37 protein-coding genes and 1 pseudogene are annotated in these 57,671 nt (G+C 36.9%); 30 read left to right on the forward strand and 8 right to left on the reverse strand.

Annotation, left to right across the window (positions count from 1 at the left end; genetic code table 11):
* The first annotated feature begins 328 nt into the window (after window positions 1-328).
* The 11 genes from dnaX to WMO14_RS11295 all read left to right on the forward strand — a co-directional run bounded on the left by dnaX (window position 329) and on the right by WMO14_RS11295 (window position 20,625).
* The gene (dnaX, locus tag WMO14_RS11245; protein WP_349153850.1) at window positions 329-1,990 is read left to right on the forward strand and encodes a DNA polymerase III subunit gamma/tau; all 1,662 of its coding nucleotides are present in this window, start codon (window positions 329-331) and stop codon (window positions 1,988-1,990) included.
* On the forward strand, window positions 1,990-2,340 hold the full coding sequence (locus tag WMO14_RS11250) for a YbaB/EbfC family nucleoid-associated protein (RefSeq protein ID WP_022205992.1): 351 nt from the start codon (window positions 1,990-1,992) through the stop codon (window positions 2,338-2,340). The genes dnaX and WMO14_RS11250 overlap by 1 nt, the downstream gene beginning before the upstream one ends.
* Entirely contained in the window at window positions 2,340-2,936 is a 597-nt protein-coding gene (gene recR, locus WMO14_RS11255) for a recombination mediator RecR (protein WP_022503083.1), read from the forward strand. The genes WMO14_RS11250 and recR overlap by 1 nt, the downstream gene beginning before the upstream one ends.
* Before the next feature lie 136 nt (window positions 2,937-3,072).
* Window positions 3,073-4,605, forward strand: a complete 1,533-nt coding sequence (locus tag WMO14_RS11260; protein ID WP_349153851.1) for a hypothetical protein — start codon at window positions 3,073-3,075, stop codon at window positions 4,603-4,605.
* A complete protein-coding gene (locus WMO14_RS11265) occupies window positions 4,595-5,299 on the forward strand; it encodes a DUF6063 family protein (protein WP_022503081.1) in 705 nt (234 codons plus the stop codon). The genes WMO14_RS11260 and WMO14_RS11265 overlap by 11 nt, the downstream gene beginning before the upstream one ends.
* 41 nt (window positions 5,300-5,340) lie before the next feature.
* Window positions 5,341-9,801: a rhoptry family protein gene (locus WMO14_RS11270; RefSeq protein WP_349153852.1), complete on the forward strand. Its 4,461-nt coding sequence runs from the start codon at window positions 5,341-5,343 to the stop codon at window positions 9,799-9,801.
* Between the two features lie 117 nt (window positions 9,802-9,918).
* The gene (locus WMO14_RS11275; RefSeq protein ID WP_055306974.1) at window positions 9,919-12,927 is read left to right on the forward strand and encodes a hypothetical protein; all 3,009 of its coding nucleotides are present in this window, start codon (window positions 9,919-9,921) and stop codon (window positions 12,925-12,927) included.
* A 50-nt stretch (window positions 12,928-12,977) separates the two neighbouring features.
* Window positions 12,978-14,969, forward strand: a complete 1,992-nt coding sequence (tkt, locus tag WMO14_RS11280) for a transketolase (RefSeq protein WP_349153853.1) — start codon at window positions 12,978-12,980, stop codon at window positions 14,967-14,969.
* Window positions 14,970-15,550: 581 nt separating this feature from the next.
* On the forward strand, window positions 15,551-16,762 hold the full coding sequence (locus WMO14_RS11285) for an iron-containing alcohol dehydrogenase (protein ID WP_022502522.1): 1,212 nt from the start codon (window positions 15,551-15,553) through the stop codon (window positions 16,760-16,762).
* An 819-nt stretch (window positions 16,763-17,581) separates the two neighbouring features.
* Window positions 17,582-18,280 (forward strand): ABC transporter ATP-binding protein, encoded by a 699-nt coding sequence (locus WMO14_RS11290; RefSeq protein ID WP_349153854.1) that lies wholly within the window; start codon window positions 17,582-17,584, stop codon window positions 18,278-18,280.
* Window positions 18,281-18,396: 116 nt separating this feature from the next.
* Complete coding sequence (locus WMO14_RS11295; RefSeq protein WP_349153855.1) at window positions 18,397-20,625, forward strand: ABC transporter permease; 2,229 nt, start codon at window positions 18,397-18,399, stop codon at window positions 20,623-20,625.
* A gap of 243 nt (window positions 20,626-20,868) precedes the next feature.
* On the opposite strand, the gene WMO14_RS11300 is transcribed toward WMO14_RS11295, so the two are convergent.
* The 4 genes from WMO14_RS11300 to murC form a co-directional block, all read right to left on the reverse strand.
* Complete coding sequence (locus WMO14_RS11300; RefSeq protein WP_090140354.1) at window positions 20,869-22,050, reverse strand: ribose-phosphate pyrophosphokinase; 1,182 nt, start codon at window positions 22,048-22,050, stop codon at window positions 20,869-20,871.
* 255 nt (window positions 22,051-22,305) lie between these two features.
* Complete coding sequence (locus WMO14_RS11305) at window positions 22,306-23,304, reverse strand: ATP-binding protein (RefSeq protein WP_116444284.1); 999 nt, start codon at window positions 23,302-23,304, stop codon at window positions 22,306-22,308.
* Between the two features lie 13 nt (window positions 23,305-23,317).
* Window positions 23,318-24,445, reverse strand: a complete 1,128-nt coding sequence (locus tag WMO14_RS11310; RefSeq protein ID WP_055177435.1) for a DnaD domain protein — start codon at window positions 24,443-24,445, stop codon at window positions 23,318-23,320.
* 292 nt (window positions 24,446-24,737) lie between these two features.
* Window positions 24,738-26,117 carry a UDP-N-acetylmuramate--L-alanine ligase gene (murC, locus tag WMO14_RS11315; RefSeq protein WP_349153856.1) on the reverse strand — a complete coding sequence of 460 codons (1,380 nt, stop codon included), beginning with the start codon at window positions 26,115-26,117 and terminating at the stop codon, window positions 24,738-24,740.
* Window positions 26,118-26,329: 212 nt separating this feature from the next.
* Between murC and WMO14_RS11320 the strand changes: the two genes are divergently transcribed.
* Window positions 26,330-27,604 (forward strand): glucose-1-phosphate adenylyltransferase, encoded by a 1,275-nt coding sequence (locus tag WMO14_RS11320; RefSeq protein ID WP_055177438.1) that lies wholly within the window; start codon window positions 26,330-26,332, stop codon window positions 27,602-27,604.
* The gene (glgD, locus tag WMO14_RS11325) at window positions 27,601-28,716 is read left to right on the forward strand and encodes a glucose-1-phosphate adenylyltransferase subunit GlgD (protein WP_022502515.1); all 1,116 of its coding nucleotides are present in this window, start codon (window positions 27,601-27,603) and stop codon (window positions 28,714-28,716) included. Before WMO14_RS11320 ends, glgD begins: the two co-directional genes overlap by 4 nt.
* 97 nt (window positions 28,717-28,813) lie before the next feature.
* On the opposite strand, the gene WMO14_RS11330 is transcribed toward glgD, so the two are convergent.
* Window positions 28,814-29,650 (reverse strand): helix-turn-helix transcriptional regulator, encoded by an 837-nt coding sequence (locus WMO14_RS11330; protein ID WP_022502514.1) that lies wholly within the window; start codon window positions 29,648-29,650, stop codon window positions 28,814-28,816.
* Between the two features lie 367 nt (window positions 29,651-30,017).
* Here WMO14_RS11330 and WMO14_RS11335 point away from each other — a divergent pair, with 367 nt between their 5' ends.
* From WMO14_RS11335 to WMO14_RS11365, 7 genes and pseudogenes are all read left to right on the forward strand, one after another.
* Complete coding sequence (locus WMO14_RS11335) at window positions 30,018-30,683, forward strand: ATP-binding cassette domain-containing protein (RefSeq protein WP_055306969.1); 666 nt, start codon at window positions 30,018-30,020, stop codon at window positions 30,681-30,683.
* Window positions 30,684-30,843: 160 nt separating this feature from the next.
* Entirely contained in the window at window positions 30,844-31,404 is a 561-nt protein-coding gene (gene pth, locus WMO14_RS11340) for an aminoacyl-tRNA hydrolase (RefSeq protein WP_055306968.1), read from the forward strand.
* Window positions 31,405-31,416: 12 nt separating this feature from the next.
* Entirely contained in the window at window positions 31,417-34,998 is a 3,582-nt protein-coding gene (gene mfd, locus WMO14_RS11345) for a transcription-repair coupling factor (protein WP_349153857.1), read from the forward strand.
* Between the two features lie 181 nt (window positions 34,999-35,179).
* Window positions 35,180-36,157, forward strand: a complete 978-nt coding sequence (locus WMO14_RS11350) for an aldolase catalytic domain-containing protein (RefSeq protein ID WP_022502510.1) — start codon at window positions 35,180-35,182, stop codon at window positions 36,155-36,157.
* A gap of 425 nt (window positions 36,158-36,582) precedes the next feature.
* A pseudogene (locus WMO14_RS11355) lies at window positions 36,583-37,614 on the forward strand (branched-chain amino acid aminotransferase); the annotation flags it as partial.
* A gap of 251 nt (window positions 37,615-37,865) precedes the next feature.
* A complete protein-coding gene (locus WMO14_RS11360) occupies window positions 37,866-39,197 on the forward strand; it encodes an MATE family efflux transporter (RefSeq protein ID WP_349153858.1) in 1,332 nt (443 codons plus the stop codon).
* Window positions 39,198-39,607: 410 nt separating this feature from the next.
* A complete protein-coding gene (locus WMO14_RS11365) occupies window positions 39,608-40,573 on the forward strand; it encodes a hypothetical protein (protein ID WP_022502507.1) in 966 nt (321 codons plus the stop codon).
* A 192-nt stretch (window positions 40,574-40,765) separates the two neighbouring features.
* Here the strand turns inward: WMO14_RS11365 and WMO14_RS11370 are convergent, their stop codons facing one another.
* Complete coding sequence (locus tag WMO14_RS11370) at window positions 40,766-40,948, reverse strand: hypothetical protein (protein ID WP_022502506.1); 183 nt, start codon at window positions 40,946-40,948, stop codon at window positions 40,766-40,768.
* Between the two features lie 438 nt (window positions 40,949-41,386).
* Here WMO14_RS11370 and WMO14_RS11375 point away from each other — a divergent pair, with 438 nt between their 5' ends.
* The 3 genes from WMO14_RS11375 to WMO14_RS11385 all read left to right on the forward strand — a co-directional run bounded on the left by WMO14_RS11375 (window position 41,387) and on the right by WMO14_RS11385 (window position 48,151).
* Window positions 41,387-46,420 carry a right-handed parallel beta-helix repeat-containing protein gene (locus WMO14_RS11375; protein WP_349153859.1) on the forward strand — a complete coding sequence of 1,678 codons (5,034 nt, stop codon included), beginning with the start codon at window positions 41,387-41,389 and terminating at the stop codon, window positions 46,418-46,420.
* Window positions 46,421-46,583: 163 nt separating this feature from the next.
* Window positions 46,584-46,868, forward strand: coding sequence for a hypothetical protein (locus WMO14_RS11380; protein ID WP_022502504.1), 285 nt, complete (start codon window positions 46,584-46,586; stop codon window positions 46,866-46,868).
* A 131-nt stretch (window positions 46,869-46,999) separates the two neighbouring features.
* The gene (locus WMO14_RS11385; RefSeq protein WP_055177456.1) at window positions 47,000-48,151 is read left to right on the forward strand and encodes a CapA family protein; all 1,152 of its coding nucleotides are present in this window, start codon (window positions 47,000-47,002) and stop codon (window positions 48,149-48,151) included.
* 324 nt (window positions 48,152-48,475) lie between these two features.
* Here WMO14_RS11385 and WMO14_RS11390 read toward each other — a convergent pair whose 3' ends face one another.
* The gene (locus WMO14_RS11390) at window positions 48,476-49,711 is read right to left on the reverse strand and encodes an NAD(P)-dependent oxidoreductase (RefSeq protein ID WP_022502502.1); all 1,236 of its coding nucleotides are present in this window, start codon (window positions 49,709-49,711) and stop codon (window positions 48,476-48,478) included.
* Between the two features lie 142 nt (window positions 49,712-49,853).
* On the reverse strand, window positions 49,854-50,360 hold the full coding sequence (locus WMO14_RS11395) for a DUF2752 domain-containing protein (protein WP_022502501.1): 507 nt from the start codon (window positions 50,358-50,360) through the stop codon (window positions 49,854-49,856).
* A 618-nt stretch (window positions 50,361-50,978) separates the two neighbouring features.
* Between WMO14_RS11395 and WMO14_RS11400 the strand changes: the two genes are divergently transcribed.
* From WMO14_RS11400 to atpC, 7 genes are all read left to right on the forward strand, one after another.
* A complete protein-coding gene (locus tag WMO14_RS11400; protein WP_022502500.1) occupies window positions 50,979-51,665 on the forward strand; it encodes a F0F1 ATP synthase subunit A in 687 nt (228 codons plus the stop codon).
* Window positions 51,666-51,738: 73 nt separating this feature from the next.
* Window positions 51,739-51,966: an ATP synthase F0 subunit C gene (gene atpE, locus WMO14_RS11405; RefSeq protein ID WP_022502499.1), complete on the forward strand. Its 228-nt coding sequence runs from the start codon at window positions 51,739-51,741 to the stop codon at window positions 51,964-51,966.
* A 74-nt stretch (window positions 51,967-52,040) separates the two neighbouring features.
* Window positions 52,041-52,523, forward strand: coding sequence for a F0F1 ATP synthase subunit B (locus WMO14_RS11410; protein WP_022502498.1), 483 nt, complete (start codon window positions 52,041-52,043; stop codon window positions 52,521-52,523).
* Window positions 52,523-54,541, forward strand: a complete 2,019-nt coding sequence (atpA, locus tag WMO14_RS11415) for a F0F1 ATP synthase subunit alpha (RefSeq protein WP_022502497.1) — start codon at window positions 52,523-52,525, stop codon at window positions 54,539-54,541. Before WMO14_RS11410 ends, atpA begins: the two co-directional genes overlap by 1 nt.
* A gap of 35 nt (window positions 54,542-54,576) precedes the next feature.
* Window positions 54,577-55,536 (forward strand): ATP synthase F1 subunit gamma, encoded by a 960-nt coding sequence (gene atpG / locus WMO14_RS11420; protein ID WP_022502496.1) that lies wholly within the window; start codon window positions 54,577-54,579, stop codon window positions 55,534-55,536.
* Window positions 55,537-55,577: 41 nt separating this feature from the next.
* Complete coding sequence (atpD, locus tag WMO14_RS11425; protein ID WP_022502495.1) at window positions 55,578-56,963, forward strand: F0F1 ATP synthase subunit beta; 1,386 nt, start codon at window positions 55,578-55,580, stop codon at window positions 56,961-56,963.
* Window positions 56,964-57,175: 212 nt separating this feature from the next.
* Window positions 57,176-57,589: an ATP synthase F1 subunit epsilon gene (atpC, locus tag WMO14_RS11430; protein ID WP_022502494.1), complete on the forward strand. Its 414-nt coding sequence runs from the start codon at window positions 57,176-57,178 to the stop codon at window positions 57,587-57,589.
* The last annotated feature ends 82 nt before the right edge of the window (window positions 57,590-57,671 follow it).

A 57,671-nucleotide genomic window follows, 5' to 3' on the forward strand; every position in this document is an offset into this window, starting at 1 on the left:
AAGAAGGACGTTTCCTGCTAGCAGGAAAAAGGCCTTATTGCAATCGATTCGAGGAGCACCGCGACAGTGACAGAAGCGGAAGCTTCTGGAACGCCATCGTTACGAGTTGAGCGAAGTGTAACGTATTGTAATATGCGATGAGAATGGATTGAAAGAAGGACGTTTCCTGCTAGCAGGAAAAAGGCCTTATTGCAATCGATTCGAGGAGCACCGCGACAGTGACAGAAGCAGAAGCTTCTGGAACGCCATCGTTACGAGTTAAGCGAAGTGTAACGTATTGTAATACGCGATGAGCGAAACACCTCTTCAGAAAGGAAGTCCTCTAAGTATGTCATATCAGGCCCTATACAGAAAGTGGCGTCCTGACACCTTTGAAGATGTTAAAGGTCAGGATCATATAGTTACAACATTAAAAAATCAGATATTGGCAGACAGAATAGGACACGCATACCTTTTCTGTGGTACCAGGGGAACTGGCAAGACGAGTGTTGCAAAGATATTTGCCAGGGCAGTTAACTGCGAACACCCGGTTAATGGAAGTCCATGTGGCGAATGTCCTGCATGTAAGGCAATTGCAGCAGGAACGTCTATGAATGTAATAGAGATTGATGCGGCATCTAATAATGGTGTCGATAATATAAGAGAGATAAGAGAAGAAGTACAATACTCTCCAACAGAAGGGAAGTACAAAGTATATATAATAGATGAGGTTCATATGCTGTCTATAGGAGCGTTCAATGCACTGTTAAAGACACTTGAAGAACCACCTGCATATGTAATATTTATACTTGCAACAACAGAGGCGGCTAAGATACCGATAACTATTATGTCGCGCTGTCAAAGATATGATTTTCACAGAATATCAATAGAAACAATAGCAGACAGGCTCACTCAGCTTATGAAAGCAGAGAATATAAGCGTTGAGGATAGGGCAATAAAATATGTAGCCAAAGCGGCTGATGGTTCTATGCGAGATGCACTCAGTCTGTTAGACCAGTGCATAGCATTTTATCTTGGCAAAGAGCTTAAGTATGAAAATGTACTTGACGTGCTTGGAGCAGTTGATACAGAAGTGTTCAGCAAGATGTATAAGACAATAAAGACATCAGATGTTGCAGGCTGTATGAATCTTATGGAAGACATAATTATGCAGGGCAGGGATTTGTCTCAGTTTGTGACAGATTTTGTGTGGTATTTAAGAAATCTTCTGCTGATTAAGACAACAGATGATATAGATAAGATAGAAGATGTTATCGAGGTATCCAAGGATAATATTAAGGATATGATAGAAGATGCCAGGGACGTAGATGTTGACAGTATAATGCGTCATATAAGAGTTCTGTCAGAGCTTTCCAATGAGATGAAGTATGCAACGCAGAAGAGAGTTAAGGCAGAGGTAGCTTTTATTAAGCTTATGAAGCCGGCCATGGAAAGTCCTAAGGATATGCAGGAGCTTGCAGGCAGGGTAAATGACCTTGAGAACCAGTTAAGTGAAGCTCTTAGTAAATTACAGTCAGGTGCATATATAACTAAGGATATGCTTGATAATATGTCATTACAGTCAGGTGGTGCTGGTGCTTTAGGCACTGGCAGCAGGAATGATGTAGTACAGGAAGAAAAGCCTGTTCTTAGAAGAAATTATGATGCAGTCACAGATGATATAAAGCAGATAGCAGGACAGTGGAGTCAGATAGTGGCTTCAATGGATGATGCACTGCTTATGAATTTGTTAAAGCAGGCTGATGTTACTGTAACAGAGGATGGTAATAGCCTTGAGATTATGGTAAAATCTATTAGTGGTTATAACGTGATAAGCAGGGAAGAAACAATCGCTAAGATAGAAGAGCTTATCGAAGAAAGAACAGGTATATCAGTAAGAGTGGTATGCACAAGAATTGATGAAGATGAGGATTTTAACAGGCGTTATATAGCATTAGAGGAGCTTGTTGGAATGGATATCGAAATAGATGATAAGGAGGAATTTATATAATGGCTAAAAGAGGTGGATTTCCAGGAGGAATGCCTGGCAATATGAACAATCTTATGAAGCAGGCACAGAGAATGCAAAGACAGATGGAGGAACAGCAGGCAGCTCTTGAGTCTAAAGAATTCACAGCTACAGCAGGTGGCGGAGTTGTTGAAGTTACTGTAACAGGTAAAAGAGAAGTGACTAAGGTTAAGATTGATCCAGAAGCAGTTGATCCAGATGATGTAGAAATGTTAGAGGATTTAATAGTTGCTGCAACTAACGAAGCACTTCGTAAATGCGAAGAAGAATCACAGGCTTCTATGTCTAAGATAACAGGTGGTCTTTCAGGACTTGGAGGAGGCCTTTTCTAATGGACATATACAGCGGTCATATTAATAAGTTAATAGAGCAGTTGTCAAGATTACCAGGGGTTGGGGCTAAGAGTGCCCAGCGCCTGGCATTTCACATTATAAATATGCCTAAAGAAGAAGTTGAGGGCATAGCCAATGCAATGATTAGTGCTAAAGAGCATATACATTACTGTAAAGAATGTTATACGCTTACTGATGAGGAACTTTGTCCTATATGCAAAGATCCTAACAGAAATCACAAGCAGATTATGGTCGTTGAACAGACAAGGGATATGGCAGCATACGAAAAGACAGGAAAGTATGAGGGCGTGTATCATGTACTTCACGGGGCTATAAGTCCAATGCTTGGAATAGGCCCATCAGATATTAAGCTGGCAGAACTTATGAAGCGTCTTCAGAAAGATGTAGACGAGGTAATAATCGCTACGAACTCTAATCTTGAGGGAGAAACAACAGCTATGTATATAAGTAAGATGATAAAGCAGGCAGGCATAAAGGTTACAAGAATAGCCAGTGGAGTGCCTGTAGGCGGTGACCTTGAATATATAGATGAGGTTACACTCTTAAGAGCACTTGAAGGCAGGACAGAATTATAACCATTTAATATATGGAGTTGAAGTTCTGTATAATTGCAACTTAATTAGGTGTATTGAAAAGATATAAAAGTTACATATTAATATTGAATAAATCGGACATATGCAGAATGGCATAATGATATGAAGAGGTATACATATGGCGGAGAATATGATTGGAGAGATAATAACAGAGCACAGGGAAAGAATGCTTAATCTTAAGAAATATTATCCTTTTTTCAGGCTTATTGATACTTCATTTTCCCAGTTTAAGGAGGGCAGATATGAAGCACTTGATATGGGATATATCGTGATGGCTGTTCTGCGTTTTTTTATTGAGGAAAATAACTTCAAGGAAAAGGAAGTTACATACAAGGAGTATCAGGAGTTCTTTAATAACATAATAAGGCACGACTTTGATATGAAGCTTACTGAGGAAGAAAGCAGGGAAGTGGCAGATTATGTCTTTGATAAGATGAAGAATGAGGGAAAGCCATTTGAGTATGCGTATTATGACCCTGTGGAGAAGAAGAAGAGAGTATCAAGGGTTAAGCTTATAGAAAGTACAATAAAAGATAATACTGTGTGGTACAGTATAAGTGCTGATGCGGTCGAGTTTTATCTTGATACGAAAGAGATTAAGGACGAAAGCCGTATAAGCGTGTCACAGCTCCTTTTGGAGAAAATGATTAATTCCAATAACTTTAAAGGCGGAGTAGAGGTTATAGAAAGAATTAATGAGGAAGTTGGAAGGCTTAAGGTTAAGAAGAATGAAGTTATGGATATGCTTTCCAAAGATGTAAAGACAGGACTTGAACATTATGAGGATTTTGTCAATACAGGAATGAAATGGTTCGTTGATGAGGAGAAGCTTTTTAAGAAGAACAAGGAACTTATTGACAAGGCAATAGAAAGGCTTGAGAGTAATTCATCAGCGACAGAAAGCTATTACAGGACATTAAAAGAAATCCATTATCTTGAGGACCAGCTTAAAATAGCAATGAACAAGCACGCGGAACTTCTTCGTGACTGTACTGATATGCAGAATAAGACAGATGAGGCAGTAAAGAAAGCAAAGCTTTCAAGGCTTCGTCCACATATGGATTTCACAGCTACACTCTCAGATATGATTAGGACAGATGATGCTTCATTGTTGGCATTTATAATAGAGCCGCTGTTAAAGCTTAATATAAAGAAGACATTTGACATAAAGACAATAGATGAAGCACTTCTTGTAAAGCCGGCAAGATATGATAAGAAGGAATATGTAACAGAGGACACACCAGAAGATATAGTATATGAAGATGAGATAGAAGATGAAAGAATAAGACATAATTACATCTTTATAATGAATAATCTTAAGGAGTGTATTAACAGGAAATGTATGAATAAATCGGACATTTTAACGCTTGGAGAATTCAATAATATAATGTCAGAAGCTTATGGAGAGGAAATTCTTAATAATGCTGATTACTACTCTTTCTTTGTTAATCTGTGCCAGAAGGACAGCTATGTTATCGGTGGAGATAATATGCAGTCAGAAACATTTCTTGATGACATATTAAAGGAGGGTTTTGAAGGAAGTGAGCCTGTACATATAATTATGGAAAAGGGAACAGATGAAATAATAGATTACACCAATGTGCAGGTAATGAATATTACATTCAGAAAAGAGGCAGACGATGGAAAATAGAAATCTTGAAAAAGCATTGGATATAGTATCGAAGCTTATAACAGGTGAAGAACTTACTGAGCGTGGTGACAATAGTTCTTTATATCAGGAATATAACAACAATGCAGAAATCTATGACATAGTACATGTGTCACTTAAGAAGCTTAACCTTTCAATATATGAGTATAATAATGGACTATATGTCAGTGCAGGAGAGAACAACAGGGTGTTTGGCTATACGAATGAAGAACTGCGTAAAGAACTTGGCATTAAAGTGAATAAAGATTTATATATGGCATATTTTGTTATATACAATATTATAACAGAATTCTATACGGCATCATCTAATACGACTTATGTTGAGTTCGTAAAGGTTGAGGATATTGTTAAAAATGTTGATTATTCGGTGTCAGCAATTATAGATAAGAAGCTTGGAATGATTATTGATGATATAGAGGAGAACAGCTTTAAACAGATAGCTTTAAGCTGGGACGAGCTTCCGGTTATAACAGTTGAAGATACGGCAGATGTAAGAGCCGCAAGAAATTCTAAGACAGGTTTTGTGAAAATGGTACTTAACTTCTGTGTGTCACAGGGGCTTTTAATGGAAGCACAGTCAAGATATTATCCAACAGACAGATTTAAAGCACTTATCGAGAATTATTTTGATGAATATAAGGGACGTATGGCAGAGATTATGCAGTCTTTGATTTAACAGCTTAAGAATGTACTATGTAGTGCAGGAAAGAGGTAGATATGCCACAGATTAATAGAATAAGAGTTAATAATGTTAAATATAATTTTGGAACGCAGTTCTATGATGATTTTATAATGCGTTTTAATTGCAGAAATACAATGTATGACCTTGCTAACGGTGGTGGAAAGAGTCTTTTAATGCTTCTTCTTATGCAGAATATGATTCCTAATTGCACACTTGATGAGAAACAGCCTATAGAGAAGCTTTTCAGAAAAGGGAGTGACAACACCTGTATACACTCGCTTGTTGAGTGGAAGCTTGATAACAATGCAGTTAAAGACGGTTTCAGATATATGACAACAGGCTTTTGTGCAAGAAAGGCAAGAGATGCGAAGGATGAAGAAAATGTTACTGACGGCACAGATACATTAACACAGGCACAGGCTTCATCATCTGATAATACAAGTGTAGAGTATTTCAATTACTGCATTTTCTATAGAAAGTTCGGGGAAAATGACATAAAGAACCTGCCGCTTGCTGTTAATGGTGAGAGGGTTACTTATAATGGCTTAAAGGCGTATTTAAGAGAAGCGGAGAAGTCAGATTATAACATTAAAGTATACATTTTTGACAGAAAGGGGGACTACCAGAGCTTTATATCACGTTACGGAATATATGAAAGTGCGTGGGAGATAGTAAGAGGCATCAATAAGACAGAGGGACACGTAAGAACTTATTTTGAGACTAATTACAGGACAAGCAGAAAGGTCGTTGAGGACCTTCTTATAGAGGAGATTATACAGAAGTCTTACAATAACAGGCTTTCAGTTGATAATGATGACTCTATGATGGCAAAGACACTACTTGATATTAAGGATAAGCTTATAGAACTTTCCAAGAAGAACAGTCAGATTAATGATTATGATAATCAGATAGAGGCTTTAACATATTTTAAAGATTATATTGCGACATATAAGGAATTCTATTCTAATAAAAGCAATATAGAGGACAAGCTTGCCAATATGCTCTTATCAGTGATTAATGCTGAGGGCAGAAAAGAAGCAGAGCTTTCAGAACATAATGAAAAAGAGCAGGAGCTTTATAATGAACTTTCTGATAAGAAATATAAGATAGCAGTAGCCAATGTATTAAAGGAAAAGAAGTCATTAAATGAGCTTGATAAGCTTGTCAAGGAAGCACTTTCAGATAGAAATAAGAAAGAGAACCAGATAAAGACTGCAAGGGAAAAGCTTATGCTTTTAGAGGCAGCTAATAATTATTGTGACTATATCAATTACGAAAAAGAACTTGTTAAAGTTAATACTGCAATTGACAGCCGTATGATAGAGGACGAGGACATAGCGGCAGAATTAAACAGGCTTGCAGCTATATATAAGCAGTATTATGACAAGGCAGAAAAAGAACTTTCAGCTAAGACAGCTAAAGCAGCTATAGATGAGAAGAATTTAAGAGATGAACTTAAAAAGGCAGACGATAAACATCAGGAAGCAAAGAATAACTGTGCTGTTATACATGGGCAGGAAAGCACTGTAAAACAGCATATTGAAAAGGACGAGAAAGAGCTTAAAAGGCTTGCTGACGCTTATGGAATACTGATTGTTGATGATATTATATCCAAGATAGAGGAATTAAGGGTACAGCATAATGGTATTCTTAAGGCGGAGGCTCTTTTAGAGGAAAACATTAAAGAAACAACCAAGTCGGTATACAAGACAGAGGAAAAGATTAATATTGCTGAGTCTAATATTGCGATGTTAGATGAAAGAATTGACCAACTTCAATCACAGATTATAAGCAGGCAGGAGAATGAGAGCAAGCTTAAGGATTTGCAGAGAATATATGGAATTGGAGGAGCTGACAGATTAAAAGAAGGCATTTTCAAAGAATTCTTAAGAATGAATGACAAATATAATGAAGACAGCCAGAAGGCAGTTAAGCTTGGAAAACTTATAGAAGCAGTAAGTGCAGGTTCTTATTATATAGACAATCCTTCTTACAATAAGTTCAGGGAATATCTTAAATCAGTGTGCGGTGAAGCTGTAACAGAAGGTTATAAGTATCTTGAAAATGTAAGCGAACAGCAGAGAAAAGATATTGTTAAAAGAATACCATTTATCCAGTACAGCTTTGTAATTGACAGTGGTTTTGACAGGTTAAAGGAAGCGGAACTGGAAACTGAAACACAGGATAGTGCTGTATATCCGGTAATAAGTGCAGAGGCACTTAAAGATGAAAATGTTAATATAAACAGCGATAAAGTTATATTTGCATTTAATGACATAAGTTATCTTACAGACGATAAAAGACGTGATGTAAAGGTACGCATTTTAAGGGAAGAACTTGATAATCTTAACGATACCATAACAAAGCTTAATAGCAGAAAGCAGACAGTTCTTGAAGATTATGTGCTTTCGGTTAATGCTGGTGATACATCAGCGGAAAAGCTTGATGCACCTGAGGAGCTTCTTAAGAGAAAAAATGATATCAAAGAGAATATCACCGCATACAGAGCAGAGCTTGGACGATATAATGATAAGAAGTCACAGGATATGGCAGAACTTGAAAATGTCAGAAAGTCCAAGAAGTCTGTTGAATTAAACATAAGCAGATATGAAGAAATTGCAGTTGTAAATGAGAGGGTAACGGCGGGATATGTGACATTAAAACAGCTTACTGAAAAGCTTAAGGCTGCCGAAGCACAGATTATAGAATGTGCAGATTATCTTGATAAAATAAGAGAAGACTATATTAAGGCAGATGAGTATAAGACTAATGTTGATAATCAGTATTCACAGCTTGTAAGCGTCTGGGAAAATACAGTGTCGCATTTTTACAATGAGGGCATTGATTATAATAATGATGGAGCGGATAAGATTAACCCTGACGAACTTACCGCTAAGATAACAGGTCTTAAAGACATTTTGGCTAATAAGAATTCAGATGTTTCTGATAAGGAAAATCTTAGAAAGCACCTGAAAGCTTCTGTTGATAAATGTATTGAAGCTATTGAGTACAGAGGTCATACATTAGAAGAACTTAAGGGGATGTATGAGACTGGAACAATATCTGTAAGTGACAGGACAAAGCTTATGGGGCTTAACAATGAACTGCACGAGTATCAGAAGGAATATGATGAAGGAAGCAGGGAGACAGAAGCTAAAGAAGCACTTCTTAACAGACTTGAGGGAAGTATTGCACACGCTAAGAGCCAGATTGAGGAAAAATATGGACGATATGAAGAATTTGAGTGTGACAATCCTGAAAAGTTCGCAGATGATATGTCTGTGGCAGTAGCAGAATTAGAGAAGAATATAGAAAAGTATGCACAGTTAAGAAAGCATATGTCAGATGAACTCAAAGAGATACAGCTTATAAGAAAAGACCTTGAAAGAATAACATATAATGCAGGAATTGATATTGAGAATTATGCAGAATTATCAGAATCGGACATTGAGATTAAAGATTTTGAAAGTGTTGCCAAAGAATACGAGCAGACAGCAAAAGAGTATTCATCTATATTAAAGCTTGAATACAAGAAAGCTGATGAGTTCAACAAATATAAAACAAAGCTAATAGATGAACTTAAGAACTATAATGGTGCTGAACTTGCCGTTGAGGTTAATGTATCGGTTGAGCTTCCTGTTAATGCCGCAAAGACAGAACAGCTTGTTAAATCAATAGAGGATACGAATTCATTTATTGAACTTGAGAAAGAGCGTGTTCACAAGGGAATAGAGGATATGGAACGTATCAAGGATAACTTTGAGAACAGATGTATACAGACCTGCTGTAATATAAAGACTGAGCTTGAAAGACTTCCAAAGCTTTCGCATATCAGAATGGACAATGAAGATATTGCAATAATCGGGCTTTATATTCCTTATGTTAGGGAAGAAATGTATAAGGACAGAATGTCAGCTTACATTGATGAGACAATTGTTGCAGCAGAAAGCTTTAAGGAGCAGGAAGAACGTTTCAGATATATAAGAAGCAGGCTTTCATGGAAACGGCTTTTCTCAGTAATTGTAACGGATATGAATTCAGTAAGAATTAATCTTTACAAGAGAGAGAGAATAAAAGACCAGAGCAGATATTTAAGATATGAGGAAGCTGTAGGCTCAACAGGACAGTCGCAGGGGATATATATACAGTTCCTTATAGCTATTATTAATTATATTTCCAATATGAACACAGTATCAGATGGACAGCCTTTGGGTAAGACTATATTTATAGATAATCCATTTGGTGCGGCAAAGGATATATATATATGGGAGCCAATCTTTAAACTGCTTGCAGTAAACCATGTACAGCTCATTGTTCCTGCAAGAGGTGCAACACCGGCGATTACCTCAAGGTTTGATGTTAATTATATACTTGGGCAGAAGATGGCAGACAAAAGACAGCAGACAGTTGTTGTTGACTATTATAGTAATGTTAAAGAGACTGAATTGGAATACACAAGAATGGACTATGAACAGGCAAGCTTTGATTTCATATAGCAGGTTTACAAGGATACTTTACTGTGATAAAATTATACGGAATGTTTAAATTGGCATTAATATGCCGTATTATTGGAATTTGAGGGTCGATTCATTGACATAATGGAGGTCTTTAACGTGGATAAATATGAGTTTAATATAAAGTTGGAACAGATAAAGAAGCTTGCAGCTAAGAAAGAATATAAGCAGGCAGCAGAGATTGCAAAGCAGATGAACTGGAATAAAGTAAAAGACTGGTCTACGCTTGCAACGATAATTAATGTACAGGAAGCGGCAGGAGACTACGAAGAAGCAAGAGATATGGCAATTCTTGCATACAACCGTAACCTTGGAGGCAGAAAGCTTATATATAAGCTCACAGAATTCTTTATCAAAGTTGACGATTTTGAAAATGCTGAAGAATTATACAGGGAATACGCCAAATTATCAGCACACGATGTTAATAAGTATATCTTATATTACGACTTAAGAAGGGCACAGGATGCACCTGATACTGAGCTTGTTGATATACTTGAAAAGTATAAGGAAGCTGAGATTGACGAGAAATATATGTATGAGCTTGCCGAATTATATTACAAGACAGGAAGAAAAGAAGATTGTTCTAAGACCTGTGATAACCTTGTATTATGGTTTCAGGATGGCATATATGTAGAGAAAGCTGTAAAGCTTAAGGAAAAGCTGGGTGTTACTATGACTAACACACAGAAGAAGATTTTAAGTGAGATTAACGCAAGAAAGTCTGACGAAGAAGCTAACAAAGAAAGATTATTTATGGAGCAGAAGGAGCTTGCACGTCTTAAAAAGGACGAAGTCGGCGATCTGCTTGATGAAGATGATAAAGCTGATTCAGACAAAGCAGCACCTTCTAACAAGGCTTCAGACAGCAGGTATTCTAATGTGACTAATAAAGCTTTAAGATTTAAATCTGAAGATGTTGCAGGAGAACAGCCAGTGGGTAATATTGATTATACCGGAAATGACCGTTCAACAGGAAATGTTAATGTGGCGGGAAGTTCAGACGTGGCTGGTGTAAAAGATACATCTGGTTTATCAATGGATCTTGTCCAGAATGACCAGAGCAGTGCATTAAAAGAGTCAATTGTAAATGCTATTAGAAGACAGGAAGCAGAAGGGAATTCTGTAGATGAGAGTGCTGCAAAGCTTGAAAAAGAGCAGGACAACAGAATATTAGATGAGAGTGCAGATAAGAAGCTTAATGAAAATGTCAGCAAAGCTTCTATGTCATTAAAGGAGCTTATCGAGAACGCAAAAAGAAATATTGAGAACAGCTGTGATAAGATTACCAAGGAAGACGAGGAAGAAGCACGGGAGGCGGCAAGAAAGCGTATTGATGAGAAAGCTGATGCTATGGACATAGAGGTTAAAGTACCTAATTATAACCTTTATGATACTCATAATATTCAGGAAGAACTTGCTAAGAATATTAATGATATATTTAGTGATGAGGAGTCATTTAAGCCTCCATTTGAAAGAAAGACAGGAATGTCCGAAGCATTGAATGAGAGTCCGGCAAAGACAAGTGAGTCAAGAACTGATGGTACAGCAGATAGTAATGCAGGAAATGCTAATACTGTTTACGCAGATGATGAAGCAGAGAACATAGAAGATGAGCAGATTGAAGGACAGTTAAGCATAGCTGACTGGATGGAAACTGTAAGAGAAGAAAAGTATGGCAAGCAGGATACAAGAGAGTTCTCTAAGGTTGAGTTAGAGCGTATGCTTGATGAGAAAGATGAGAAGAGTGAAGCTTACGAGAAGATTGTTGCCATGAAGAAAGAAGAGGCTTTAAGAAAGGGAACAGAATTCAGCGAGAGGGAGGCTAAGAGATTAGCTGATGCAGAGGTTTTACTTGGTGCGGCTAAGAGAGATCTGGCTATGAGAACAGGAAAGGCTTCGTTTATATTAGATCAGACAATGACACAGGAGCTTGAGAAAGCCAGAGAAGCTTTAAAAGTGGCAGAAGATGTTAATAATAGCGAAGCAGTGAGCGGTAGCACAGTTGTTAATAACGGTGAAGCGGTGAGTGGTAATGTAATTGCCAATAATAGTGAACAGGCACAGGACGACAGCGAATGGCAAAGACCAGAAGTATCATATACTGTTAATGAAAAAGCCGCTGAACCTGAGAATGAAGAACTCACTCTTAACACAACACATTTTGAGCCAGTAACAGATGAGGTTCTTAACAATTATAACAACGTTAATAATTCAGAAGCAGAGTACAGCAGAGCCGCTGAGCCAGAGATTGCAGCTACAGATTTTGTTACGCCGGGTATGAATATGAAGTTCAATGTATCTTCAATGGATAATGAAGATGACAATGACAGGGTTTGGCATAATGATAAGAAATTATCCGGGGAGCTTGCTAAGATATTTAAAAAATACAGAGAGATGCCTGGACTTGAGGAGCAGCTTGTAGATTTATTCGAGTCACTTGATGAAGAGATGGCTATGACTAATTCTTCGTGTGGTAACATTCTTATATCAGGTAATTCAAGCTCTGATAAGACAGATCTTGCTAGAACAATTGTAAGAGCTATTAATTATGTATATCCTGACAGACCAAAGAAGATTGCCAAGACATCTGGCGAGAGTATTAACCAGAGAGGCATAACCAAAGCTATGGGCAAGCTTAAGGGTACAGCTCTTATCGTTGAAGGTGCAGGTACAATACAGCCTAAGAGGATTAATGAGATTATATCCTGTCTTAACGAAGATACAGATAGAATGGTTGTTATATTTGAAGATTCAGATGCAGAGATGAATGTGCTTGTGAACTTTAATCCGGATATGGTAAAGACATTTAACCATAGAATTACATTAAAGCAGTACACAGTTAATGAACTTGTTGATATGGCAAAGCGTTTTGCAAGAAAGAGACAGTATGAGGTTGATGATGATGCACTTCTTGAACTGTATTTAAAGATTGACAAGCTTCATAGTGTTAATGATAATATCAAGCTTGATGATATTAAAGAGATTATCAACAGGGCAATTGCCAACTCTGAAAAGAGAGCGTCAAGAAAGTTCTTTGGTGGACTTAAGAAGAAGCGTAGTGAACGAGGAGATGTTATATTCCTTACAGAAGCAGATTTTAAAGATTGATAATAAAATATAACTTATAGTGTGCATATGCACAAGAATGGAGGATACTTATGAATATTGAAGAAATGTCAGTAAACGCAATCAGGGTTTTATCCGCTGATGCGATACAGAAAGCTAATTCAGGACATCCTGGATTACCACTTGGAACAGCACCTGTTGCTTATGAATTATTTGCAAAACATATGAATTATAATCCACACAATCCAGACTGGGTTAACAGAGATAGATTTGTGTTATCAGGTGGACACGGCTCAATGCTTCTTTATTCATTATTCCATTTATTTGGAATAGGTAATCTTTCACTTGAAGAAGTTAAGAATTTCAGACAGTTTGGTTCACTCACACCGGGTCATCCGGAATATGGACATACTGTAGGTGTTGAGGCTACAACGGGTCCATTAGGACAGGGCATGGCAATGGCAGTTGGTATGGCAATGGCAGAGGCACATCTTTCATCAGTATTTAACAAGGAAGGCTTTCCAGTTGTAGACCATTATACTTATGTACTTGGTGGAGATGGATGTATGATGGAAGGTATTTCATCAGAGTGTTTCTCACTTGCTGGTACACTAGGACTTTCAAAGCTTATTGTATTCTATGATTCAAACAATATATCTATTGAGGGAAGCACAGATATAGCATTTACAGAAGATGTAGTTACAAGATTTAAGGCATTTGGTTTCCAGACAATAGAAGTTGAGGACGGCAACGACCTTGAAGCAATCGGCAAGGCAATAGAGGAAGCTAAGGCTGATAAGACAAGACCATCACTTATTAAGGTTAATACACTTATTGGTTATGGCTGTCCAGCTAAGCAGGGCAAGGCAAGTGCACACGGAGAACCTCTTGGTGTTGATAATGTGGCTGCTCTTAAGGAAAATATTAACTGGCCTTGCAAGGGTGATTTTGAAGTTCCTAAGGAAGTATATGACCATTACAAGGAACTTGCTGATAATATGGCAAAGGCAGAGGATAAATGGAATGAACTTTTTGCTGCATATGTGGAGAAGTATCCAGAAATGAAAGAATTATGGGATAATTACTTTGATGGATATGATATGTCCGATTTGTTCAATTCTGATGAATATTGGGCAAAAGGTGATAAGCCAGAAGCTACAAGAAGCACAAGCGGAACTATTCTTAATATGATTAAAAAGGCAATGCCTAACTTAATAGGTGGGTCAGCAGATCTTGCACCATCTAATAAGACTAATATGAAGGATGCGGGTGATTTCTCTAAAGATAATTATGCTGGAACTAATCTTCATTTTGGTGTAAGAGAGCAGGCTATGGCGGCAATCGGTAATGGACTTGCACTTCACGGCGGTTTAAAAGCATTTGTTGCAACATTCTTCGTATTCAGTGATTATGTTAAGCCAATGGCAAGACTTTCAGCACTTATGAAGCTTCCACTTACTTATGTATTCACACATGATAGCATTGGTGTCGGAGAAGATGGACCAACACATGAACCAATTGAACAGCTTGCTGCATTCCGTTCACTTCCTGATTTCACAGTATTCAGACCTTGTGACAGAACAGAAACAGCAGCAGCCTGGATGTATGCAGTAGAAAATGAATGTGGACCAACAGGACTTGTTCTTACAAGACAGAACCTTCCACAGATTGAGGGTTCATCAAAGGATGCACTTAAGGGTGGTTATGTAATCGCTGAGTCAGAAAAGGCAGTTCCAGATGCTATTATCATAGCAAGCGGTTCAGAGGTAAGTCTTGCAATTAATGCCAAGGAAGAACTTAAGAAATCAGGCATTGATGTAAGAGTTGTAAGTATGCCAAGTATGGAGCTTTTCGATAAACAGTCAGCGGAATATAAGGAAAGTGTGCTTCCTAACGGTGTAAGAAAGAGAGTTGCAGTAGAAGCACTTTCAGACTTTGGCTGGTACAAGTATGTAGGTCTTGACGGCAGGGTTATCGCTATGGAAGGCTTTGGCGCTTCAGGTCCAGCAGCTACATTGTTTGAGCATTTTGGATTTACAGTTGATAATGTTGTTAAGACTGTTAAAGAAGTTGTTAATGCTTAATGTTTAATGGGATTAGGTGTTGATGGTTAGAGATTAATAATTAGATAAATAATATAATTGAGCTTTCAATAGATTTCCTTGTAATTAGGAGAATATTGGAGGCTCTTTTGTTTTGCAGGATATTGTTTATAAAGAGAGGAATTAAGTGGAGTATAATTATATTTATCCTAAATTATTCACGAAGCAGTATCTAAATTAAAAACTGCATCTTGAACCTTTAAATTTGATCCATGAAGCTTGAACTAATCTCTCTTGACCGAAAAAAGGGGGCATAAAATCCCTATAGTGCAAGGTTCGTTAATAGTTGCTATTCCAGCTGCACCTGCAGTTTGCTGATATTATATAGAGTCTCGTAGAACTCATCCTTTCAGCCACTTTTACGGCATTGCCGTGAATAATTTAGGATTAGTAAAATAATATGTGAATTAATACATAAATACATAAAAAATACAATAAATTATCATATATTTACTTGAAATAATAAAGACAGGGGTATATACTATTAATATAAAGATTGTTAGAGAATTAACAATCCATTCGAATCACTTATTAATATTTTTATTTATAGGAGGTATTGGGTTATGGTACGTTTTACATTACCAAGAGATTTATATCATGGTAAAGGAGCTCTTGAAGCACTTAAGACTCTTAAAGGAAAGAAGGCTATCATCTGTGTTGGTGGTGGCTCAATGAAGCGTTTCGGATTTCTTCAGAGAGCAGAAGATTATCTTAAGGAAGCTGGAATGGAAGTTAAGTTATTCGAGGGTATCGAATCAGACCCTTCAGTTGATACAGTTATGAAGGGTGCAAAGGTTATGGAAGAATATCAGCCAGACTGGATAGTAGCTATTGGTGGTGGTTCTCCTATCGATGCAGCCAAGGCTATGTGGATTAAATATGAATATCCAGATACAACATTTGAGGATATGTGCAAGGTATTCGGCTTACCAAAGCTTCGTACGAAAGCTCATTTCTGTGCAGTTTCATCTACATCAGGTACAGCTACAGAAGTTACAGCATTCTCAGTTATAACAGATTATGAGAAAGGTATTAAATATCCATTAGCTGACTTTGAGATTACACCAGATGTAGCTATTGTTGATCCAGAGCTTGCAGAGACAATGCCTAAGAAGCTTGTAGCACATACAGGTATGGATGCTATGACACACGCCATTGAGGCATATGTATCTACAGCTAACTGCGATTATACAGATGCACTTGCACTTCATGCTATGAAGATGATTAAGGACGATCTTGTTGGTTCATATAACGAAGATATGGAAAAGAGAGATGCAATGCACAATGCACAGTGTCTTGCAGGTATGGCATTCTCTAACGCATTACTTGGTATCGTTCATTCAATGGCACATAAGACTGGTGCAGCGTTTGAAGGCGGACATATTATCCACGGTGCAGCTAATGCTATGTATCTTCCAAAGGTTATCAAGTACAATTCTAAGGATGAGACAGCAGCTAAGCGTTATGCATACATAGCTGACTTCTTAGGATTAGGCGGTGATACAACAGAAGCTAAGATTGATAACTTAATCGCAATGCTTCGTAAGATGAATGATGAGCTTAATATTCCACAGTGCATTAAGAACTATGGCGAAGGTGGTCTTCCAGCAGAACAGGGAATTGTTCCAGAAGATGAATTCCTTGCTAAGCTCCCAGAAGTAGCAGCTAATGCAATCAGCGATGCTTGTACAGGTTCTAACCCACGTCAGCCAAGTCAGGAAGAGATGGAGAAGCTCCTTAAGTGCTGCTACTATGATACAGAAGTAGATTTCTAATATTGTCAGTTTAATTTTCTTATTTTCATAATATTTAGGACAGAGTGGTGCATTATGTACCGCTCTGTTTTTTGTTAAAATATAAGTATAAAAATTCAAAAGGATGCAACAATTTATCTTAAAATGTTGCATCCTTTGAATATTTGTTCTACTCAGAGAATACAATATGTAGCAAAATATAAATATATGGGTATGGTTACAAGCCTATTATCCGGATTACACAGAGGTCGGGATAACAGGCTTATTATTCACAAATGCGTATACAATAATGATTAATTTGCAAACAATTCAAACAATTCAATATAACACGCAAGAGTAAGAAATAATTTAAAAATAAATTAAAAATAATCAAAAAAAGAGTTGACAAATGTATAAGTGAGTGTTAATATACAATTACAAACAAACAAGACCTTAAACATATTAATAAATCGATATAACAACATATATTAATCATATTAAAGAAGACAAGTTCAGCAGACAATATATTAATACATAGAATATATCGATACCATTCATTAAGAATGTTAATATAGATTATAAGGAATTGAGAAAGGCAGGTATAATCCAATGGAAATATAACACATACCAAGCATTATTAATAATTATATTCATTGTAGAATAGTTAATTAAAGAAAGTAATGATTTGGAGGAAGAACAATTGAATAACTCAAAGTAACGGTTACTATATTACATAGCGATAATATAGTAGCCGTTTTTTATTTAATTAGGAAATTCTTTCTTATATTGCAATAGGTAACCATAAGTGGTAATATCAAACTAAAGTTAGAACTACCTAACCTGTGATATAAGGAGGCAGATATGTTTATAGAGATTAAGAATGCAAGAAAATATTATGGCGAGGGAGATGCACTTGTTAAAGCCATTGATGACATAAATCTTTCGCTTGATGAAGGTAAAGTATATGTAATATTAGGTCCATCAGGCTCTGGAAAAAGTACTCTGCTCAATATGGTGGGTGGACTGGACTCACTTGATGACGGTGAAATAATTATATCAGGAAGAAATATAAGCAGGGCAGATAAGAAAAGTATGACAGAATACAGACGTGAAGATATTGGATTTGTATTCCAGTTCTATAATCTTATTCCAGACCTTACAGTTCAGGAAAATATAGAGGTTGTGGCTGATATATCCAATAATCCATTAAATATCAATGAAGTAATGGAAGAACTAGGTATAGCATCTTATAAGAACAGATTTCCGAAGGAATTGTCTGGTGGACAGCAGCAGAGAGTTGCAATAGCAAGAGCCTTGATTAAAAATCCTAAAATACTTTTATGTGATGAACTTACAGGTGCATTGGATTCCAAATCATCAAGAGATGTACTTAGAGTTATAGAGAAAATTAATAGCAGTTTTAAAACAACAATAATAATAATAACGCATAACGAAGCAATAGCTCATATGGCAGATACTGTTGTAAGAATACGAGATGGAAAAGTAGCAGACTGCATAGACAATAAGCAGAAAATGTCTGCTGATGAACTTGAGTTATAGTATATTTATCTGCATATGTATGTTGACAAGCAGAAGTCTTATTGTGCAGATATGAATGACTTTAAGACTTTCGCCGCTGGCATCATATTTATAAAATGATATGAAAAGAGGAAAGTATGACACTTAATAAAAGATATAAAAGAAATATTAAAGAAAATCTTTCATTTTATATAGCAGCTTCGATTCTTACGATTGTTGCATTATTGCTGTTTTATCTGTTTTATATAGCTGGAGTCGGAATAAAATCATATGGAGATAATTTCTTTGTTGATAATAATCTGGAAGATGCAACATTTTCAACATATTTAGAGATACCAGATGATAAGATAGCTGATATTGAAAGCAAGTATAACGTAACCTTTGAGAAGGAACATTTTACGAATATTAATGAAGCTGATTATAAAGTGCGGTTATTTAAAGCCAATAAGAAAATAGACCTTTATGAGGTTATCGATGGCAGGGATATAAGCAGTAATGATGAGATAGTAATATCAAAAGGTTATGCTGTTAATAATAATGTGGGTATAGGAGATAAAATAGCCATAAGAGGAAAAGATTACACTGTTACGGGATATTTTCTGCGCCCTGATTATCTTTATATGCTTGAAAATACAGATGACAGCTACAAGAATATAACATCATTTTTCCTTGCCTATATGACAGATGAGGCGTATGACGAAATAAATTCAAGCTCTTGCCAGTACAAGGTTATATATGGCGATGATACGGATAAGAGCCAGTTTAGAAAAGATATGAACGATAGTTATAAAATGAGTGAGTACCTTTCAAAGGAAGACAACCAGCGAATAACAATGGTTGACGATCAGGCGATGATGTTTATTGTAATGGCTTATGTATTTCTTGTTACAATTCCATTAATTACGGTGGCACTCATATCTATTATAATTGGAAGAAAGATAAAGAGCGAGCAGAAGCTTATAGGCACGCTGTCGGCACTTGGTTATAAGAAAAAGCAGCTTATGTGGCATTATGCGGTGCTTGCAATGATACCAGGACTTGTGGGAGGCGTGCTTGTAAGTGTGATTACAAAGCTTATCCAGCAGCCATATGGTGAGCTGAGTCTTGCAGATTATGAGCCAATGCCAGTGAAATTCGTGCTTCCTTTATATATTGCACTGCTTGGAATAATTGTTCCAACGCTAATATATATGCTTGAAGCTATGCATAAGGTCAACAAGCTTCTTAAAAAGGATACTGTTGCTATGTTAAATGGCACGGCTGACGAGAGCAAAATCAAACGCGTTATGGTCGGTAAGAAAGGAAAAGTAAGAAATAAATTTGCAATAAGAAGTATACTAGCCAATCCGGGAAGAAGCCTTGTTGTGTTCTTAGGTGCATTTCTTGGGGCACTTATGATAACGGTAGCGTTTATGTTCATAGATTCACTTAATAATTTAATCGACACCGGTTCAGAGAATATGGGAAGCTTTAAGTACGAGTACATATTGAACAGGCTTGAGGATAAGGATATAGAAAATGTATCATTAGCAGATGTAGATAAGCTGGTCATCGGAAGATATGAATACAATGACAGTACATTTATGATTATAGGCACAGATAGTGATGTGAAGTATCTTAATATAGACACAACGGATGGTAACCATGCTGACCTTAATGATGGATTTTATATAACAAATGTTATGGCATATTCGTATGGTTGTAAAGCAGGAGATGATTTTACATTTGTTAATCCGACAACTATGGAAGAAAAGACCGTGAAAGTTGCGGGAGTAATAAGCAATAATTCACAGAAATTCATTGTATGCAGTCAGGAAAATGCAAGGGAATTACTTGGCTGGAAGGCGGATACCTACAATGGATTGTTATCTGAAAAGGCATTAAATCTTGGTGATAAAATATCAAAGACAGTTACATCAGAGGATATCAAAGAACAGATGAACACGATCCTTGATGAGATGAATTCTATAATATATTCGCTTGCTGTTATAGGCACAATAATATGTGCCGCGGCATTATATGTATCAGTCAATATGCTTGTGTCAGAGAACAGGCATAATATATCAATGCTTAAGGTGTTAGGCTTTAAGAGCAGGGAGATAAATAGTATGGTGCTTGATGTAAATCATATTATTATACCTGTAGGAATATTAATAGGAATAGCTGGCGGATATGGAATGATGGTATCTGTATTTAAGATATATTCAGGAATAGAAGGTGTCCTGTATGAACCATATATATCACTTAAAAGCATTATTCTTACAGTGCTTATTGTTGTGTGCTGTTACGCATTATCATTGCTTGTGGTAAGAAGAAAGGCAGAAAAGGTTGATATGGTCGAAAGCCTTAAAGACAACCGTGAGTAGTCATAATATAAGTATGGCAATATTGTAAAGTTAAATCCTACGCTGGATTTCCAATATGGAAAGTTTGAAATGTTTTTTGAAACATTATAGATTAAAGAAAAACAGTCGGTGTACTAATATTGAATAGTCTCCCTTAAATGACAAGTTCTATAATTCATTTATTACTTAAGGGAAAGCTTATCAGTATTGCACCGGCTGTTTTTATATATTCAGATTATGCTGTTATAGAAAAATCATTTGCTATTATTTAGCATATCTTTCATTATATTCTTTAACTCTCTTCTGTATTCTGTCAACAGGATTAAGAAGGTCGCTGATTGAAGAGTCGTGGTTAAGTGTATCGATAAGGAGAGCCATATACTTGCTCATATCTACATTGATATACCAAGGCTTAGAAAGAAGTTCGTCTGGCTGGTACACAAGGTTAGTAGTAAGAATCTTATCAATGATACCTTTTTCATAAGCTTCATCAAACTTATCGAAACCATTAGTGAAAAGACCGAATGTAGTAGCACAGAATACTCTGCTTGCACCTCTCTTCTTTAACTCAGAAGCAACATCAATCATACTTTCACCAGATGAAATCATATCGTCAATAATAATAACGTCCTTGCCTTCTACATTAGTACCAAGGAATTCATGTGCAACGATAGGATTACGTCCGTTGACAATCTTAGTATAATCTCTTCTCTTATAGAACATACCCATATCAAGACCAAGTACATTGGCAAAGTATACAGCACGTCCCATACCACCCTCATCAGGGCTGATAACCATCATATGTTCGCTGTCGATGTGAAGGTCGTCAACACCAAGTAAAAGATACTTGATGAACTGATAAGTACAAGATACTGATTCAAATCCCTTAAGAGGAATTGAATTGTGTACTCTAGGGTCATGCGCATCAAATGTGATAATATTTTCAACGCCCATGGCTGTAAGTTCCTGAAGCATAAGTGCACAATCAAGAGATTCTCTTCCTGATCTTTTGTGCTGTCTGCTTTCATAAAGGAAAGGCATAATAACATTAATTCTTCTTGCCTTTCCACCTGCAGCTGCGATTACTCTCTTAAGGTCTGCATAGTGATCATCAGGTGACATATGGTTAGTTGTACCACAGAGTGAATATTCAATGCTGTAGTTGCATACGTCAACCATAATATATAAATCATAGCCACGTATAGAATCGTTAAGGACACCCTTACCTTCTCCTGAACCGAATCTAGGTGTGCTTGCACTTACAACATAGCTGTCTCTTTTGTATCCGCTAAAAGCAAGATTAGACTGATTCTCATGTTCTCTTTGTTCTCTCCATTGTACAAGGTAATCATCAACCTTTTCGCCCATTTTAGAACAGCTCTTTAATGGTACTATTCCTAATGTTCCGTATGGAATTGTTGCAGTATGACGTTCGTCTCGTGGCATTGTATTGTCCTCCATTGTATATGATTATAAATATATTGGGATATGGGTATTATCACCCACGAATGTATGCGGAGTGCTTTGCATTACCGCATATATATTAATTCGGTTATAGAAGTAATATAAGCATTTACAACTAACTGAATAAACATACATAGTTAAATATAATCTTAATTACATTATAAGTCAATCACTTTAGCATAATTAAAATGATTAAAATGACTTCTACAACTGAAATATAATTAATGATATGAATTATCAATTCTTAAGCATCTTGGTTCGTTTAAGGTAACGTATATCAGTTCCAAATAATCTTAGAATTGTATATGAGCTTATTATTCTTGAGAATATTCTTTCTGAGTAGAAATCCTCAATCTGTGAAATTGTAAAATTTGATGATATTATCACACTTTTATTGCGGAGAAGCCTCTCATTAATTACATAAAAAAGTTTGGAATTAGTGTAAGAGTTGCTGCTTTCCGTACCAAGATCATCAATTATTAACAGGTCACATTCAAGAAAGTAATTAACATCTATATTGTTATCAAGGTTACGTCTGAAATCGCTGTTCTCAAAGCATTTAAAGAACTCAGTTGCAGTCAGGTATATCACACTGTGGTAAGTGTCTAATAATTCCTTAGCGATACAGTTGGCAAGAAATGTCTTTCCAACGCCGGTCTCGCCTGTTAATAACAAGTTAGAGAAACTATTATCAAAGGTCTGTACAAAAGACTGGCATACATCAAGAACTTTGTGCATATTATTGTAAGGTGTGAGCCCTGTGACAGGATCGACCTGTTTCTTATCGTACCATTCAAATGAAAATGTAGAGAAATTCTCACTTGAAGTTATGTTCTTAAGGTTAGAGTCTTCATATATAAGGTCAATAGCCTTTTTCTTAAAACAAGAACAACGTGAACCATTAACATAACCGGTATCGTGGCATACCGGACATGTATAGATATCATCAAGATAATCTTTTGGTTTGCCGATTGAGGCGAGTAATTCAGCTTTTCTGGCAATCAGCTTTTTGAGCTTTAAGTTATATTCATCTAAATCCGTGTCTGATGAATCAGAAACAATACGCCTTGAAGCTTCTTTCATAGAAAGCGTGATTATCTCATTCTCAATTAAACTATATTCAGGACATTTATTAACGACTTCGTTATAGCGTTCAGTCTGTAATGCCTGATTATGTGAGCGTATATCGTCATATACACGCATAACTGAGGCATATTGGGTATTGGTAAGCGGCATAGTTTAAACCTTTCTAGTTATTGTTGCTAAGTAGTGAATTGTACCAGTCATCAGACTTCTTGTCTCTTTGCTGGAAATTGTTAAAACGGTTGTTAGCTGGCTTTGAAGAAGCTGTCTGTTTAGGCTTTATATTGTTGCCAGCGGCATATGCGGCATCAGCTTTTTTAACATCTTCTAATGAGCTTACATTGGAATTCTTCCAGTTAGCAAGTATGGTGTCGGCATATTCAAAGCTTGGCTGGTGTATAGCTTTGATTGTCCTGTTGCAGGCCTCAATTATCATATCGGTATCAAAGCAGTAAGTGTCAGCCCATTTGGCAATCATAGCCTTTTCGTGCTGTGCAGGTTCTCTGTTAGATAGGCCAAATGCTTTCATAATCTGGTATACATAATCTGTGTGGTTAGAAGTCTCCTCTTTAGCCTCAGCGATTGTATGTATATTCTTGGAAGCCCACGAAAGAGCGACTTTTTCAATGTAGTTAATGCTTTTTTTGTTGTGTTCTACACAATATTCAAAAAGATATTCAATAAGGTCAGTTGAAAGCTTCAATCCATCGTAGAAATATACAATGGAATTGGTTTCCTTAGTGGAAAGTGGACGTCCCATATACTGCTCAATAACGAACAGAAGCATTGAAAAGTTGTCATTAGCAAGAAAACCGTTAAGCTGTTCCTTTGAATAGGATACTTTTGAAGGCTCTGCTGTGTATATAACCTCGGTCTGTTTAATATCAGGCTTGGCAGCTCTCACAGTTTCAGTCTGGTATGAAGAAGTACTATTAACTGAAGCACTTTCAGCAGCTATTGGGTCAGCCATAGCATTAGCAGCTTGCCCAGTGTGCTTAATATCACGAAGTACAATGTTGGACAGGCCGTTGCCGGGACCATTAAAGGAAAGTGATATAACATCAAGGCTGTCCCAGTAACGCAGAGCTCTCATAATATCAGCTTCTGTCTGGTTAAATGTATCAGCAAGCAGGGAAATGCTTATGTTATTGCTTCGTAACGACATAAGGTGCAGAAGATAAAGGTAAACTTTTACAAATTCACCATTAGCACCAGGAACATACTCGCTGATAAAAATATTAGAAACGGATGTGTATCCTTCACTTGATTCTGTTGATAAAATTAAACTACTCATATATCTATGTTAATAAGTCTGTAAAGGCAGACTTACCCTCCTTGTTCCCGCTTATTTGTGTTCATTATAGCATAGTGGATAATAAATGAAAAGCAGGTGGTTATCAATGTGGATAATGTGGATAATGTGGATAACTCGTGGATAGAATTAAGAAAAGTCAGTAAATTGCTGTATTTTTAACAATGTGATTTTTCACAAAAAAATCCACATTCTTAAACCGTGGATAACGGGATAAAAATGTGGATAATGTGGATAACTTTGTTGACAAAATATAAAAATGTGTAAAAAATGGCTATTTTAGAAGTTCTTCGCCAATTTTATATACATCTCCGGCCCCCATAGTTATCAACAGGTCGCCGTTGATACAATTATTTAATAAAAATTTTTCGATGTCCTCAAAAGATTCGTAATAGTAGCAATCTTTGCCTTCTGCTTTAATAAGTTCCATAAGGTCAGCAGAACTTATGCCAAGATTATCTGTTTCTCTTGCAGGATATATTTTGGCGAGCACAATATTATCAGCAAGGCTTAATGCTTTAGCAAATTCTGGCATCAAAGCTTTGGTTCTTGAATAAGTATGTGGCTGGAATACGCACCATATTTTATTATGTGGATAATTCTTAGCTGAATTAAGGGTAGCTGTTATCTCATCAGGGTGGTGTGCATAATCATCAATTACGGTGACACCGTTGAATTCGCCTTTCTTTTCAAATCTTCGGTTAGTACCTGTGAAATGCTTAAGACCGGCCTTGATATTGTCTATGCTTATGCCAAGCTTAAAGGCTGCAGCTACAGCTGAAAGTGAATTGTATACATTGTGAAGACCAGGAACTGATAATTCAATTGTTCCACTATCTTCTTTATTAATAAGAAGAGTATATGAACAGCAGCCATATTTGTCGTAAGTGATATTTGTTGCACTATACATACTCTTTTCAGGGTCAGAACCAAATGTTATGACTTCACAGTCAGTATCCTTATAAAAATATTCATAATTGTCTATGTCTGAGTTGATGATAAGTGTTCCGTCAGATGGAAGCTTTTCAGTAAAAAGCTTGAATGAATGACGTATATCATCAAGGTCTTTGAAAAAATCAAGGTGGTCAGCTTTGACATTAAGTATAATATTGATAGTAGGGTTAAATGATAAGAAGCTGTTAGTGTATTCGCAGGCTTCTGTAACGAAAAGGTCAGAACGTCCAACTCTTATATTACCGCCTATGCTGTTAAGTATGCCTCCTACCGAGATTGTAGGGTCAGCATCAGAAGCAAGAAGAATTTCAGTAATCATAGAAGTTGTAGTAGTCTTACCGTGAGTACCAGCTACATTTACTGCGGTATGGTAATTCTTCATAATCTGTCCGAGAAGCTCAGCTCTTGTCAGTGTTGGGATACCGGCATCAACAGCAGCTTTAAGTTCAGGATTATCAGGGTGGATTGCGGCTGTGTATACAACAAGGTCAATGTCACCTGTGATATTGTCAGCAGACTGTGGATAAGAGATTATACATCCGTCCTGCTGTAATTCAGTTGTTAAATCTGATATATGTGCATCAGAACCGGATACGGTAAAATGACGATCAAGAAGAATCTTTGCAAGACCGCTCATGCTTATTCCGCCGATTCCGATAAAATGTACATGTATTGGAGTATTAAAATCAATTGTAAACATAGGAATTTCCTTTCTTAAACTAATTCAAGTAAGATTATATGCCTAAAAGCTTTTTTTTTCAAATTGTTTTGTTGTTAAGTACATAAAAAATACTGATTAAGAAATTGTACGAAAAATTATCAAAAAAATGCAAAATTATTTTTACTTAATGGAAAATATGTGATATAATTTATACAACTTAAGATAGTAAAATAAACATCAGAGGTGGTAGCATGATTAAAAAAGAAATGATAGCAATGCTGTTAGCTGGTGGACAGGGTAGCAGACTCGGTGTTCTGACGGCTAAGGTTGCGAAACCAGCAGTAGCATTTGGTGGTAAGTACAGAATAATAGACTTTCCATTAAGCAACTGTATTAACTCAGGAATTGATACTGTAGGTGTCCTTACACAGTATCGTCCCCTTCGTCTTAATTCCCATATCGGAATAGGTATTCCTTGGGATCTGGACCGCAATGTAGGTGGTGTAACAGTTCTTCCTCCATATGAGAAGAGTACCAATAGTGAATGGTATACAGGAACTGCTAATGCTATCTACCAGAATCTTGAATATATGGAACAGTACAATCCAGAGTATGTTCTTATATTATCTGGCGACCATATTTACAAGATGGATTATAAGATAATGTTAGATTATCACAAGGCTAATAATGCCGATATTACAATTGCAGCTATGCCTGTTCCAATTGAGGAAGCAAGCAGATTTGGTATAGTTGTTACCGATTCAGACAACAGAATAACAGAATTTGAAGAAAAGCCAGCTAATCCTAAGAGCAATCTTGCTTCAATGGGTATCTACATATTTAAGTGGAGTGTATTAAAGGACGCACTTATTAAGCTTAAGGATCAGCAGGAATGTGATTTTGGTAAGCATGTAATTCCGTATTGCTTCAATAATAATAAGAGGATATTTGCATACGAATATAACAGTTATTGGAAGGATGTAGGAACATTAAGCTCATATTGGGAAGCTAATATGGAACTTATAGATATTATTCCTGTATTTAATCTTTATGAAGAATTCTGGAAGATATATACAAGAACAGATACAATTCCACCACAGTATATTGCGGATAATACATTTATAGAGAAGAGTATTATTGGTGATGGAACAGAAGTATATGGAAGAATATATAATTCAGTAATAGGTTCTGGTGTTACTATCGAAGAAGGTGCCGTAGTCAGAGATTCAATTATTATGAATAATTCTGTTATTGGTAAGAATACAATCGTTAATAAGTCAATAATTGCAGAGGAAGTTGTTATAGGTGACAACGTAGAGCTTGGTGTAGGAGAAGAAGTACCTAATGTTAAACTTCCTAAGATATATAATTCTGGACTTGTAACAATTGGTGAGTGTTCAGTTGTTCCTGATGGAGTTAAGGTTGGAAAGAACACAGCTATATCAGGTGTTACAACTGTTGAAGATTATCCAGATGGATTGTTGCCAAGCGGAGGAATTATTATTAAGGCAGGTGAAGTTGAATGAAAGCAATAGGTATAGTATTAGCAGGTGGTAATAACAGAATGATGCGCGAATTGACTAATAAGAGAGCTATTGCTTCAATGCCTGTTGCAGGAAGCTACAGAGCAATAGATTTCGCACTTAGTAATATGTCGAATTCGCATATCCAGAAGGTTGCAGTAATAACACAGTATAATGCACGCTCACTTAATGAGCATTTAAGCTCATCTAAATGGTGGGATTTTGGTAGAAAACAGGGTGGACTTTATGTGTTCACACCTACTATCACTGCTGAGAGCAGCAGCTGGTACAGAGGAACAGCAGATTCATTGTATCAGAATATAGATTTCTTAAAGTCAAGCCACGAGCCATATGTTGTAATAGCCTCTGGTGATGGAATATATAAGCTTGATTATAACAAGATTCTTCAATATCATATTGAGAAGAAGGCAGATGTTACAGTTGTCGTAAAGAAGCTTGATAACAGAGCAGATATTGGAAGATACGGAGTTGTTGCACTTACAGACGAGGGACGTATAACAGATATTGATGAGAAGCCGTTAGAGACTAATCTTTCAACAGTATCAACAGGTATCTATGTTGTAAGAAGAAGGCTTCTTATTGAACTTCTTGAGAAAGCTGCTGAAGAAGACAGATACGATTTTGTAAGGGATATTCTTGTAAGATACAGAAATATCAAGAAGATATATGGCTATATGCTTGATACATACTGGAATAATATATCATCAGTAGATTCGTATTATAAGACTAATATGGACTTCTTAAAGAGAGATGTAAGAGATTACTTCTTCAAGCAGTATCCGGATATATATTCTAAGGTTGAGGATCTGCCACCAGCTAAGTATAATTATGGGGCAAATGTTTCTAACAGCCTTGTATCCTGTGGCTGTATCGTTAATGGTACAGTGGAGAATTCAGTGCTGTTCAAGAAGATATATATTGGTAATAACGCAGTTGTTAAGAATTCAATAATTATGAATAATGCTTATATAGGTGATAATGCTTATATTGAGAACTGCATAGTTGAAAGCAACAGCACTATAAAAGCTAACTCAAGATATGTTGGCGAGAATGGTGTTAAGATAGTTATTGAGGACAGTCCATCATATTATTAATGCCATTTTGATATTAAATAATTAATAAAAGCCTCCGGTGTATATAACACTGGAGGCTTTGTTAGTTATTTTTATGTGCCGGGAATGCACACTCGCACTATATTCCTTTATTACCCTTTGCTTTGCGGAATTGTGTTGGCGATAAGTGGTTGAGGTGTTTGAAGGCATCACCAAAATAGTTGCTGTTATCATAACCGCATTCAAGTGCAATCTCTGTTATGCTCATATCCGTTTCTAAAAGAAGTTGCTCAGAATGGTTAATTCTTATTGTATTGAGGTATTCCTTAAATCCAAATCCGTTAACAGCTTTAAACTTTTTAGAAAAATAAGATGGGTTCAGATGAAGCATATCAGCTATTTCATCAAGTGTAATATCTTTATTATAATTAAGCATAATATAATTCATAGCCTTTTGTACGGATACATCTGCGATGGATACAGTATCAACAAGGCTTGCAGGGGAAGCAGGCTTGTTATCACAATACCGGCAGAGCAGTATTAACAGATTTTGCAGGTAATTCTTGTATACACAGGGTGAAAGAGCATTACTGTTCTGTCTTTCGTTAATCAGAACACTGAATATAGATAGGAATTCGTGCCTGTGATTATCCGGTATAGAGAAGAAGTGCATATAAAATGTATCTTTAAACTGTTCAAAGCCTAGTATGTCGATAAGGTCGCTTATATAATCGTCAGTGAATTCTATATAAAGGCGTTCGTGATAAGCGTTATTAAGATAAGTGGTCTTATGAAGCACGTTATCAGGAATAAACAATATTGTGCCAGCTTCCATACGGTATGTATTATCGTGTATAAACATATTGCACGAGCCATTCATAAGATAATAAAGCTCATAATATGAATGTGAATGGGCAGAGTGCATAGCATAGGCTGAATTATAAATCTGCTGTGATATTTCAAATCTTGAAGCCATAGAATACCTCTTTCGGTGTTAGGTGTGCTATAGGTAAAAAAGTTATTTTGCTAAGGAATAATAACTTTTATACTTTTAGTATCTGCATTATATGATGTTGGGGTCAAAAGCCCCCACCTATGAGCAAGCTTATGCGGGTTTAGACCCTTTGACTCTGGTATCATTATATAATAATATTACACACGATTAGCTGTAATGTAAATGAATTTATAATTATATATTAATGACAGATTATTAGTGTATACATGTACATTGTGTATATACAATTAGCTTAAAAAGTGTTATTATAAATAAAGCTATAAGTGATTTTAATGTTAAATGATTATAATAGTGAATAACTTTAAAAGAGTAATGAGGAGGTACGCATATGGGTACAGTGGTAAGACTTGAAGATTATTGCAAGTCATTCAAAAGTGCTGAGGTATTAAAGAATATTAACCTGACACTAGAGAGCGGGAAAGTTATAGGACTTAAAGGTAAGAATGGTTCAGGTAAGACAATGCTTATGAGGGCTATAAGCGGGCTTATACTTCCAACATCAGGAAAGGTATACATTAACGATAAGGAGCTTGGCAGGCAGATTTCATTTCCGCCAAGTATAGGGATTTTAATTGAGAATCCTTCATTTATAAGCAATTATACAGGTTTTAAGAACCTAAAGATACTTGCATCTATCCAGAACCGTATTAGTGATGATGAGATAAGAGATGCTATAAGAAAGGTCGGACTTGACCCGGACGATAAGAGAACATTTAAGAAATATTCATTAGGAATGAAGCAGAGATTAGGAATTGCGGCGGCTATAATGGAACGCCCTGATATAGTTATTCTTGATGAGCCTATCAATGCACTTGATGAGGCAGGAGCAGGACTTATAAAGGGACTTTTAGATGAGCTTAAAGCCAATGGTTCACTTATAATAATTGCGTGCCACGACACAGAAGAACTTAACTATCTTTCAGATGAGATATACGAAATCTATGACGGCGAAATCACAGGTCATATAGAACACCCAGACGAAAAAGTATCTTAATGAAATAACTGCCATCAGTCTACTAACCTGATGGCAGTTTATTTTTCCAGCACACCTGATAATACACCCAATAATATATTCAATAATACATTGAATAACCTCCCCAAAATCTGTACAATATAAAATAATTATAAATCCCCACCAAAGGAAGGAACAAAATATGTATATAATAGCAGGATTAGGCAACCCAGGAGCACAATACGCAGGAACAAGACACAATGTTGGTTTCGCCTGCATAGATGAACTTGCCGACCAATATAATATAAGTGTAGACACATCTAAACATAAAGGTCTTATAGGAAAAGGTGTTATAGAAGGACATAAAGTAATTCTTGTAAAGCCTATGACTTATATGAATAATTCAGGCGAGTGTATAAGAGAAGTTATGGATTATTACAAGGCAGATATAGATGATTTAATTGTTATATTTGATGATATAAGCCTTGAACCGGGAAGGTTAAGACTCCGTCCAAAGGGAAGTGCAGGCGGACACAATGGAATTAAGAGCATAATTGCACACCTTGGAAGTGACCAGTTTAAGAGAGTTAAATTCGGAGTTGGGGATAAGCCAAAGGGCTGGGATCTTGCTGACTGGGTTCTTGGAAGATTTCCGGAGGAACTTTATCCAGCTTTAAGAGAGGGAACTAAGAGAGTCTGTGAGGCAGTAGAGTGCATAATGACAGAAGGTATTGAAAGTGGAATGAATAAATTCAATGGATAAGGAGCAGATATTTTGAACACATTTTTTGACCCTGTAAATAATACGGCGGCAGTTGAACAATTAAATAAAGAGCTTGGCAAAGACGGCGGAAGAACTGTGCTTATAAGCGGCTGTATTGATACACAGAAGGTGCACATATCAAGTGCAATAGCATCAGGATATAAGTATATGCTTATTGTTACAAGTGATGAAGCAAAAGCAAGAAAAATGTGTGATGATGCTTCATTTTTTAATAAAGAAGCAATATACTATCCAGCCAAGGATGCCATATTCTATAGTGCGGACGTACACGGCAACCAGATTACAGGCGAGAGATTAAGATGTATAAGCCGTATAATCAACCATAGCAGTACGGGCGAGGGAGTGCTTACAGTTGTTACAACTATGGACGGAATTGCAGACAGGCTCATACCTGTCGAAAGATTTAAGGAGGCAGTTATAACCCTTGATTATTCCAGCGAAATAGAACCAGAGAAGCTGGCAAAGAAGCTGGTGGCTATGGGCTTTGTGCGTACTGGAATGGTGGAGGACAAGGGACAGTTTGCAATACGTGGTGGAATTATAGATATTTTCTCATACACAGATGAAGCACCGGTTAGAATTGAGCTGTGGGATACGGAAGTTGATTCTATAAGAATGTTCGATGTTGAGAGCCAGAGGTCGATTGAAAGGCTCCAAAGCTACAGCATTTTCCCGGCTACTGAATATATATTTACAGAAGATGAGTTAAAAAATGGTCTGTACAATATTAAGAAAGAGTGCGACAGGCAGCTAGAGTGTTTTGATTATGGTAAGAGAAAGCGTACAAAGGAGCAGATTGAGGCCGGTAATAATCTTAACAAGCTTGTTGCAGATGTCGAGCGTACCGGTAATTATGAGAAGTTCACAGATACAATTGTGGCAGATACAGTTGGACTGGCAGAGTATTTTCCAGAGGAGAATACTCTTGTTGTGTTAGACGAGCCTAACAGGCTGAAAGAATGTAATGAGCTGACATTGTATGAATACAACGAGAGTATGAAGAACCGTCTTGCTGCAGGTTATGTGCTTCCAAGCCAGACTAATAAGGTCAAGGCTATGAATGAGATTATCAGTGATTTAAGGAATAATAAAAAGCTTATATTAACGACACTTGATTATAAGCCTGAGGGTTTTGAGATAGATTATTCTATGTACATCACGGCAAGAAGCATAAGCTCATATAATAACAGTTTTGAGTATCTGGCTAAGGATTTGGAAAAGTACAAGAAAAATGGATATACAACAATACTTGTATGCAGTTCAAGAACGAGGGCATTAAGAATAGTTGATGATCTGGGAAAGCTTGGAATTGCCAGCTTTTACAGCGAGGATTTTAATAAGGATTACGGAAGCGGGCTTATTATAGTGACATACGGAAGCCTGCATAAAGGCTTTGAGTATCCTGTTCTTTCATTTGTTGTTATTGCAGAGAATGATATATTCAGTGCAAGAAAGATGAAGAAGCTTAAGAAGAAAAAGCACGATGGAAAGAACATTGCCAGCTTTAACGAACTTAATATAGGCGATTATGTTGTGCACGAGAGCCACGGACTTGGTGTATACAAGGGAATAGAAAAGATACAGGTAGAAGGTGTTGAGAAGGATTATATTAAGATTGCGTATGCGAATAACGGCAATCTATATGTGCTTGCAACACAGCTTGACCGTCTGCAGAAGTACGCTAATCAGGATACGGAGAAAAAGCCTAAGCTTAACAGTCTTGGTGGTGTTGAGTGGAAGAAGACAAAAGCCAAGGTTACAGGGGCAGTTGAGGAAGTGGCTAAAGAGCTTGTAAGGCTTTATGCGATAAGGCAGAAGGTTGAGGGCTACAGATTTTCACAGGATACTGTATGGCAGAAGGAATTTGAGGAAATGTTTCCTTATGAGGAGACAGATGACCAGCTTAATGCCATTGAGGATACCAAGAAGGATATGGAAAGCGGCAGGGTTATGGACAGACTTATATGCGGCGATGTCGGATATGGAAAGACAGAAGTTGCGATAAGAGCTGCATTTAAGGCTATTCAGGACGGCAAGCAGGTGGCTTACCTTGTTCCCACAACAGTGCTTGCAAGCCAGCATTTTTCAACATTTGAGGAGAGAATGAAAGGCTTTCCTGTTAATGTCGGTCAGTTGTCAAGCTTCAGGACAAGTGCACAGAATAAAAAGACGATTGAAGGGCTTAAGAATGGCACGATAGATGTTGTTATAGGAACGCACCGTGTATTGTCAAAGGATGTGCAGTTTAAGGATCTGGGACTGCTTATTATTGATGAGGAACAGCGTTTTGGTGTTGCACATAAAGAAAAGATTAAAGAATTAAAGAACAACATAGACGTTCTTACATTAAGTGCAACTCCTATTCCAAGAACACTTCATATGAGCCTTGTCGGTATTAGGGATATGAGTGTTCTTGAAGAGCCGCCGGTGGACAGACATCCGATACAGACATTTGTTACAGAACATAATGATGAGATGATAAGAGAGGCGGTTACAAGAGAACTTGCACGAAATGGACAGGTGTATTATGTATACAACAAGGTAAGGGACATTGAGGAACGTGCTGAGTATATACAAAATCTTGTTCCTGATGCGGTTGTTGCGTATGCACATGGACAGATGGATAAGCGTATGCTTGAAAAGATTATGTATGAGTTCGTCAATGGAGAGATAGATGTTCTTGTATCTACGACAATTATAGAAACAGGTATGGATATACCTAACTGTAACACTATGATTATAGAAAATGCTGACCAGTTCGGGCTTTCCCAGCTTTACCAGTTAAGGGGAAGAGTTGGACGAAGTACAAGAACGTCATATGCTTTTCTTATGTACAAAAGGGATAAGATGATATCCGAGGTTGCAGAGAAGAGATTAAGTGCTATAAAGGAATTCTCTGACCTTGGTTCGGGATTTAAGATTGCTATGAAAGACCTTGAGATAAGAGGTGCAGGAAATGTGCTTGGAAAGAGCCAGCACGGGCATATGGCGGCAGTAGGTTATGACTTGTATTGTAAAATGCTTAATCAGGCAGTCAATAACTTAAAGGGCATAAAGAACGAATACAGTTTTGAAACTACTGTTGATCTGGAAGTTGATGCATATATTCCAGCTTCATATATTAAGAGCGAATACCAGAAATTAGATATCTATAAAAGGATTGCAGCACTTGAAACGAGGGAAGAATTGTCAGATATGAAAGATGAGCTTTCAGACAGATATGGAAGTATTCCTTCGTGTGCTTCTAATCTTTTGATGGTAGCACTTATAAAGAGCAAGGCACATAAGATAGGAATTATGGAGATTAAGGGCGAAACTGCCGCTAATCCGGCAGGAGGTGCATCTAACTGGAGAACAGTTATGAATATATATCCTAATGCTGATATAGATTCTGATGCAATTCCTAAACTTCTTGAAAGCTTCGGTGGGGCTTTGGATTTTAAAATAAATGGAGTGCCACATTTTATATGGACAGTTACTAAAAGAAAATTTACAAGCCAGAAAGAATACCTTAACGGACTTTTAGATATGATGGATATTATGGAAGATGCAATTAGTACTTTACAAAATTAAATATAGTGGTATAATAATGACAATTTAGCACTTTAAAGTGTAACGCTTTAAAGTATAATAAAATGTGTGCAGAAGCATATCAGGCATATGCAATCTTTTCCTGCACACTGATACTAGATTGAGAACACCCGGTGCGGGAATTATTTTCTTAGCTTTTACCGGGAAAGAATGGAGGATTACTATGGAACAGAAAGGCGAGTTAGTATCATTCAGACCAGATATTAAGGTCGTTGATTGTACACTTAGAGATGGAGGTCTTGTTAACAATTTTGAATTCAGCGAAGATTTTGTGCGCGATTTGTATAAGGCAAATGTAGCCGCAGGCGTTGATTATATGGAATTTGGATATAAGGCATCAAAGGAAGTCTTTAAGGTTGAGGATTACGGCAAGTGGAAGTTCTGCGATGAGAAAGATATAAGAGCTATCGTTGGTGATAATGATACAGACTTAAAGATTTCTGTTATGGCAGACGTAGGAAGAACTGATTACAAGAAGGATATAATTCCTAAGTCTGAAAGTGTTATAGATATGGTAAGGGTAGCTACATATATTAATACTATACCTGCGGCTATAGAGATGATTAATTACTGTGCAGATATGGGATATGAAGTTACTATTAATATTATGGCTATCTCTACAGCAAGTGAGAATGAGTTAGACCTTGCACTTGAACTTCTTGCTGCACAGAGCAAGGCAAGCGTAATCTACCTTGTAGACAGCTACGGTTCACTTTATCCTGAACAGATAAGAAGACTTGCAGATAAATATATCAGGATTGCTGAGAAATACGGAAAGAGAGTTGGTATACATGCACACAATAACCAGCAGCTTGCATTTGCCAATACTATTGAGGCGTGCACAATAGGTGTAAGCTATCTTGATGTTACAATGAGCGGAATGGGCAGAGGTGCAGGCAACTGTTATACAGAGCTTCTTATGGGCTTCTTAAGAAATCCAAAGTACAGAATTTCACCAGTTCTTAAGTTCATTGAAAATCATATGGTTCCACTTAAGAAAGCCGGAGTTGTATGGGGGTGTGACGTCCAGTATATGATTACAGGAAATGCTAACCAGCACCCAAGAACAGCAATCGCATTCACAGGAGAAGGCAGAACAGACTACGACAACTTCTACACACAGATTACAAGCTATGAATGATCGCGAAAGCAATGAGCCGTGCCAGACATAATGTAAAGACACAGTTGTGCTTGCACAAAATTGTGGCTTTGCATTATGTCTGATAGGGCGAACGCCCGCGTGTCCAGTGCGGCGAAGCGGCGCTGGACTAATAGCGCGGCTCAAAAAGCTGTAAAATACATAAAAAATATACTTGTGAAATTATTAGATAGGCAAAATTTATTGACTTATATAAAATGTGGGTATAAAATATCCCTAATTTAATTAATCGATGGGATCCATTATAGTAAACACCAAAGAAAGAGTGTTATGCCAAGGGGTCAGCGTATTTACTGGTTGTCAGCGGTGTTGTAAGGACATTTTACAGCAAAGCAGACATTTATGGCTGGTATTGTAGAAGCTCCTGACAGTAAGGTGAGTAGACTGTCGAATACGAAAGGAAGTATAAAGTTATGGCAAAGAAAGATATTGATTGGTCTAATTTAGGATTTGGCTATGTAAAGACTGATAAGAGATTCGTAGCTAATTATAAGAATGGAGCATGGGATAATGGTGTTATCACAGATGATGATAAAGTCGTTATCAGCGAATGTGCTGGTGTATTACAGTATTCACAGTCATGTTTTGAAGGTATGAAGGCATACACAACAGAGAATGGTCACACAGTTATTTTCAGACCAGATATGAACGCAAGCAGAATGGCAGATTCTTGTAGAAGACTTGAAATGCCAGTATTCCCAGAAGATAAGTTCGTAGAAGCTATTGCTGAAACAGTAAGAGCTAATGAGGACTGGGTACCACCTTATGGTTCAGGTGCATCACTTTATATCCGTCCATATATGTTCGGAAGCAATCCAGTTATAGGTGTTAAGCCTGCTGATGAATATCAGTTCAGAGTATTTACAACACCTGTTGGACCATACTTCAAGGGCGGTGCTAAGCCACTTACAATCAAGGTTTCAGATTTTGATAGAGCAGCACCACACGGAACAGGTCATATCAAGGCTGGTCTTAACTATGCAATGAGCCTTCACGCAATCGTAACAGCTCACGCAGAAGGATATGCTGAGAATATGTATCTTGACCCAGCTACAAGAACTAAGGTTGAAGAGACAGGCGGAGCTAACTTCCTCTTTGTTACTAAGGACGGCAAGGTTGTAACACCTAAGTCAGATAGTATCTTACCATCTATCACAAGACGTTCATTAGTACACGTTGCTAAGGAATACCTTGGACTTGAAGTTGAAGAAAGAGAAGTTCTCTTTGATGAAGTTAAGGACTTTGCTGAATGTGGTCTTTGCGGTACAGCAGCAGTTATCTCTCCTGTAGGAAAGATAGTTGATCACGGCAAGGAAATCTGCTTACCAAGTGGTATGGACGAGATGGGACCAGTAACTAAGAAGTTATACGAAACACTCACAGGTATCCAGATGGGCAGAATCGAAGCTCCTAAGGGCTGGATTTACACAGTAGACTAATATTGCTGATGGTTAACAGGCTGGTTAGAAGCTTAGATAACTGGTTTATAGATGTTTATTACAGCTGATAATGTAATTATTATATTCGGTCAGAATGTTAAAAGTACGTTCTGACCGAATTTTTGTGTGATAAATGTATGATTGGTGATGGGGTTAAAGGCATATTCTGCAGCTCTTTAATATAAGCTGTGCAGAATAGTTGTGCAATTAACACTTACACCATAAAATGAAAATATAGATGGAGTAAACATATGTTGTTTAGTAGTAAAGATTTAAGGAAGCTTATAATTCCGCTCATGTTTGAACAGCTTCTTGCAGTGCTTGTTGGACTTGTTGACACACTTATGGTATCACAGTCAGGAGAAGCGGCAGTTGCAGGAGTTGCACTTGTTGATAATATCAACAGGCTTATCATACAGGTTATGGCAGCACTTGCGACAGGTGGAGCTGTTGTCTGCAGTCAATATATAGGTAAAGGCAGGGATGATGAATCAAGAAAGTCAGGAGCACAGCTTGAGACCGTTTTGTTAATATTTTCAGTTATAATGACAGCATTTTCAGTTTCATTTACAAGACCATTACTTAAGGTGATATTCGGAACTGTTGAAGATTCAGTTATGGATTGTGCTGTGTTATATTTTGTGATAACAGCCCTTTCATATCCTTTCCTTGGAATGTACAATGCAGGAGCTGCAATATTCAGGAGCGTAGGCAACAGTAAGGTAAGTATGAATATAAGCATACTTATGAATGTGATTAATGTAGCTGGAAATGCTTTGTTTGTATTCGTATTTAAGTGGAGTGTAGCTGGTGTTGCACTGTCAACAGCGCTTAGCCGTGTTGCAGCTGGAATAGTTATGACAGTACTTGTATGCGGAAAGACTAATCCGATAAGAATAGATCATATAAAATATTTTGTTCCAGACTGGATATATATAAAGAAGATTCTGACAATAGGAATTCCATCAGGCATAGAAAATGGTATGTTCCAGATAGGAAAGCTTATGGTTGTAAGTATGGTTGCAACATTTGGAACAGCATCTACAGCCGCTAATTCGGTTGGCTATACAGTTATCGATTTTGCAAATATTCCGGCTTCATCTATGGGACTTGCACTTATCACAGTTGTTGGACAGTGCATAGGTGCCGGTGAGAAAGAACAGGCAAAAATGTATACTAAAAAAGTGCTTAAATATGCGTATTTCGGCGACTGGATATGTAATATTCCATTATTCTTCTTAGCACCATTTATTGCTTCGTGGTTTAACTTATCAGGTGAGGCAACACAGATTACAGTAATGATTTTAAGATGCTTTAATGTGGTTTCATTATTTATATGGCCGCTTTCATTTACATTATCCAATCCATTAAGAGCGGCGGGAGATGTAAAATTCACAATGACAGCAAGTATTATCTCGATGTGGCTGTTCAGGGTCGGAAGCAGCTACGTCCTTGGCGTAATGCTTGGAATGGGAGTTCTTGGCGTATGGATAGGAATGTTCATTGACTGGGCAGCAAGGTCAGTATGCTTTGTTGCAAGGTTTGTTAGTGGAAGATGGCTTAAGAGAGGGTCATTGGCATAATTATGTAATTAATAGGCGTTTGCGAAACTCAGCAAAATTGATTGTTATTTGTACTGTGAACACAAGTAACCGCAATCACCTAATGTAATTAATAAAGAGAGGTATTATCGGGCCTATGGTATGGGCTTTCTTGACTGGCCAGGTGTGCACGGAAGGAAAGTCCATTTGAGTGGTCTGGCAATGCCTTTTTGTTTTTTAAATATTCTATTGCAATACATAGTGATATGTGGTATTCTATTTATATAGTATCTAATCTAAATATAATAATGTTTGATAGTAATATGTGGCAACCATATCGGAACTATATATGAAATCTAATGGCAATTCGCCAATATAATTCCAATATTTAAAATTTTAGTGCGAATAACTGACTATGGTGGATAAATGATAACCAATGAAAAGGAGGTTTAATGAAGTATCAGAGAGTAACCACACATCTTGCAGAAACAATGTCAAAGCTTGATGTAGATAAAGCAATGAGAGACGACTATGCTAAATGTATATTGGCAGACCCGCAGATATTAGCCAATATAGTAAAAGTAATAGTGCCAGAATTCAGGGAATACAGCATAAAAGACATAATTCCCTGCATAGGAGAGACAATAGTATCACTTACAGTTCCGGAAAAGCTGTGCATTAAAATTGAAAGTGATGGAACCGAAGACGTAGATATAAAAGATGGAAAAATTATTTACGACATAAGATTTCCATTGTATTATAATAATAGAACAATTAAAATACTTGTAAATGTTGAGGCACAGAAAAGTATTTCATATACAAAGCTTGGTTATCATATCGAATCAAGAATGGTGTATTATATGGCAAGACTAGTGTCTTCACAGAAAAATGTAGAATTCATAAAATCAAACTATGATGACATCAAAGATGTATACAGCATATGGATATGTATGGATACAGAAGCCGATGAAGACTCTATAATAGAATTAGGCTTGCAGCCAAGAGTAATCTATGGCAATACAAGCTGGCTTCCACAGCGAAGCATAATGAATGGAGCGGTTATAAGAATAAGAAGCAGAGCAGATGTCGAAGAATCAAAAAATAGGCTTATAGCAATGCTAGAAGTATTATTTTCTGGCAGGGCAAGACAGGATAAGATGAACCAGTTAGAAGAATACGGACTTGAGATGACAACAGAATTAGAAGGGTGTGTGAATGATATGTGTAACATAAGTGATTTGCTGGTAGAAGAAAGCGAGGAACGCGGAGAAAGACGAGGAATGGAACGAGGGGAGAAACAGGCGCGTCTTGACAGCATAAGAACATTAATGAGAAAGTTGAATCAGACAGCAGAAGAGGCAATGGATACACTGGATATAGAGGAAAAAGATAGGGAGACGTATAGAAAGCTGCTATAAATGCAGAAATAAAGAATCTGGTATTAATAAATTGTAATCTGGTAAAATAATGAATTAATTCTTGTTACATTAATTAGAGCATAGTCATAATAAATATAATAACGTCAGTAGTAGAAGGATATAAAGAAAAGTTGGCTGACAGACAGTAAGAGGGTTGTTGCTGCGGCAGCCCTCTTACTATGTTATTACGGATTAAATACCATCTTCATCTTCAGCATCATAATCTCTGCCGTTAGGGAAAAGTAAGGAATCATCGGAAAGTTCTTTTTTCATTTCATCGTAATCCTCTTTGACGGCTTTATATGGGGAATCTAAATCTGTATCATAACTCCAGCCAGCTTCCTCCATTTCATCTAACATCTCTTTTTTAGTCATATAAATTTCACCTCCGTTGTTTATAATTATAATTTTTATATTGGATATATTCAAGTTATACAATGTGATAATACTATTTGCTTGGTTATAAAAACGCACATAAAGTATATGTAGATAACTGCAAAAGAGCTTTTGAATTCAGTCGTACCGGTATACAATTAAAATTTAAGAGGTTTTTCATACAATTTTCATTACTTTTGTACAAATTATCTAAAATAAAACTGTATATACCGCCGAAAATATAAAAAATACCCAATGGGCATCTTGACCCACCAAGTTGGTTGTGCTAATATTAACTCAACTTTTGAGGTATTGGATAAAGGTTTAGTGCATAGTGACTAATATAGTGAATGAAAGCTGTATTCTATATTACTATGTGCAAGCCTTTTTCGTATCTGATTAAAAGTGCGTATTAATGAAGAAGGAGGAATCCTAGTTATGAGGATTAAAAAAGAAGTTAGGAAGATTGTCGCTTCTGTATTAGCTTTCTTAATGGTTGTAAGCCTTATTCCGGTTAATAGTCTTATGACAAAAGCTAATGCAGCTTCAAAAACTACTTTTGAAGGTGGAAAGACAGTCGAAGACGGAACTTGGAAAGGATGGACCTGGAATGTATTTGGTAGCAGTACAGATGTGACAAAGGCATTTGCTACAGATACAGGAAATGGAGGAGTTACATTAGAAGTAACAGGTGATAAAGGTAAGATTAATGGTTCAGCTAGTGATCAGGGATTAAATACATTCTTGTATGAACTTGATAAATCTTATGATTTTACAATCACAGCACAGGCTAAGGTTGATACATTAGCAGCAAATGCTCAGGCAGCCTTTGGTTTAACAATTAGAGATAATGTGGGAGCACATGGAAATACTGCAAAGTTAACAGCAGATAAGAATAATTTTGCATTTGTTGGTGGATATGGTAATCAGGCAGCAAGTGGACATGGTAATGCTGGATATAAGACAACAGCATTGGCACATACAAGATTAGGTGAATCACCAGAAGTAGGTGGAACATACGACCTTGCTATTCAGAAGGTTGGAGATAGTGTTAAACTTTATTTTAATGGTGAAGTTGCTGCAGAGTGTTCAGCAGATGATTTAATTACAGATAATGCAATGTATGTTGGATTATTTGCTGCAAGAAATGCTAAGGTTACATTTAATAATGTTAAGTTAGCTTACACACAGGACAGCTCATCAGTAAAGGTAACAACAAATGTTACAGCACCTAAGAAGACAACATACTGTGCTGGTAATACATATGAAGATGTTGATTTGACAGGCTTTAAGGCTACAGTATCAGTTGATGGAAAAGAAAGAGAAATCACAGCATCAGATTGTGTTGTTGATATGAGCAATGACCCATTTGCAGAAGTTACAGATGCTGGAAAGCTTAATCTTTTATATCTTGGACAGACAATAGAAGTGCCAATAACAGTTATCAAAGAAGTAGTATCTGATATGTATATTGAATATATGCCAGTTAAGACAGATTATATGGTAACTGATACAGCTCTTGATTTTACAGGATTAGTAGGTAAAGTTGTATATAATAGTGGTAGAACCTTCGATTTAAAGACACTTATTGATAGTAATGATACTAATACAAAAGTAAGTGATGTTGATTTCACAACTGCTGGAAACAAAGAAGTAACAGTAAGCCATACATATGGTGATGTTACAAAGGAAGTTGTTATTCCTATAAGCGTATCAGATGCAACAGTTAAGAATATTACAATAACATCACCTAACACAACAAGATTTTATACAGACACAGAATATGATGCAGATGCTTATGTAGAAGGTCTTACAATAACAGCTGATTATTCAGATGGTTCAGCTAAGGTTATTCAGGGTACAGATTCAGTTAAGGCTTATGTAAAGGCTAAGGCTGCTGAACTTGATACAACTAAGGCAGGCGAGTACACATATGTAGTAGAATACAATGGTGCTAAGGCTGAATATACACTTGAAGTTGTTAAACCTACAGTACATTCACTTAAAGTAGATGTATATCCAACAACTACTACATACGTTAAGGGTGCTGACTTTAGTGCAGACGGACTTGAAGTAGTTGCTGTATATGATAGTGGACGAGAAGAGAAAGTCGCTGAATCAGATGTTAAGGTTGATTCATCAGCATACAAGAAAGATGAAACAGGAACATATGATATTAAGATTTCTGCAACAGTAGATGGAAAGGCGCTTGAAACAACAATTCAGGCAACAGTAAGAGATAAGAAAGAATTTAAGTTTGAAGATCTTACTTGGAATTCAATTATATTTGGTCAGTCTATCGACAAAAAGGCAATGACAATAAATACTGCTACTGAAGGTTCAGTTATAATTGAAGCACCAGAAGGAAAAGGTAAGTGTACAGATGATGGACAGGATGGTATAGCTTATTATTATACAAAGTTAGATGCTAAGAATGATAACTTTGATATAACAGCTAACGTAACAGTTAATTACTTTATTACAAAGACAGCTCCTGATAATCAGGAAGGTTTTGGTATTATGGTAAGAGATTCTAACGGTACAGATGGTGATTCATCAATCTACTACTCTAATTCAATTGCAGTTGGTGGATATTATGGACAGGTAAATGTATTCGGTAGATATGGTGTTACAGATGGAGATGCATCTAATAGACATAATATTACAAGATTTAGCAAGATTGGTAAATCGTTAAAGTATCAGATTACAGAAGATAAACCACAGACATATGAATTAAGATTAAAGAAAGACAATTCAGGTATATATGCCTGGATGAAGGATATAGCAACAGGCAAATATGTAGAAGGTTCAAGTGTTACAAGTGAAGTAACGGGTGAGACTAATCCAGGTGGTGAGTTAGAGAATATCTTCTATTACTTACCAGCAGATACATTCTCAACAATAGATGAAAATAATATGTATCTTGGTTTCTTTGCAGCAAGAGGTGCTAAGATTACAGTTGATACATCATCAGTTGTACTTAATGTAACAGACAGAGCAGCAGATGCTCCACAGACATTTGACAAGCCAGCAGCTACAAAACCAGGTGTATCACAGACAACACTTAGTCAGACTTCATCAGAAAGCTATACATATGGTGTATCTGTTAATACTAAGGGACTTCTTACAATTAAGCAGAATGGCAAGACAATTGAAAGCCAGAAGTTAGTAGAAAAAGGAACATATACATTTGATACAACATTAATTGTTGGTGATAACAGATTTCAGGCATACTTTGAACCAGATGCAACACAGAATATAACATCATCAGCTCCAGTTGTAATGAATGCAACAGTTAACCGTAGAATAATTGCTCCAGTTAAGGAAGCTATATATTGTTCTCCAACAGGTACTTCATCAGCAGCAGGTACTAAGGAAGATCCATTAGATGTTCAGACAGCATTAACATATTGTCAGGCTGGTCAGGCTGTATATGCACTTGGTGGTACATACAATCTTAAGAAGACTACAGGTGTATGGCATGGCAATGATGGTACTGGTGAAGATGGAATGAAATATTTTATGGCAGCACCAGATAATACAGAAGATGTAGTATTTGATTTTGGCGGAAGCTTTGTAGATAGTAAGTTCGTATCTAATACATTTGATTTATCAGGTGATTACTGGTATGTAAGTGGTATGAAGTTCGGCAATGGCGGCGGTGTTAGACTTGGTGGCAGCCACAACATTGTAGAGAATTGTGATTTCTATGGTCACTCTAATTCAGGACTTTCAGTATCAAGAACTGATGGTTCTAATAATAAGGCAGATTGGCCTTCATACAACCAGATAATTAATTGTAACGCATATAATAATAGTGATAAGTCACAGAACAATGCAGATGGTTTCGCTGCTAAGCTTACTTGTGGTGAAGGCAATGTATTTAAGGGTTGTATAGCAGCATACAACGCTGATGATGGATGGGATCTCTTCTCTAAGGGCGCAACAGGAGCAATTGGAGCAGTAGAAATCTATGACAGCGTATGCTACGGTAATGGTATGTTATATTACAATGGTGCATTACATGACTCAAAGGGTGATGGTAATGGATTTAAGATGGGTGGTTCTGGTATAGCAGTTAATCACAAGATATATAACAGCTACTCATTTGGTAATACAGCTAATGGATTTACTAACAACTCAGATCCTATGGGAACTTATGTTAACTTAGTAGGTTATAATAATGGTGGTTCTAACTTAGAATTACATGTATATACAGGTGATGAACCTCAGTTTACAGTAGAGAATGTTAAGTCTTACTCAGATGATACATACAAGGAAATTGTAGATGCAGAAGGTAAGGCATTACTTAATAAGACAGATAAGGAAGCAAAGGAAGATGTAATCAGCCGTTACTATTCACTCGAAAGTTTCTTTATTAACAAGAATGGCGAGTCAGTTAATAGTGAAGGTGCAAAGCTTACAGCAGAAGATTTCAAGAACCTTAGCAATTTCAAGGATATCGTTAATGGTGGCATTGAAGCAATGCCAGAAGAAAAGGATGGCAAAGTCATCTTAGGTGATTTCCTCCAGTTCGTAGAGGGTAGACCAGAAGAGCATGTATGGGGTGAGTGGACAGTTAAGACAGCACCAACATGTACAGAAAAGGGTGTTGAACACAGATTATGTACTAAGTGTGATGCTGAACAGACAAGGGAAATAGATGCTTTAGGACATGATTTCAGCGATGAATTTACAGTTGATAAAGCACCTACAGTATTAGAAGAAGGTTCTAAGTCTCGTCATTGTAAACACGAAGGCTGTGCTGAGAAGGTAGATGTTACTTCAATTGCCAAGCTTACACCAGATACAGTTGCTTCAGGTGATATGAAAGACATCGTAAGTGTTGTAGTAGATACTGATGACATAGAGTTTACAGAAGCAGAAAAAGAGGCAATTGCTAATGGTGCTGATGTAAAGATTGAAGTTGATGTTAAGAATATTGCTGACAGCGTAACTGCTAAAGATAAGAATGCAGTAGAAGGTATTATATCTGGTAATTATGTAGTTGGTTCATATTTCGATATAAGCATTATATTATCAGTTGGTAACGATAAGAGAACAATAACATCTACAGATAAGAAGATTGAATTTACAATTGCTCTTCCAGAAAATCTTATTAATACAGATTCTACAGTAACAAGAACTTATAAGATTGTGAGAGTACACGATGGTGAAACAACTATCCTTGATACAGCATTTGATGCAGCAACAGGTAAACTTACATTTAAGTCAGATAAGTTCTCAACATATGCAATCATCTATAGTGATGCTAAGACTGAAGGCTCTGGAGAGGTTATAGATAATCCATCTACAAGTGAGCCAGCAGCTGGTAATCCAGAAACAGGTGAGAGCACAGCAACAGGTGATACAACTAACTCAGTAGTATATGTAATCTTAATGATTATGAGTGTTATGGCACTTGCAGGTGTATTCTTCTATGAGAAGAAGAGAAAAGGATTATCAAGATAATTAAAAAGTTTATCCGGTTAACCTAATATATAGTAACAAAAACTGCCGCTTTATGATTAACATAAAGTGGCAGTTTTATTTTTTTATAGATTTTTTGATTCTTATGTGATAAAATTTAGTCTGAAAAAGTGAATTGAAACTATAATAAAAGAGGTGTTATGCGATGAGTGAAGTTTCAACAATGGAAAGAGTAATTCGTTCTGATGTATCAATGGAAGAATGTAAGAAGATAGAGAAGGTTCTTAGAAAGAACAATATTTCATATTTTGAAAGATGGAAGTTACATACAGGACTTCTTAGATTTCTTAATAATGATAAGAATGCCAAATGTGATATTTTAGTTCATATGGATTCCTTTGAGAGAGCTAAAGCACTGCTTGCGGCAGGAGGCGTTATGGACGAATCAGTCAGTGAACATAAGGATTCAAAGAACTCTAAGAATAAATAATTGTTAAGAATAAATGATTGATAGTAATAAGTAATTGTGAATAATCAATAATTGATAATAATCAATAATTATTTATGAATGATTGAACGAGAACAGAATACATATAGGTCAGGAATGGAGAATACTATATAATGAGAAAGAGCATAGTGAAAAATGCTTTAAAAAAGAAATCAGCTGTTATTATAGCTGTCATTATAAGTGTGTTGTTTGTATCGGGGTGTGGGAAATCATCAGGTGTAAGCAATAATGATGTATTAGATACAAGCGAGGTTTCAACACGGGAAGAAACAACAGTTGATACACACCCGTTTGACATAACAATGACGTTTACAGGTGATATTAACATTGCGGAGGGTGAGCCGACAACTAAAGAACTTGATAAGAATAACGGAGATATTACTAAATGTATATCGCCAGAGCTTATAAAGTATATGAAAGATGCAGATATTACATTGGTTAATAACGAATTCTGCTACAGTGACAGAGGTGCACCTCTTGCTAATAAAATGTGGACATTCAGAGCTGGTCCAGAGAGAGCAAAGGTGCTTAATGCACTTGGAGTAGATGTTGCACAGCTTGCTAATAATCACGTATATGATTATGGACAGGAGGCAATGTATGATACATTTTCTGCTTTAGAAGCAGTTGGAATTCCGTATGTTGGAGCTGGAAGAACGCTTGAAGAAGCAATGAAACCATATTATACAGAAGTTGACGGTAAGAAGATAGCTATTGTGGCAGCTTCAAGAGCTGAAAAGTATAAGATGACACCACAGGCTACAGATACTACGCCAGGAATACTCAGATGTTATGATACGGAGTTATTTGTCCAGACGATTAAAGAGGCCAGAGCTAATGCAGATTATGTAGTTGCGGTTGTCCACTGGGGTACTGAGCATACAACTGTGCTTGAGGACGTTCAGAGGTCTAGCGCAAGGGAATATATAGATGCAGGAGCAGATGTTATCATCGGCGGTCACAGCCATTGCCTTCAGGGTATAGAGTATTATGAGGATAAACCTATATTCTATAGTCTTGGTAATTTCTGGTTCGATGAATATAATGTTGATACAATGCTCGTTAATATCAGAATAAGTGGCAATGATTATGGTGATAAAATTGATGTATCAGTAGTGCCAGCTGTTCAGGACGGTACATTACAGGGCTGTGTGACACATATATGCACACAGGAAGAAGATAAAAGCAGAATATTCAGCCTTCTTAATAAGGTGAGTATTAATGCAAATGTGGCAGATGACGGAACAGTTACGCAGGTGAAATAGGTCTGTTGGCATAACGGATGGTATATGGCTTGAGTGGCGGCTCGTATCAGGGGCTTACGCCAGAATATTTAATTGGATATTGTTATAAAACAGATTGCAAAGAAAACCGCGGTTATTATCAAAAGTCAGGTACTTTGAGCACGCCGGTACTTAGGTGCTGTATTTTAGCACCTTAGTATCCGCTGCGTGCGAGAGTAGCGAGAGCGTGCCTGACGTTGATGATAACCGCGATTTTATTTACTGTCGTCTGTTAGTTATTACTGTTATTTAGCTAAAGCATTTATTAGTGTCATATATTGAATGACTATCGTGAAGCAATGTGTATTAGTCTGTAGTATCTTTAAGCGACTGCATATATTCATGCATAGATTCTGCAACAATCTTACTATGTGCCACAGCCTCTACAACAGTTCTTGCCCCATTAACGACATCACCAGATGCGAATATTCCCGGGCGTGATGTATGACCTGTTTCGTCAGCTTCAAGAAGACCACGTTTATTGGCATTTAAGCCTTTAGTGCTGTTGACAAGTCTTGTCATTGGTCCCTGGCTTATTGAGATAATAACGCTGTCTGATTCATATAATGTGTCGCTTCCATCTACATCAGTGAATGAGCCATCTTCATTTTCTATTACATCTCTGAATATTACGCCGTTATCTTTAATCTCAACTGGTCGTTTGTTATATTCAAATTCAACACCTTCAAGAGTGGCGTAGCTGAATTCGTACTGGCTGGCAGCTACTTCTTTAGTGATAGAGAAGCAGGTTAGCCTGCGGACACCTTTTCTTATCGCTGTTCTTGCAACGTCCATAGCAGCATTACCAGCACCGATTACGATTACACGTTCTCCAAGCTTATAGCTGTCGGGGTTGTTAAGATAGTTAATTCCAAAGTGGACATTTCCAAATGTCTCGCCCTTTATGTGAAGTGTGTTAGGATTCCATACGCCAGTTCCTACGAATATAGACTTATAACCATCACGGAATAAATCTTCAATAGTTATTGCACTTCCTATAAGAGTATTAGGACGTACCTTGATACCCTTTAATTCAAGATGGCGGTATTCGATATCGTCAAGAACTGATTTGGGAAGACGAAATTCAGGAATACCATATCTTAAGACACCGCCAATTTTGTCCTTGCCCTCAAATATAGTTACCTGATAGCCATATCTTGCCAGGATAATAGCGATTGTAATTCCAGCAGGACCTGAACCGATAATAGCTACACGCATACCATTAGATGGCTTAGGACCTTCTGTCATTTTGTTAGCATATGTAGTTGAGATATAATTCTCTATTGTTGAAAAATGTACAGGTGCTCCCTTACGTCCAAGAACACAATGCCCCTCGCATTGGTTTTCGTGGTTACAGACAAGACTGCATACAGTTGTAAGAGGATTATTTTCAAAAAGCATTTTACCTGCTTCATCAAGCTTGTTCTCTTTGAGTAACTTAATTGCCAGTGGAATGTTGGTGCTTATAGGGCAGCCTTTCTGACACTGTGGAACTTTGCATTGAAGACAACGATTGGCTTCATCCATAACATGTAATGCCATATATACCTGCTTTCTGCGCTAGTGCGCCATATAATAATAACCAGAATATATAGTCAGCAGGAAATGTTAGTGCCAACTAATATTCTGGTTATATTCTAGCATATGTGATTGCTTATTAAAAGAATAGATAATCTTTTCACAATTATTTGAAGATATTTCTGAATAATCTAACCAATATTGATTGTGAAGGTGCTAATGTGACTATAGTATCTGTGGTATTTAACATTCGTAGTACATACACGGCGATAAATAGCACCGCAGATAATATAAAGATACAATTCAACAGGCGGCTTAACCTGACGGAAGGCTTAATACGTCTGGTATTAACTATATATACGATAACACTTATTAATAGCACTGGAAGTGTAAGGACAAGAGGGTGATAATTAAGTGCAGCGTGTGTATCACCGTGAAGAATTGCAAGCACAGCTCTCGTCATACCGCAGGCTGGGCAGGAAATGCCTGTTATGAATTTAATAGGACAGCCAATATGGGTAAAATAGAGTAGTATAATAATAAGGAAGAAACAGGCTGATAATTTGAAAATGTTCCAGTAAGAAGATGTTCTGATGTTATGCCAGCGTATTGATGATTTAACAGGGTGTGAGCCGGCAGTTGTATTGTGCTGTGGGTTCAATGAATGTTTCATATTCTTAATAAAATCCTTAATATTAATAAAATTCTTAATATAATAAGTTACATTGTTAGAAATTATAATTGCCAATTATAGGTGCAAGTTAATTAATAAATATATAACAAATAGTGAAAAATATTACATATACACCTTGATAATAACGATAAGTTATATATTTTAATAAATTTTTAATTTTTGTGCATTTTACTCTATACAATTGTATTTTTAATGTATTTTCTTCTTATTATATAACATAATGGTATGTCTGCATACATTTTTTATATATGTTATAAATGATAAAACATAAAGAATTCTATGTAAAATATTAAAAAATAAATAAATGACCGATGGTCAGTATTGCTTGATATTCCTTAATTGTACTAACTTTTATACATAATAAATGCTGTATCATAAAGTCAGATAATACATATATTTTTATGTAATATTAGAAAATTATCATATCCATAATTAATTGAGATAACAAGTTAATGTACTAATATACATACATAGATTTGTATAATATGTTAAGATTAAAAAGTTAAGATTGTTAAAAATTAATTTATTTGCTTTACATTTCCATAAAATGGGTATAAACTTCGCAGTGAGAAAAAGAAAGGATAAGGAGATGGTTTTTTGAATGATTTAGCACAGAATCTTATTGAAGAGCTTCAATGTGAGACCGTCTTTACGATTCCTATTTTGGGTGGAATACCAGTATCTGAGGCAGTTGTGGTCACATGGATCATTATGGCAGTCCTGGTTGTAGTTTCATTTATACTGACCCGAAATCTTAAGGTGGATCATATAAGTAAAAGACAGGCTGTTGCTGAAAGCATAGTTACAGGTCTTATGAAGATGGTTCAAGGAATGGTTGGCGAGAAGGGTAAGGCTTATGTGCCGTATCTTACAACAGTTATGTTATATATTGGTGTTTCCAATATTATCGGACTGTTTGGATTTAAGTCCCCAACAAAGGACTTAAGAGTAACGGTAGCACTGGCACTTATGAGTATTATTCTTATTGAAGCTGCTGGTATCTATCACAAGGGTGTTAAGCGTTGGTTACACGGCTTTGTTGAGCCGGTTGCAATCGTAACACCAATTAACATTCTCGAAGTTGTTACAAAGCCACTTTCACTTTGTATGCGACTTTTCGGTAATGTATTAGGAGCTTTCGTTATTATGGAGCTTCTGAAAATGATACTTCCGGTAGGACTTCCGGTTGTGTTCAGTCTGTACTTCGATATATTTGATGGTTTACTTCAGGCATACGTATTTGTATTCCTTACATCATTGTATATTGATGAGATTACAGAATAATTAATTAAGAAAGCTTGTTGTGTAGGCAGATAGCCTATATATGAGTATATGTTAAGAAAAAGGAGATAAGATTATGAGTGGAACAATTATAGCTATTGGCGCAGGTATCGCCGTATTAGGTTCATTTGGTGCAGGTATTGGTATTGGTATAGCAACTGGTAGAGCTTCAGAAGCTGTTGCAAGACAGCCAGAGGCAGAAGGTAAGATTACAAAGACACTTATTCTTGGTAGTGCGTTGGCAGAGGCTACTGCTATTTACGGTTTCGTTATCGCCCTTATGATTATCGTTATGCTTGCTTAAGCATAATAAAAGCCTGCTTTGGCAGACAAATATAAAGATAACAAGAAAAGATTAAAGGAAAGGCAGGGAATAAGATGCTCCAGTTAGATGTTTGGAATGTTTTATTTACAGTTATTAACCTTTTAATTCTCTTTGTGCTTATGAGAATATTCTTATATAAGCCAGTTCAGAAGATTATTGCAGCAAGACAGGCAGAGGCCGATAAGCAGTTTGACGAGGCTGCGGCTAAGCAGAGCGAAGCAGAAGAACTTAAGACTAAGTATGAAGCAGTTTTAAGTGATGCTGAAAATGAGAAGAAAAAGGTTGTTGCTGAGGCGAGAAAGACTGCTGATGAAGAATATCAGCGTATCGTAACAGATGCACACAAGACAGCTTCACAGATTAAAGATGACGCCGAGGCTGAGGCAATAAGCCAGAAAGAACAGATATTAAAGAAAGCAGAAAAAGAAATTGCAGATATGGTTGTAGATGCAGCAGCTAAGGTTGTCGGAAGCAATAGTGCCGATACTAATGCAGCACTTTATGACACATTTTTGAATAAAGCAGGTGATAAATAGTGATACAGACAGCAATTGATTATGCAAAAGAATTACATAAAGCTGGAATGACACACGAAGAATTATCTTCGGTGAAAGATATATTTGATGTTGTACCACAGGTTAAGGAAGAACTTAATGATCCTACGGTATCACTTGAAAAGAAGCATCTTGTGATTCAGAAAGTATTTTCTAAAAATGTAAGAAACTTCTTACAGCTTTTATGTGATAATAATGATGTTAATTTATTTGAAGAAGTATATAAAGCTTTAACAGAACTTGAAAAGACACCAGAACAGAAGGAAAGTTCAGCAGTCCTTACATATGTTGAAGCGCCATCTGATGAGCAGCTTGCAGGTATTAAGAAGTTCATTGAGAAAGAATTCCATAATCCTGATATTAAGCTTGAGATGGTTAAAGATCCATCTCTTAAGAGTGGATTTGTATTAAAGGTTGGCTCTAAAGAGTATGACTGGAGTGAGAAAGCACGTATTGACCAGTTAAAGAGCAGTATTGCCAAGGCGGTTGGCACAGGCTCGGCTACAGCAAGTGAGAAAGGTATTCTTTCAATCCTTGAAGCTAATATCGAAGATTTTCAGCTTGAAGTTAAGGATAAAGAGATTGGTGTAGTTAACTGGGTTGGTGATGGTATTGCCAATGTTGATGGAATTGACCACGCTTTTTATGGTGAAATCGTTATATTCGACAGCGGTGTAAAAGGTATGGTTCAGGATGTCAGACGTGATGAAGTCGGCGTTATTCTTTTTGGTAGTGATATTGAAGTTAAAGAGGGCAGTAAGGTTGTCCGTACAGGAAAGATGGCTGGTGTTCCAGTTGGTGAAGGTTTCCTTGGAAGAATTGTTGATGCACTTGGTTCACCTATTGATGACAAGGGTGATATCCAGGCAGATGGCTACAGACCAGTGGAGTGCGAAGCACCTGGTATTACAGAGCGTAAGTCAGTATCAGTACCTATGGAGACTGGACTTCTTTCTATTGATTCAATGTTCCCTATAGGACGTGGACAAAGAGAGCTTATTATTGGTGACCGTCAGACAGGTAAGACAGCTATCGCAACAGATACAATTATTAACCAGAAGGGTAAAGGCGTTATCTGTATATATGTCGCTATTGGACAGAAAGCTTCTACAATAGCCAAGCTTGTTAATACATTAAAGACAGCAGGTGCTATGGATTATACAACTATTGTATCAGCTACAGCAGCAGATCCAGCACCATTACAGTATATTGCCCCATATGCAGGTACAGCTATGGCTGAATACTTTATGCACAATGGCAAAGATGTACTTATTATATATGATGATCTTTCAAAGCACGCGGTTGCATATAGAGCAATATCACTTCTGCTTGAGCGTTCACCAGGACGTGAAGCTTACCCAGGTGATGTATTCTATCTTCATTCAAGACTTCTTGAAAGATCAAGCCGTCTTTCACCAGAAGCAGGTGGTGGTTCAATAACAGCACTTCCTATTATAGAGACACAGGCAGGCGACCTTTCAGCATATATACCAACCAATGTAATATCTATTACAGATGGTCAGATATTCCTTGAAAGTGAGTTATTCTTCTCAGGCCAAAGACCAGCCGTTAACGTAGGTCTTTCTGTATCCCGTGTTGGTGGTGCAGCACAGACTAAGGCTATGAAGAAGGCAGCAGGAAGTATCCGTATTGATCTGGCACAGTACAGAGAGATGGAAGTGTTCACACAGTTCTCATCAGATCTTGATGAAAGTACTAAGAATCAGTTACAGCACGGACGTGCACTTATGGAACTTCTTAAACAGCCGGTTAGCCACCCATTCAGTATGGCTGAACAGGTTATTATATTAGTTTCAGCTAATGCACATATTTTTAGTGATGTTGAACTTGCGGATATTAAGACATTTAGAAAAGAAATGCTTACATTCTTTAAAGAACAACATTCAGATATTATTAATACAATTGAGTCCACTAAAGATCTCACAGATGAGACTAAGGAAGCAATTATAGAGGCTGCTAAGGAATTTAAGAATAAGTAATATTAATAAAAATGTGTGGAAATGGAGGATAAGCTATGGCGAATACTAAAGAAATTCAAAGCAGAATAAATAGTATTCATGATACAATGAAAATCACCAAAGCTATGTATATGATGTCCTCAGTTAAACTTAGAAAAGCCAGACAGAAGCTTGAGGATACAGAGCCTTACTTCTATGGATTGCAGGATCAGATAAAGAGTATTTTGTATCATTTTCCTACTATGCAGCATCTTTTCTTTGATAATAGAAATAGTGATATGCACGAGCAGATAAAGAAAAAAGCATTTATCGTCATAAGTGGTGATAAAGGAATGGCTGGTGCATATAACCATAATGTATTAAAGGAAGCCAAGAGATTGTGCGATGAGTCACAGGAATACAAGATATTTGCAATAGGAGAAACTGGCAGACAGTATTTTACTTCACTTGGTTATAATGTTGAGGAGTCATTCAGATTTTCAGCTAATAATCCATCAGTTCACAGAGCCAGAGTTATAACAGAAGACATAGTTGAGCGTTATAAAGAGGAAGAAATGGACGAGGTGTATATTGTGTATACACGAATGGAACGAGGAATGAAAGAAGAGGTCGAGGTTGAACAGTTACTTCCTCTTAAGACCAATCAGTTCATTAAGGAAGAGTTAGTTGATAATGTAAAAAAGGGTAAAAGTAATGGTACTCTTGAAGATTTTGAAGGCTCAGATGATTATTTTGTAATATATCCGTCACCAAAGGTTGTTCTTAATGATCTTGCATACAATTATGTAACAGGATTCATATATGGAGCACTTGTTGAGGGCTTTGCGACAGAAGAAAATGCACGAATGGTTGCTATGCAGGCAGCTACAGATAATGCAGAAGCTATGCTTAAGGAATTATCAATTGAGTATAACAGACTTCGTCAGGCAGCTATAACACAGGAGATTACTGAGGTTATAGGTGGTGCTAAGGCTCTTAAGAAGAAAAAGATGAAGAAAGCAAAGGCGGGAAAATAGCCGCAAGATATAGCAGAAAGAGGTGAATTCAGGTGGAAGAGATGAAAGGAAAGATAGTACAGGTTTCAGGACCTGTAGTCGATGTCGAATTTGAGGGCAGTTATCTTCCTGCAATCAAGGATGCACTTTATGTAATACAGGATGGAAAAAAGAAGACAATGGAGGTATCACAGCATATAGGTAATAACGTTGTAAGATGTATTATGCTTGCAGCTAGTGAGGGCCTTTGTAAAGATATGGAGGTAACAGCTACAGGAAGCGGTATATCTGTACCTGTGGGTGAGAAGACTCTGGGAAGACTTTTTAACGTCCTTGGAGATACCCTTGATAATGGAGAAAAATTAGATGAAGAAGAACACTGGTGTATACACAGAAATCCACCAACATTTGCAGAGCAGAGCCCTGTTGTAGAAATGTTACAGACAGGTATCAAGGTTATTGATCTGCTTGCACCATACGCTAAAGGTGGTAAGATTGGTCTTTTCGGTGGTGCTGGTGTTGGTAAGACAGTTCTTATTCAGGAGCTTATCAGAAATATAGCTGCTGAGAGTGGTGGTTATTCAATATTTACAGGTGTAGGAGAGCGAAGCCGTGAAGGTAATGACTTATGGACAGAGATGAAAGAGTCCGGAGTTATTGATAAGACAGCTTTGGTATTTGGTCAGATGAATGAACCACCTGGAGCAAGAATGAGAGTTGCAGAGACAGGTCTTACAATGGCTGAATATTTCAGAGATGTTAAGAAGCAGGATGTGTTGTTATTCATTGATAACATTTTCCGTTTCGTTCAGGCTGGTTCAGAGGTTTCAGCACTTCTTGGACGTATGCCATCAGCCGTTGGTTACCAGCCAACTCTTGCAACTGACTTAGGTGAATTACAGGAGAGAATTGCTTCAACAACAAGAGGTTCTATCACATCAGTTCAGGCTGTATATGTACCAGCCGATGACCTTACTGACCCAGCTCCTGCAACAACATTCTCACATTTGGATGCAACTACAGTTCTTTCAAGAAAGATTGTTGAACAGGGTATATATCCTGCCGTTGACCCACTTGAGTCAACATCAAGAATTCTTGAACCAGATGTTGTTGGTGAGGAACATTACAACGTAGCAAGACGTGTTCAGGAAGTTTTACAGAAGTATAAGGAATTGCAGGATATCATTGCTATCCTTGGTATGGAAGAACTTTCAGAAGATGATAAGCTTACTGTATACAGAGCAAGAAAAATCCAGAGATTCTTATCACAGCCTTTCCATGTAGCTGAGAACTTTACAGGTACACCTGGTAAATATGTTCCGGTTGAAGATACTGTTAAGGGCTTCAAGGCAATACTTGATGGTGAAATGGACGAATATCCAGAAGCTGCATTCTTTAATGTAGGTACTATTGAAGATGTTAAGGCTAAGGCTGAAACATTAAAGTAGATAAAGCTGGATCTGCTTCACAAGACAGGAAAGCAGACAGCTTTCTATGTCGTAGAAGTGTAGTTTTTGCTTTGTAATAAACAATGAGGTAAAACCTTCGGCTCCTGCAAGGGCAGTCGCATTTTTACTTCGTAAAAAACAATGAGGTAAATACCTCTGCTCCTGCAAGGGCAGTCGCATTTTTTACTTCGTAAAAAACAAGGAGGTATGGGTTGAATACATTTTCATTGAAATTAATAGCCTGCGATAAGGTATTCTACGATGGACCTTGTGAAATTCTTATATTTGATGGTTTCGATGGAGAGATGGCTATTATGGCTAATCACGAGCCTATGACCTGTAGTGTTGAAACAGGAGAATTAAGATTCAGAGTTCCAGGAGAAACTGTATGGCAGGAAGCTATAGTTTCGACAGGACTTCTTAAAGTTGAACACAACAAAGTTGATATAATAGTGTATTCGGCTGAAAGACCTGAAGAAATAGATAAGTTCAGAGCTGAGGCGGCGCTTGAAAGAGCGAGGGAACAGCTTGCACAGAAACAGAGCATTATGGAATATCACGTATCGACAGCCTCTATGGCGCGAGCTATGGCACGACTTCGTGGTGTTAAGAACCATGATGTATAGAAAGTTAATATATTATAATATGTACAGGGCTTGCAGGGCAGAAAATGTACCAGTAGGCGGTGTATGTAGATATTAATAAAAT

This window comes from Lachnospira rogosae (ex Hitch et al. 2025), assembly GCF_040096455.1.
In the GTDB taxonomy this organism is placed as follows: domain Bacteria; phylum Bacillota; class Clostridia; order Lachnospirales; family Lachnospiraceae; genus Lachnospira; species Lachnospira rogosae.

Coding starts and splice junctions, on each gene's coding strand:
- dnaX (WP_349153850.1), top strand. CDS start 329: ATGTCATATCAGGCCCTATACAGAAAGTGGCGTCCTGACACCTTTGAA.
- WMO14_RS11250 (WP_022205992.1), top strand. CDS start 1,990: ATGGCTAAAAGAGGTGGATTTCCAGGAGGAATGCCTGGCAATATGAAC.
- recR (WP_022503083.1), top strand. CDS start 2,340: ATGGACATATACAGCGGTCATATTAATAAGTTAATAGAGCAGTTGTCA.
- WMO14_RS11260 (WP_349153851.1), top strand. CDS start 3,073: ATGGCGGAGAATATGATTGGAGAGATAATAACAGAGCACAGGGAAAGA.
- WMO14_RS11265 (WP_022503081.1), top strand. CDS start 4,595: ATGGAAAATAGAAATCTTGAAAAAGCATTGGATATAGTATCGAAGCTT.
- WMO14_RS11270 (WP_349153852.1), top strand. CDS start 5,341: ATGCCACAGATTAATAGAATAAGAGTTAATAATGTTAAATATAATTTT.
- tkt (WP_349153853.1), top strand. CDS start 12,978: ATGAATATTGAAGAAATGTCAGTAAACGCAATCAGGGTTTTATCCGCT.
- WMO14_RS11285 (WP_022502522.1), top strand. CDS start 15,551: ATGGTACGTTTTACATTACCAAGAGATTTATATCATGGTAAAGGAGCT.
- WMO14_RS11290 (WP_349153854.1), top strand. CDS start 17,582: ATGTTTATAGAGATTAAGAATGCAAGAAAATATTATGGCGAGGGAGAT.
- WMO14_RS11295 (WP_349153855.1), top strand. CDS start 18,397: ATGACACTTAATAAAAGATATAAAAGAAATATTAAAGAAAATCTTTCA.
- WMO14_RS11300 (WP_090140354.1), bottom strand. CDS start 22,050: ATGCCACGAGACGAACGTCATACTGCAACAATTCCATACGGAACATTA.
- WMO14_RS11305 (WP_116444284.1), bottom strand. CDS start 23,304: ATGCCGCTTACCAATACCCAATATGCCTCAGTTATGCGTGTATATGAC.
- WMO14_RS11310 (WP_055177435.1), bottom strand. CDS start 24,445: ATGAGTAGTTTAATTTTATCAACAGAATCAAGTGAAGGATACACATCC.
- murC (WP_349153856.1), bottom strand. CDS start 26,117: ATGTTTACAATTGATTTTAATACTCCAATACATGTACATTTTATCGGA.
- WMO14_RS11320 (WP_055177438.1), top strand. CDS start 26,330: ATGATTAAAAAAGAAATGATAGCAATGCTGTTAGCTGGTGGACAGGGT.
- glgD (WP_022502515.1), top strand. CDS start 27,601: ATGAAAGCAATAGGTATAGTATTAGCAGGTGGTAATAACAGAATGATG.
- WMO14_RS11330 (WP_022502514.1), bottom strand. CDS start 29,650: ATGGCTTCAAGATTTGAAATATCACAGCAGATTTATAATTCAGCCTAT.
- WMO14_RS11335 (WP_055306969.1), top strand. CDS start 30,018: ATGGGTACAGTGGTAAGACTTGAAGATTATTGCAAGTCATTCAAAAGT.
- pth (WP_055306968.1), top strand. CDS start 30,844: ATGTATATAATAGCAGGATTAGGCAACCCAGGAGCACAATACGCAGGA.
- WMO14_RS11350 (WP_022502510.1), top strand. CDS start 35,180: ATGGAACAGAAAGGCGAGTTAGTATCATTCAGACCAGATATTAAGGTC.
- WMO14_RS11360 (WP_349153858.1), top strand. CDS start 37,866: ATGTTGTTTAGTAGTAAAGATTTAAGGAAGCTTATAATTCCGCTCATG.
- WMO14_RS11365 (WP_022502507.1), top strand. CDS start 39,608: ATGAAGTATCAGAGAGTAACCACACATCTTGCAGAAACAATGTCAAAG.
- WMO14_RS11370 (WP_022502506.1), bottom strand. CDS start 40,948: ATGACTAAAAAAGAGATGTTAGATGAAATGGAGGAAGCTGGCTGGAGT.
- WMO14_RS11375 (WP_349153859.1), top strand. CDS start 41,387: ATGAGGATTAAAAAAGAAGTTAGGAAGATTGTCGCTTCTGTATTAGCT.
- WMO14_RS11380 (WP_022502504.1), top strand. CDS start 46,584: ATGAGTGAAGTTTCAACAATGGAAAGAGTAATTCGTTCTGATGTATCA.
- WMO14_RS11385 (WP_055177456.1), top strand. CDS start 47,000: ATGAGAAAGAGCATAGTGAAAAATGCTTTAAAAAAGAAATCAGCTGTT.
- WMO14_RS11390 (WP_022502502.1), bottom strand. CDS start 49,711: ATGGCATTACATGTTATGGATGAAGCCAATCGTTGTCTTCAATGCAAA.
- WMO14_RS11395 (WP_022502501.1), bottom strand. CDS start 50,360: ATGAAACATTCATTGAACCCACAGCACAATACAACTGCCGGCTCACAC.
- atpE (WP_022502499.1), top strand. CDS start 51,739: ATGAGTGGAACAATTATAGCTATTGGCGCAGGTATCGCCGTATTAGGT.
- WMO14_RS11410 (WP_022502498.1), top strand. CDS start 52,041: ATGCTCCAGTTAGATGTTTGGAATGTTTTATTTACAGTTATTAACCTT.
- atpG (WP_022502496.1), top strand. CDS start 54,577: ATGGCGAATACTAAAGAAATTCAAAGCAGAATAAATAGTATTCATGAT.
- atpD (WP_022502495.1), top strand. CDS start 55,578: ATGAAAGGAAAGATAGTACAGGTTTCAGGACCTGTAGTCGATGTCGAA.